We start from the raw sequence: 56,369 nt of genomic DNA on the forward strand, positions 1-56,369 counted from the left end.
ACATTTCTGAGAGAGGGGTGGGGCACGAAGACAAGTTGGTCTTCGTGCCCCACCCCTTTTTTGCGTGCATGTGGGGTTCCGGTCCGTGTGGTCCGGGGCCCCGCTCTTTTTGTCTGCGCCCCGGCCGGGTCGGCAGTGGCCCGTGACGGGCTTGGCCTTCCTTCGCGATAGAAGGGGAGGCGCACGTGTGGAAGGACGGGACAACGACCGCCGTCGTTCTCGTGCTGGTCGTGCGGAAGGTGTCGTCGCGTTGGACGGAGTTCGGGGCGCCTGCTTCATGCGTCGGGATGGCAGCAGGGGAACTTTCCTCCCACCAGTGACAGCAGGGGAACTTTCCTCTCAACAGGCGGGCCAGTGCGTTCGCGCTCGGGCGGCATGGCAGCAGGGGAACCTTCCTCCCACCGATGACAGCAGGGGAACCTTCCTGTCACCCGTGGCAAGAGGGGAACCTTCCTGTCAGGGTTGAGCGGAAGGTTCCCCTGCTGCCATCCGCAGGGACGGGTCAGCGGCGCTGGCGGCGGAGGAGTTCGTAGCAGACGACTGCGGCGGCGTTGGCGACGTTGAGGGATTCGACGCCGCCGTGCATCGGGATGGCGATGGACTGCTCGATGCGGTCCTGGACGTCCTCGGAGAGTCCGGCGGTCTCGCTGCCGAGGACGAAGACCGCGCGCGGGCCGAAGTCGGCTTCGAACAGGTTCTGGCCGCTCCCGGCCTCGAGCGCGTAGAGGGGGTAGCCGGCTTCGGTGAGCTGTTCGGCGGCCTCACCCGCGGTGCGGCTGCGGAGCACCGGGGCGTGGAAGGCGATCCCGGCCGACGCTTTGATCACCAGCGGATCCAGGCCCGCGACCCCGCGGTGCGGCACGACGATTCCGTCGATGCCCGCGGCGGTGGCGGTGCGCAGGATCATGCCGACGTTCGCGGGGGTGGTGAGCCCGTCGAGCAGCAGCACGTTGCGCGGGGCGTGGGCGGGGTCGGCGAGGGCATCGGCCAGCGGCCGCATCTTGCGGGCGACCACGTCGGCGACGACGCCTTGGTCGTGGCGCCCGTTGCCCGCGAGGACCTTGACGCGGTGCGCGCTGGCCCGCTGCACCCGGATGGCCCGGTCGGCGGCGGCTTCCTTGATCTCGTTGATGACAGAGCCGCCCAGCCCTTCGGCGATGATCACCTTGTCGACCCGCAGTTCGAGGTCGGCCAGCGCCTCCAGCACCGGCTTGCGGCCGTAGACGGTCACGAATCGGTCTTTGGGGGAGACTTCGCTGGTCACGCCCACCAGTGTCACACGGGCCGCCGCGATGACCGCCGCTGGTGTGCCAGGATCTGCGCATGTCCGATCGGCTCTCCGCCCTCGACGCCTCGTTCCTCTACCTGGAGGACTACACGACGCCGATGCACGTCGGCGGTGTCGCGGTGTTCCGGCGTCCGCGCGTCGGGTTCGACTACGACGCCGTGTTGGCGCTGATCGAACGCAGGCTGTCGCTGGTTCCGCGCTACCGGCAGCGGGTGATGCAGGTGCCCGGTCGGCTCGCGCGACCCGTGTGGGTGGACGACCAGGACTTCGACATCACCTACCACGTCCGCCGCTCCGCGCTGCCGCGTCCGGGCAACGACGAGCAGCTGCACGAACTGGTCGCGCGGCTGATGTCGCGCAAGCTCGACCACACCCGGCCGCTGTGGGAGACGTACCTGGTCGAGGGGCTGTCGCGGAACCGGGTCGCGGTGATCACCAAGACCCACCAGGCGATGGTGGACGGCATCGGCGCGCTGGACATCGGTCAGGTGCTGCTCGACTTCGAGTCCGGGGGTGACGGGGCGCCGACCGACGACCTGTGGATGCCCCGGCCCGAACCGAGCTCCGCCGCACTGGTCACCGAGGCGGTCACCGACGCGGTGCAGCGGCCCGGCGAGGTGGTGGAGAACGTGCGCGCGGCCGTGGCCGACGCGACCGCGACGGTGCGGAAGGTCGGCCGCGCGGTGGGCGGGGTGGCTTCGGCGGTGCGGACCGCGGTGGTGCCCGCGCCGAGCGGTCCGCTGAACGGCCCGACCTCGACCCAGCGCCGGTTCGCGGTGGCCCGGGCGAAGCTCGACGACCTCCGCGCGGTGCGCCAGGCCCACGGCGGCACGATCAACGACGTGGTCCTCGCGGTCGTCGCGGGGGCGTTGGGGAACTGGCTGCTGTCCCGGGGTGAGATGGCCGGCCCGTCGAGCACGCTGCGGGCGATGGTGCCGATGTCGATCCGCGGCTCCTCCGGCGCTCCCGAGGTCTCGGCGTACCTGCTGGACCTGCCGGTGGGCGAGACCAATCCGGCGGTGCGGCTGCACCAGGTCGGGCACGCGATGCGGGCGCATTCCGAGTCGGGGCAGTCGGTGGCGGCCGACGCCCTGGTGAAGGTGTCCGGTTTCGCCCCGCCGACGCTGCACGCGCTCGGCGCGCGGGTCGCCAGCGGGTTCTCCGACCGGCTGTTCAACGTGCTGGTCACCAACGTTCCGGGCCCGCAGGTGCCGCTGTACGCGGCGGGGGCGAGGATGGTGGAGATGTTCCCGGTGGTGCCGTTGGCGAAGAACCAGTCCCTGGCGATCGGGGTGACCTCCTACGACGGAGGCGTGTTCTTCGGCCTCAACGCGGACCGGGACGCGATGCCCGACGTCGACGTGCTGGCGGCGATGATCGGGGAGGCTTTGGACGAGATGATCGGGACGGTCGACGCATGAGGGTTTACGTTCCTGCCACGGTGCCGATGCTGCGGCGGCTGGTGGAGGACCGGCAGTTGCAGCCGCTGTCCGGGACCGCGTTCGCGCTGACGCCGGCGCTGCGCGAGTCCTACGCGACCGGCGACACCGAGGAACTGGAGTACGCGGCGATGCGGGAGGCGGCGCGGGCGTCGCTCCGGTTGATCGCCGCGGAGCTGGACGAGTCCGGCGCGGAGGCGGAGCTGCGCCGCGTGGTGATCTCCGCCGACGTGGAGGACGCCACGCTGCGCCCGGACCTCGACTTCGCGGTGGTGCGGCTCGCCGGTCCGGTCGCGTGGAAGCTGATCGCCGCGGTGCACGTGGACGTCTCGGAAGCCGAGGAGGCGGTCCGCGCCGCCGCCGAGGTGATCGACGCCGCGGATCTGGGGGACCCGGACGCCGAGTTCACCCTCGGCGAGGCGGAGGACCACGAGCTCGCCTGGTACGGCGCCCAGGAGGTGCCGTTCCTGCTCGAGCTGATGTAGTCGCCGGTCAGCGCGGTTGCGCCTGCGGCATCGGCAGGTCGCGGAACACGCCGACCCGGTCGGCGGGCGGCGGCTGGATGTCGATGTGGGTCCCCCAGTCGCGGTAGGACGAGGTCAGCGACATCTGGCCGGCCTGCGCGACGTCCTGGGTGGCGGCGAAGCGCACCGGCAGCCCGGACTCGTCGAGCCAGAGCTGGTAGCCGATCTCGCGCTGACCGGATTCGGCCGCGCTCCGGTAGCGCTCCCGCTGCTGCGGGTCGGTGCTCAGCTCGGCCGCCCGCGCGGTGAGGATGCGCAGGTCGTACCGGGTGGTCTGGCGGCCGTCGATGACCTCCGGCGCGCTGGTTTCGATCTTCGTGGCGGACTCGATGCCGGCGAACGTCGCCCGCGGGTCGATCGCGGCGAGGACCTGGGCGAGGGCCGGGGAGAACAGCTTCGCGGCGAAGTCGGTGCCGTCCGAGGCGATGCGCAGCCACGGCTTGCCCGGCTCGGGGCGCATCAGCGGGGTCTTCAGGTACCCGACCCCGTCCACGAAGGACAGTTCGACCGGCTGCGGCCGCTGCCCCTCGGGCTCGGTGTGCCCGCTGAGGGAGAATTCCGCTGCCCCGCCCTGGTACTGCACGACGCCTTCGCCGTTCAGTTCGCCGACGATGCCGAGGCTGCCGCGCACGGTGTTGTGCACACCGCCGCTCCGGTTGATCTTCTCCACGGTGGTGGCCAGCAGTTGGGTGGCGTCCGGGCGCGTGTCGGTGCGCATCGTCGCGGCCCCCGACGATGGTCTGGGCGGCGCGGGCGGCTCCGCGCAACCACCCACCAGGGCGGCCAGGACGAGGCCCGCGGACAAGGCCGCGGTGGCACGGGCTCGGGACATGGTGATCGAGCTCCCTCGAAGCCGGAGGCGATGACGGACGGCAGTACCGGAAGGGAAAGCCGTTGGCAGTGCGGAAAGACCGCGTCGGTGGCGCGCCCTGGCCACATCGCGCAGCGCGCCGCCCGCACCCACGCTAGCAACGATCGCCCGCCGCGCCAGGAATGAAGCTCGTTCGGGGGAGAACGCTCAAGCCTCGTCGTAACCGGCCCGGGAGAGCAACAGGTGGCGGAGCGCGTTGAGCCGTTCGGTGGACCCCGTCTCGGTGGCGAAGACGTCCAGGTGGCAGTCCGGATCATCCTCCCCGCCCAGGTGACCGCAGTTCGGCGGGCATTCCTCGGCGGCCTCGGCGAAGCCTTCGAACACCGCGATGACGTCGTCGGCGGTGACGTGGGCCAGCCCGAACGACCTGATGCCGGGGGTGTCCACCACCCAGCCGCCCTCGATCAGCGGCAGGGCCAGCGCCGAGGTCGAGGTGTGCCTGCCCTTGCCGACCCCGCTGACCTCCGCGGTGGCCCGCTCCGCGGCCGGGACCAGCCGGTTCACCAAGGTGGACTTGCCCACGCCCGAATGGCCGACCAGGGCCGAGACGCGGCCGGTCAGCACGGCCCGGAGATCGTCCGGATCTTCACCCTCCCGGGTGCGCACGATCGGCATCTCCAGGGACGAGTACTGCTCGATCCACTCGCCGGGATCGGCCAGGTCCGCCTTCGTCAGGCACAGCACCGGGGTCAGGCCACCGGCGTAGGCGGCGACCAGGCAGCGGTTGATGAAGCCGGGGCGCGGTGGCGGATCGGCCAGCGCGCTGACGATCACGAGCTGCTCGGCGTTGGCGACCACCACCCGCTCGTACGGGTCGGTGTCGTCGGCGGTGCGGCGCAGCACGCTGGTGCGTTCGGCCACCCGCACGATGCGGGCCAGCGCGTCCGGCCCGCCGGAGACGTCGCCGACCAGGTCGACCCGGTCGCCGACGACCACCGGCGTGCGGCCGAGCTCGCGGGCCCGCATCGCGATCACCAGCCGCTCCGGGTCGCCGTCCAGCGCGCACGTCCACCGGCCGCGGTCGACGGTCAGCACCATCGCCTCGACGGCGTCCTCGTGCTTGGGCCTGCGCTTGCTGCGCGGCCGGGTGCCCGATCGCCCGGGACGCACCCGGACGTCCGACTCGTCCAGGTCCCGCCAGCCGCGCTTGCCCATCAGCCCCGCGCCCCCGAGCCGACCGCCGCGTCCTCGGCCGCGAGCATCGCCGCCCACATGCCGGGGAAGTCGGGGATGGTCTTGGCGGTGGTGGCGATGTCCTCCACCCGCACGCCCGGCACCCGCAGGCCGAGGATGGCGCCCGCGGTGGCCATCCGGTGATCGGCGTAGGAGTGCCAGGTGCCGCCGGTGAGCTCGCGCGGCTCGACGACCAGCCCGTCCTCGGTCTGCCGCACCGCGCCGCCGAGCCCGGTGAGCTCGCGTTCCAGCGCGGCCAGCCGGTCGGTCTCGTGGCCGCGCAGGTGCGCGACGCCGCGCAGCCGGGAACCGCCCTCGGCCAGCGCGGCCAGCGCCGCCACCGTCGGGGTCAGCTCGCCGACCTCGTGCAGGTCGATGTCGATGCCGGTCAGCGCGGCCGGGCCGGTGACCGTCAAACCCGCGTCGGTGCGGCGGACCTCGGCGCCCATCCGGGCCAGGATGTCGCGGATCGCGTCGCCGGCCTGGGTGGTGCGCGCGGGCCAGCCGGGAACCGTGACGGTGCCGCCGGTCACGGCCGCCGCGGCCAGGAACGGGGTGGCGTTGGACAGGTCCGGCTCCACGGCCAGGTCCAGCGCGCGGATCGGCCCCGGGGACACCTGCCAGCGCTCCGGCTGCTCGGCGTCCACCTCGACCCCGGCGTCGCGCAGCATCGCCACCGTCATGTCGATGTGCGGCAGCGAGGGGACCGGTCCGCCGCGGTGCCGGACCACCACGCCCCGGTCGAAGCGCGCCGCGGACAGCAGCAGGCCGGAGACGAACTGCGAGGACGCCGAGGCGTCGATGGTGACCTCGCCGCCGGGGACGCCGCCCGCGCCGCGCAGCTCGAACGGCAGCGCGTCCCCGCCGACCTCGACGCCGAGGGCGCGCAGCGCGTCGAGCACCGTGCCCAGCGGGCGTTCCCGGGCCCTCGGGTCGCCGTCGAAGGTGATGCTGCCCTCGGCCAGCGCGGCCACCGGCGGCACGAACCGCATCACGGTGCCCGCCAGCCCGCAGTCGACCTCGGCCGGGCCGCGCAGCGCCCCCGGCTCGACCAGCCAGGAGCCGTCCGGGCCGTCCGACACCGTCGTCCCGAGGGAGCGCAGCGCGGCGGCCATCAGCTCGGTGTCCCGGCTGCGCAGCGGCGCGCTCAGCGTGGAGGGGCCGTCGGCGAGCGCGGCGAGGACCAGGGCGCGGTTGGTGATCGACTTGGAACCGGGCACCGGGACGGTCGCGCGCACCGCACCGGGGGCGGTCGGGGCAGGCCAGAGCTGGGTCATGGGGTCAATGATCCCGCATCCTCGGCCCGGCGACCGGTGATGGGGGTGCGAGCAGGGGAACTTTCCTGTCACCGGTGACAGGAAAGTTCCCCTGCTCGCACCCCTCGTCGGGGGTTGCGAGGATGCTGGACGCACGTCGAACGGCGGGAGGGTGAGGACGATGTGCGGCAGATACGCTTCGACCAAGGACCTGGGACGGCTCGCCGCGGAGTTCGCCGCGCTGGACGCCACCGGTGGCGCGGCGCCGGGCGCCGACTTCAACGTCGCCCCGACCAAGCAGGTGCTGACCGTGGTGCAGCGCCACCCGCGCACCGAGGACGGGCAGCGCGACGAGTCGCGCACCGAGCGGTCGATCCGGGTGATGCGGTGGGGGCTGGTCCCCCCGTGGGCCAAGGACCCCAAGATCGGCAACCGGATGATCAACGCGAAGGCCGAGACGGTCACCGGCAAACCGGCCTTCCGCTCCGCGGCGAAGCGCCACCGCTGCCTGCTGCCCGCCGACGGCTGGTACGAGTGGAAGCGCGACGGCGACCGCAAGCAGCCGTACTTCACCACCTCGCCGGACGGGACCAGCCTCGCCATGGCCGGGCTGTTCGAGACCTGGCGCGATCCCGCGGCGGAAGAGCCGGAACCGCTGGTCACCTGCGCGGTGCTGACCACCGAGGCGCTCGGGCCGGCGGCCGAGGTGCACCACCGGATGCCGCTGGTGCTGCCGTCCGACCGCTGGGCCGACTGGCTGGACCCGGACCGCGCCGACGCCACCGACCTGCTGGCACCGGACCCGGCGCTGGTCGCGGCGCTGGAGATCCGCCCGGTGTCCAGCGCGGTGAACAACGTCCGCAACAATGGATCGGCACTGGTCGAACGGGTGCCGGACGTCGCCGGGGGCGCCGAGCACCGGCCGGTGCCGTTGGACCCGCGACGGGAGGAGCGGTGAATGTGCGGCCGGTACGCCGTCCGGCCCGATCCGGCGGCGCTGGCGGTGGAGTTCGAGGCGATCGACCGCACCGGTGGTGAGCTCGCGCCCGACTACAACGTGACGCCGACCCGGACGGTGCCGATCGTGGTGGACCGGGGTGAGCGCAGCGTCCGCCCGGTGCGCTGGGGATACGTCCCGACGTGGGCCAAGGACGCGGGCAGCGGGCCGCCGCTGATCAACGCCCGCGCCGAGTCGGTCACCACCAAACCGTCGTTCGCCGACGCCGCGGCCAAGCGCCGCTGCCTGATGCCGGCGACCGGGTGGTACGAGTGGCGGCCCGGCGACCGGCGCAGGCAGCCGTACCTGTGCGCGCACGCGGGCGGGGACAGCCTGGCGATGGCGGCGGTGTTCTCCGCGTGGTGGCCGCCGGACTCGCGCACCCCGCTGGTGACCTGCGCGGTGGTCACGACCGAGGCGGTGGGGCCGTTGGCGGAGGTGCACCACCGGATGCCGCTGGTGCTGCCCCGCGACCGCTGGGCCGACTGGCTGGACCCGGCGCGCACCGAGATCGGCGGGCTGCTGGAGCCCGCAGCGGGGATGCTCGACGCACTGGAGATCCGGCCCGTCTCCACCGAGGTGAACGCGATGCGCAACAACCACCCGGCCCTGCTGGACCGCGCCGACGAGGTGCCCGAACCGGCCGAGCAGGCCGCCCTGTTCGAGTCATGACGCGCGCCGAGATCGACACCCCGCACGGGCCCGCCCGCGCGGAGCTGCACTCCGCCGAGGAAGGCCGGGCGGCGCTGCTGCTCGGGCACGGTGCCGGTGGCGGGATCGAGGCCCCGGACCTGGTCGCCGCCACCCGCGCCGCCACCGCCGCCGGCGTGCACGTCGCGCTGGTGGAGCAGCCGTACCGGGTCGCCGGGCGCCGGGCGCCCGCTCCGGCGCGGCAGCTCGACGCGGCGTGGCTGGCGGTGGCCGCCGACCTGGGTGAGCGCTGGTTCCCGGACCTGCCGCTGCTGTTCGGCGGCCGTTCCTCCGGAGCCCGGGTGGCCTGCCGGACCGCCGACGCCGGGGCGGCTTCGGCGGTGCTGTGCCTGGCGTTCCCGGTGCACCCGCCGGGCAAGCCGGAGAAGTCCCGGATGGACGAGCTGCGGGCGGTGGAGCCGCCGGTGCTGGTGGTGCAGGGCGAGCGGGACGCGTTCGGCCGCCCCGAGCCCGCCCCGGAGCGCGAAGTGGTGCTGGTGGCGGGCGATCATTCGCTGAAGGCGGACCCGGAGTCGGTGGGGCGCGCCGTGCAGGAGTGGCTCGGCCGGGTGCTGCGGCTGATCGACTGATCGGGCGGCGCCCGATCGGGTCGGCTGGCTCGTTCGGCCGTCCGGATCGCCCGTTCGGACTCCGCTTCCTCACCCGGACGGTGGGCGAGGGCGCGGGGTTCGGAAACCCGGGGTGCTGGCGTAAGGTAGCTGGTCATCTCGATGGTGATCACCGGTCGCACGGGCCCGGCCGAGGTGGTGCGGGCGCGGGTGGCAGGGGCACCGGGATCCGCATCGCGCGAGTCGATCGACGGCCGAGGAGAAGTGATGACACGGGGCAGCGGTGAGCCGACCCTGATCGCATCCGTGCAACGCGCCTTCCACCTCTTGGAGGAGGTGAGCCGCAGGCCGGGAGGGGCCACCGCCAAGACCTTGTCCCGGTGCAGCGGCATCGCCCTGCCCACCACCTACCACCTGCTGCGGACGCTGGTGCACGACGGCTACCTGGCCAAGCTCGACGACGGCGCCTTCGTGCTCGGCGAGCGGGTGCGGGAGATCTCCGAGGTGAGCCGCGAGCACACCACCCGGCACCGGCTCCGCACCGCGCTGGCGAACCTGCGGGACGAGCTGCGCGCCGCGGTCTACCTGGCCCGCTACCACGACGGCGAGGTGGAGGTCACCGAGGTCGTCGACAGCCCGCGCGCACCGCGGGTGGACACCTGGGTGGACTTCCGGGAGGCCGCGCACGCCACGGCGATCGGCAAGTGCCTGCTGGCCACCCTCAGCTCGGAGGAGCGCGCCGACCACTTCAGCAGGCACCCGCCGCTGGACCTCACGCCGCGGACCCGGACCCGGGTGCGCGAGCTGGTGCGCTCCGAGCCGGCCGCGCTGGCCTCCGACTCCGAGGAGTACGCGCTGGGCACGGCGTGCCTGGCCGTCGCGGTGCCCGGCTGGAGCGGCCCGGTGACGCTGGCGACGTCGTTCCCGGCGCGGCGGCTCGGGCGCAGCGGCGGCTACACGGGGCCGCTGACCGAGACGGCCCGGGACATCGGCCGCCTCCTGGCGGTGTCGGGCAGCTACCCGATGCGGTAGGGGGCGGCCCGCAATCATCATCTGAAAAGCCGGGTGTTGCTGTACCACCCCGGTGGTAACAAGATCTACTCCCAGAGGGCCGGAGGTGGACGGCTCGCGGCCGGGCGGCGCCGTTCGTTCCGCCTCCGCTGGTCGCGGCGTGCCCGACCGGCCCGAGAGCTGCCTGGAACCGGCGAGTGCCCGCGCCGGTGTCGGGCATGGTGCGGTCCCCTGAGGGGGCTGGCCGCACCTGGTGCTCGGGGGAGCGGTTCCGTCTGACGATGGGTGATCGGAATCGCTCCTCCGAGGTCATCCCGCGATCGCGGCCACCCGGGCGTCGACCAGCCGGACCAGCTCCGCGGCGGCGAGTTCGATCTCCAGCCCCCGGCGGCCCGCGCTGCACAGGATCGTCGGGTGCTCCAGCGCCGAGGCGTCGAGCACCACCGGGAGCCGCTTGCGCTGGCCGAGCGGGGAGATGCCGCCGGTCACGTATCCCGTGGCGCGTTCCGCCTCGGCCGCGGCGGCCAGCTTCGCCTTCTTCCGGCCCAGCGCGGCGGCCAGGGCCTTGAGGTCGAGCTGGCCGGTGACCGGGACCACCCCGACGGCGAGCGCGCCGTCGACGTCGGCCACCAGCGTCTTGAACACCTGCTCCGGCGCACGCCCCAGCGCCTCGGCGGCCTCCAGCCCGTAGGACTCGGCCCGCGGGTCGTGCTCGTAGGTGTGCACCTGGTGTTCGACGCCGCGCGCGGCCAGCAGAGCCGTCGCCGGGGTTCCCCTTCCAGCCATGCCGCTCAGGTTATGGCCGGAGCGCGCCGGCGCCTCGGGCGGTGGGGGTGACAGCAGGGGAACTTTCCTCCCACCCGTGACAGGAAGGTTCCCCTGCTGTCACCCCCGGCAGCGGGGCGGGTGGGAATAGGGACCCGCGGGGCCGGTGTTGGAGGGGACGTGCAGACGGACCACAACACCACGTGCGTGCTCGACCGCCCGGAGCTGTCGCCACCAGGTGGGCGTTCCCGCAGGCCGGTACCCTCGGAGGCGGGCCATGCGTCGGACCGCATGGATTCGTCGCCGAACCTCACCTCGTCCAGGCGGCGGGAAAGGAGCCCGGTGCCCAGCACCCCGAAGCGCTCGGACGTGACCGAACGCCCGGACACCCCCACCGGTCAGGTCGCCGACCAGGCGGCGGACCGGGCGGAGGAGCGCGCGCCGGAAACCGAAGAGACCGAACAGCAGCGCGCCGCCCGCTTCGAGCGCGACGCCATGCCCCTGCTCGACCAGCTCTACGGCGCCGCGCTGCGGATGACCCGCAACGCGCCGGACGCCGAGGACCTGGTGCAGGAGACCTACCTCAAGGCGTATTCGGCGTTCCACACGTTCAAGCAGGGCACGAACCTGAAGGCGTGGCTGTACCGGATCCTCACCAACACCTACATCAACGGCTACCGCAAGCGGCAGCGCCAGCCCCAGCAGCAGCCCACCGACGAGATCGCCGACTGGCAGCTCGCCCAGGCCGAGAACCACACCTCGACCGGGCTGCGCTCCGCCGAGGTGGAGGCGCTCGACCGGCTGCCGGACAGCGACGTGAAGAACGCGTTGCAGCAGCTCGCCGAGGAGTTCCGCATGGTGGTGTACCTCGCGGACGTGGAGGGCTTCGCCTACAAGGAGATCGCCGAGATCATGGGCACGCCGATCGGCACCGTGATGTCGCGCCTGCACCGCGGGCGCAGGCAGTTGCGCGGGATGCTCACCGACGTCGCCCGCGACCGGGGTTTCCTGCGCGCCAAGGAGCAGGAGGTGAGCACTTCATGACCTGCGGCCAGCCGGAGGAGGCGTCGTGCGAGGACGTGCTCGCCGAAGTGTGGCTGTTCCTGGACAACGAGTGCGACCAGGAGCGCAGGCAGGCGCTCCAGCGGCACTTGGACGAGTGCGGGAGCTGCCTGGAGCACTACGGCATCGAGGAGCACATCAAGGCCCTGCTGCACCGCAAGTGCAGCGGTGAGCACGCCCCGGACGAGCTGCGCGAGCGGTTGCGGTCGTCGCTGCGGCGGGCGGTGCTGACCCAGGCCGAGCTCACCGTGGAGAGCGGACCGGAGGGCACCTCCGTCGAGGTCCGCAAGCGCACCACGCTGGAATGAACGACGCGCACGACGAGGGCCCCGGACCGTCGGTCCGGGGCCCTCGTGGCGTCGGTGGCGCCTCAGGAGTTGGGGCGCTTGCCGTGGTTCGCCTTGTTCTTCTTCCGGTCCTTCTTCTTGCGGGCCCGCTTGCCCATCGGCCCCTCCTCACTGGTCGGTTCGGCTCACTGGTCGGTCCGAGTGGGCGCGCCGACTCCGCCACCCGGCCTTCGCCCGGGGCGAGCGCGGCGGCGCTCAACTGGCTTCCAGCTCGCCAGTCTGCCATGCCCGGCACCTGCCGCCCGGAGCCGGTCGGGCACGTGGTTTCCTTGTCCCGGTGTGTTCGCCGCACCCCGGTGCGAGGGAGGAATGATGGCCGAGGAGATCCGGGCCGAGATGGTCGCCAACGTGATGACGGTGTCGGTGGCCGAGGGCGACCCGGTGGCCGACGGTGACTCCGTGGTGATGCTGGAGTCCATGAAGATGGAGATCCCGGTGCTGACCGAGCGGTCCGGCACGGTGCGCACGATGGCCGTCCGGCCCGGTGACGTGGTCCAGGAAGGCGATCTGATCGCGATCGTGGAATGACCGCGATCGCCCGCGCGGGAGGTGGGCCTTGTCCACGCTGAGCGACCTGCTCGCCGAGCACACCGGGCTGTCGGGCGCGGCCGCCGACCACCTGCAACTGGTGGTCGCCGAGTGGCAGCTGCTCTCCGACCTGTCCTTCGCCGATTTCCTGCTGTGGGTGCCGGTCGGCCCGGAGGAGGCCACCGAGACCCGCTTCCTGTGCGTGGCGCAGGCGCGGCCGACCACGGCGCCGACGGCGCACCCGGAGGACGTCGTCGGCTCGGTGGTGACCCGGGACGAGCACCCGCAGCTCCGGCGGGCCGCGCTGGACGGGCGGATCTGCCGCGAGGAGGACCCGCGCTGGCACCTGGGCGTCCCGGTGCGGCGGGAGACGATCCCGGTGCGGTTGGGCGAGGAGATCGTCGCGGTGCTCAGCCGGGACACCAACCTGGCGGTGCCCCGGGTGCCGAGCCCGCTGGAGATCTCCTACCTGGGCAGCGCCGCGGACCTGTGCCAGATGGTCGCCGACGGGACCTTCCCGACGCCAGAACCTGCGCCCGACGTGCACACCAGCCCCCGGGTCGGGGACGGCCTGATCCGGTTGGACGGCACCGGCACGGTGGTGTTCGCCAGCCCGAACGCGCTGTCGGCCTATCACCGGATGGGCCACGCCGCGGATCTGGTCGGGGCGCAGCTCGCCCCGCTGACCCGGGCGCTGCTCAACGACCCGTTCGACGCCGACGAGGTGGCGCAGCGGGTCCGCAAGGCGCTCGGCGGGACGCCGAGCATGCGGATGGAGGCCGAGGCGCGCGGGGCGACGGTGCTGTTCCGGTCGCTGCCGCTGCTGCCGCGCGGCCAGGCCGCCGGCGCCCTGGTGCTGGTGCGCGACGTCACCGAGGTCAAGCGCCGCGACCGGGCGTTGATGTCGAAGGACGCGACGATCCGGGAGATCCACCACCGGGTCAAGAACAACCTGCAGACCGTCGCCGCGCTGCTGCGGTTGCAGGGCCGCCGGACGAACAACGGCGAGGCGCGGCTGGCGCTGGACGAGTCGGTGCGCCGGGTGACGTCCATCGCGCTGGTCCACGAGACGCTGTCGATGTCGGTGGACGAGCGGGTCGACCTCGACGACGTGGTGGACCGGGTGATCCCGATGATGAGCGACGTGGCCACCGCGGAGACCGGGGTGAAGGTGCGGCGCGAGGGCCGCTTCGGCGTGGTGTCGGCGGAGCTGGCCACGCCGCTGGTGATGGTCCTCACCGAGCTGGTGCAGAACGCCTTCGAGCACGCGTTCCCGCCGGGTCAGGGCGGGGAGGTCGTGGTGCAGGCGGAGCGTTCGGCGCGCTGGCTCGACGTGGTCATCACCGATGACGGTCGCGGCCTGCCGAAGGGTTTCTCCCTCGAGCGCGCCGAACGCCTCGGCCTGCAGATCGTGCGGACCCTCGTGGAGTCGGAACTCCGAGGATCGTTGAGCCTGCGCGGTCGGGGGCGGGAGAAGGGAACGGAAGCCGTCCTGCGCGTTCCCCTGAAGTACCGCCGCTGAGAGCGCTACCGCGCAGCGGGTGTCGATATGTCCGGTGGCCCACCCGGGGGTGGAGGGCCGTGGCCGATCGGATCGGTCGCCGGGAACCGCTCTCGGGGGAGTCCGGTTCCGCCGGGACCGACATCGACGGTGATCGGCCGGGGTCTCGTCGGGTCATCACATGCGATCGCCGCGGGTCACCCGGGGCGGAGGCGGAGTCGGTCGGCATTGGGGTGACCGACTCCGCTGCTCCTGCGAGTGCGCCTGTTCAGGCGTTGGTGCGAGCGGACCGGGTGCGGGCGTTGCGCCGCTTGAGCGCACGCCGCTCGTCCTCGCTCATACCGCCCCACACGCCGGCGTCCTGTCCGCTCTCCAAGGCCCAGGCCAGGCACTGGGAGGCGACGGGGCAACGGCGGCAAACGGCTTTCGCCTCGGCGATCTGCAGCAGCGCAGGCCCGCTGTTCCCGACGGGGAAGAACAGCTCGGGGTCCTCGTCACGGCAAACCGCGTCGTGGCGCCAGTCCATCGTTCCTTGCTCCTCGCTAGGCGTGCCCACGCGGCACGCCGGTTGGTTCGGTTCGGGGTGTTTGTGAATGCTTTCACGGAGTCCGTGTGCTTGTGAATGCTTTCACGAACTGCCGCAAAGTCAAGACTTCGATCTACGCCGGTGAGGCAACTCACCCGAAAGATCGACAGTCCATGACCTGGGGGTTCGGTGGGCCACCCGGCTCAGACGGGGGTCACGAGCCTGGGGCGGCGCCAATCCGTTGCGAAAAGGTTATACGGCAACGCGGAGGGCGTCGGAGATCGAGCGGAACTCGACCTCGGAGCGTTCGCCCACGCTGTCGCCGTCGACCTGCAAGCGCAACGGCTCCTCACACGTTACGCGGAGGGACCCCACGTTCGCACGTCGAAATGAGTTTCTTCCGTGTGGTTTCGCTCTATCGCGGAGCATGTCCGCTACCTGTCGCAACACTGCGTACACGTTCATGCCCGTGACGGCCATCGCGCCGAGACCGTTGTCGAAGGTGGTCTCCGGGCACATCCGCACCGGGCGCGAGCCCAGGTAGGTCCACGGGTCGGTGTTGCACACGAACAGGCTGTGCACCTGGTCGACGGGATCCTCGCCGTCGAACCGCACGGTGATCCGCGGGTCGCGCCGGGCCGTCCGGAAGTAGCAGGCCAGCGCCGTCCGCGCGTACAGCGCCGGGGTCACCTCGCGGCCGTGCTCGCGCAGCCGCTCCACCTCGGCGACCACGTCGGCGTCCCAGCCCACCCCGGCGTTGAAGGTGAACCAGCGCTCGTCCGCCCGGCCCAGCCCGACCCACCGGCTGCTGCCCTCGGCGACCGCGCGCAGCAGGCGGTAGGTGGCCTCGATGGGATCGCGCGGCAGCCCCAGCGCGCGGGCGAACACGTTGGCCGAGCCGCCCGGCACCACGCCGAGCATCGGGACCGACGGGTCGCCGACCTCGGCGACCGAGAAGATCCCGTTGACGATCTCGTTGACCGTGCCGTCGCCGCCGTGGGCGATCACCAGGTCGACCCCGTCGGCGACCGCGGCGCGCGCGGTGTCGGCGGCGTGACCCCAGTAGGCGGTCTCGACGATCTCCAGCTTCAGCTCGCTGGCCAGCGCGTGGCCCAGCACGTCGCGACCGGCCGCGGTGGTGGACGTCGCCTGCGGGTTGACGACGAGTACGGCTCGCACACCCGCACCCTAGGCGAGCCCCGCCGACCTCGTGGCACGGCGGGCGCCGCGGCGCACCGGTTGTGGTTCAGCTCTCCCGGGCCGCCTCCTCCCGATGCGCGGCGAAGGGACGGCCGGACCCGGGCCGGGCGGTGCGCGCGGGCGCGAGGAGCAGGCGCGCCGGGCCTTCCGCTCGCCGGTCCGCACGGCGGGCGCGACCCCGGAGCGCCGTCGCGGTGCGGCCGGTGGCCGGGCGGACGGCGGCGCGGCCGGGCACCCCGACGCCCACCGCGGCCACCGCTCCAGCCATGGAACGATCATGGACCGGGCACCGAGCCGCGGTCATGCGGCGTTCGGGCGGTATTACCATCGGATGTTGCACACGCAGAGTCACCACCACCAGTTCGGAAGGGCGGACCGCCGTGTCGACAGAGGCTGTCCCGCGCGCCGTGCGCATCGCAGGGGTCCTGACCACGCTCCAGGCGGTGGCGGCGTTCGCCTTCGTCGCCGCGCTGCTCGTCCGCGGCACCGCCTCGGACCTCGGTCAGCGCGGCACCCTGTCGCCGGTCGACCTCTACGGCGAGGCGGGCTACTACGCGGTCCTGGCCGCGGGCGTGCTCGCCGCGGGCGTCGGCCTGCTCAAGGGCAAGCACTGGGCGCGCACCCCGTCGCTGCTGCTGCAACTGCTGCTGCTGGGCACCGCCTGGTACGCGCTGGGGCCGTCGGGGCGACCGCTGATCGCGCTGGTCATCGCCGCGCCCGCGATCGCGGTGCTGTGGTTCCTGTTCAACCGGGAGGGCCGGGAGTGGTCCTTCCACGCCCAGGCCGCCCCCGACGCCGACTAGGCGGGACCGGTCCTCAGGCCGCGAAGTCGCGCAGCGCCGAGCCGGTGAGCCGGAACGTGGTCCACTCGTCCATCGGGACGGCGCCGACCGCCTTGTAGAAGCGGATGGCCGGTTCGTTCCAGTTCAGCACCGACCACTCCAGGCGCGCGTAGCCGCGTTCCGCGCACTCCCCGGCCAAGGTCCGCAGCAGCGCCTTGCCGAGCCCGCTGCCGCGCTGCTCGGGGCGGACGTAGAGGTCCTCCAGGTAGACGCCGTGGCGGCCTTCCCAGGTGGAGTAGTTGAGGAACCACAGCGCGAACCCGACCACCTCGTCGCCGCTCTCGGCGACGTGCCCGAACAGGGCCGGGGCGGGGCCGAACAGCGCGGTGCGCAACTGCTCCTCGGTGAGGTGGCACTGCTCGGGGGCCTTCTCGTAGTCGGCCAGCTCGTGCACCAGGGACACCACGGCGGGCACGTCGGCTTCGGCGATCCGGCGGATCATCAGGGGCGCTCCTTCAGCGTTTCGGTGGTGCTGGCCGGGACGTTGCCGCGGACGAGCTGCGGCGTGCCGCGCTCGTGGCCGAGCACGGTGATCCCGGCGGCGTCGAGCGCGAAGTGCACGCCCGCCGTCGCGGGCAGCCCCAGCCAGCGGGCGACGAGGACCCGGCTGAAGTGGCCGTGCCCGACCAGCACCGCGTCGCTCCCATTCTGGCGGAGCTCGGCGAGCAGGTCGTCGGCGCGGTAGGCGACGTCGGCCGCGGTCTCGCCCCCCGGGCACGGGTGCGTCCACACGGTCCAGCCCGGCACCTGCTCGCGGATCGCCGGGGTGGTCAGGCCCTCGTAGTCGCCGTAGTCCCACTCGATGAGCCGGTGCTCGGTGCGCGGGCCGGTGAGCCCGGCGAGCTCGGCGGTGCGCCGCGCCCGCACCCGCGGGCTGACCAGCACCTCGGCCGGGCCGTCGGCGAGCGCGGTGAGCAGCGGGCCGACGCGGCGCGCCTGCTGCTCACCGCCGGGGGTCAGCGGGAGGTCGGTGCGGCTGGTGTGCCGCCCGTCCTGCGACCACTCGGTCGAGCCGTGCCGGAGGAGGTAGATCCGCTGCTCGCGCGCCACGACCCGAGCCTAGGACCGCGCGGGCCGGTCAGCAGGTGGACTCGTTGTCGATGTCGGTCGGCGACACCCGGTACTCGTCGAGGTCGCCGATGCTGCCCTCGAAGCTGCGCCCGAGGTCGTCCACCCAGTCGCGCTGCACGTAGTCCAGAGCCACCGCTCGACCTGCCGGCAGTCGATCCCGCTGGACCCCGAGATGCCGATGCCGTACTCCTCCGCCGCCCCGAACCCCTCGTTGACGATCGTGAAGAGGCCGGGTTCGCGCAGGAGCACACCGCGCAGGATGATCTCGTCGGTGGCGACCACGTCGACCGCGCCCGATTTGAGCCGGTCGAGGCATTCGGTGACCGAGGCCTCGGTCCGGGGGCCGGCGCCGTCGTGGATGGTCGTGAGGTAGCTCTCCGTGGTGCTGTCCCGCAGCGTGCAGATCTTGTAGACGGGGATCCGGCCGGGGTCGGTCTCGCCGGTGTAGCCGGTCTTGGCCAGCAGGGCGGCGTGGGTCCGGAGGTAGGGGCCGACCATGTCGAACTCGCCGGGTTCCAGCCGTTCCGGGGCCATCGACATGGTCGCGACCATCAGGTCGACCCGGCCCGCGGTCAGCCACTCCTCCCGCACGTGGGAGGCGACGCCGATGTGCCGCGGGGCCCGGCCGAGCTCCTCGGTGAGCGCGTCCGCCATGGTGATCTCGAAGCCGAAGGGCGCGGTCGGGTCGTGCTCGTAGAAGGCCAGCCCGTACTGGTCGTTCTTGATCCCGACGTCGATCGGCTCGTCGGTCGCGGAGCAGCCCGCGGCGAAGGCGAGCAGGATCGTGCACGCGAGTGCGGTCCGTCGCATTGTTCCTCCTAGCGGTGCAGTTCGGCGTGCAGCACCGCGAGCCGCATCGAGCAGCCTTCGCGGGCCCGCACGGTGACCGTGCCGTCGACGGCCTCGGCGCCGCGCAGTTCCACCACGTGCTCGTCGCCGGATTCCAGGTCCACCGCCGGGCCCGGGGCGGTCAGCTCCAGCGCGATGCCGGTCTCCGGGTCGTCCGCGCAGTCCTGGATGCCCTCGAACCGGGGGTCGTCGCCGACCTCGAAGGCGATCGAGAGCTCCCCCCAACCCTCGGGCACGGGCACCCGCACGCGCGCCGTCTCGCCGCTGCGCAGGGTGGTGGCGGCCGCTCCGTCGAGCCGCGCGTCCGCGGTGACGTCCTTCGGCGCGAAGCGGCCGTAGGCCAGCACGGCCAGCACGGCGACCAGGACGAGCACCAGCGCGGAGGCCAGCGCCGCCAGGATCGAGCCGCGCATCTCGGTGGGGCTCACGATCAGCGCCAGGGCGCTGACCACGACGCCGACCACGGCCGCGACGACCTCGGCGTTGTCCAGCGTGAACAGCCACGCACCCAGGCCGAACACGCAGAGGAAGAACAGCAGCGCCCAGAAGAACTCCTTGGACACCAGTGCCGCGATCCGGTCACGCACCACGTCCACCCCCTTCCGCCACGCACCGCGGGACGACCGATCCGCGCTGTGATCCAGTAGACGAATGCAACCCGATGGCGGTTCCTGAAATGAGGGGTTTTCCGCTTTCGTTGGAGGTTTCACGCTTTCGGCGCAGCGGGGGGCGATGCGGGCGGCGAGGCGCCGACCAGCGCGGTACCTCGTCACCTGGTCCGGTTCTCGCTGCGCTGGCCGCACCTCGCGGGCGCACCCCGAGCGGGGGAACGCGCGGCCGCGTTCGGCGTCCTCGCGAACGCGGCGCGCACGGCGCCGGAAACGGCACGGTACGACGGGTTCGCCCGGGACATCGCGGCCGATCCGCGCCCCGGGCCGCCGGACGGGCCAGCCGGTGCGGCGCGCGAACTGGCGGGGGCGGGAGGAGTGATCGCCGGATCGGTCGAGGGGTCGGTTCGTGCGGCGCGGCCGGTCCCGTGGGCAGGTCCGTCCTGTTCGGACTGATCGCGCGGGAGCTGGTCTTCGGGCCGCTGTTCCTGCCGCGGTGGCTGCCCGGGCACCGCGAGAGCGCCGCGCTCCGGCGCCGAGCCGGGACCGTCCGGCGGATCGGCGCGGTGCGACAAGACGCCGCCGGGCGGAAGTGGTGTTCCGCCCGGCGGCGTCCGGTTGAGGACCGGGGCTCAGCCCTGCTTGGTCTCCCAGAAGATCTTGTCGATCTCGGCGATGTAGTCCAGGAGCTGCTGGCCGGTGGCCGGGTCCATCGAACCCTTGGTCCCGGTGGCGCCGGCCGCCTTGGTGGCCTTGTTGACCAGCTCGTGCAGCTGCGGGTACTTCTCGAAGTGCGGCGGCTTGAAGTAGTCCGTCCACAGCACCCACAGGTGGTGCTTGACCAGTTCCGAGCGCTGCTCGGCGATGACGATGGCCCGGGTGCGGTACTCCGGGTCATCGCTGTCCTGGTACTTCTGCTGGATCATCTTGACCGACTCGGCCTCGATCCGGGCCTGGGCCGGGTCGTAGACGCCGCACGGGAGGTCGCAGTGCGCGGTCGCCTCCAGGCGCGGGCTGAGGATGCGAGACAGCAGTCCCATGTTTCCTCCCTGACAGGTGAGTGCTCCGACAGCGCCGACCCTACTCCGGAAGATCCCCGGCGTCCTCTTGGAGGTGACGGTGGACTCGCGCGGCCGCTCCTCGCCTGGCGCGGCGGCCCGGAGTCGGTGTATGGGGGAGGGATGAGCGAGGGCGCCCGGAACGAGGCGACGACCGGGGTTCGGCGACGCGGGCTGCGGGCGGTCCTGGGCCGGTGGCCGGTGCGGCGGGTGCTGGTGCGCGGGGCTTCGATGGTCCCGACGTTGCGCGACCGCGACGTGGTGCTGCTGCGGGTGGGCGGTCGGCCCGCCGCGGGCAGCGTGGTGCTGGTGCGCTGGCCGGGCCGGCCGGGGCAGCTGTCGGTGAAGCGCGCGGTGCGCCCGGAGGGCCCCGGCTGGCACGTGGAGGGCGACAACGGCTTCGGCTCTACCGATTCCCGCGAGCTGGGCCCGGCCGAGGTGGTGGGTTCGGTGCGGTGGCGGTTGTGGCCGAACCCGGGGCGGGTGCGCTGAGCGGCTCAGCCCGCCCGGCGCAGCGATTCGTAGTGCTCCAGGCAGGTCCGGTGGTCGGGCAGCAGCCCGTCGGCCTGCGCCTCGGCGAGCCGGGGGGCCTTGCGGTCCTTGTCGGACAGCACCGGTTCGACGTCCAGTTCGGACCACGGCAGGTCCAGGTCCGGGTCGAGCGGGTCGATGCCGTGTTCGGCGGCCGGGTTGTACGGCGTCGAGCACAGGTAGCTGACCACGGTGTCGTCGGTGAGGGCGGCGAACGCGTGGCCGAGCCCTTCGGCGAGGTAGAGCGCGCGGTACTCGTCGGAGTCGAGGCGGACCGCCTCCCACCGGCCGAAGGTGGGCGATCCGGTGCGCACGTCGACGACCACGTCGAGGATCGCGCCGCGCGGGCAGTACAGGTACTTGGCCTGGCCGGGCGGGACGTCGGCGAAGTGCACGCCCCGGATGACGCCGCGCGCCGAGACGCTGTGGTTGACCTGCGCGAGCCGCATCCGGTGCCCGGTGGCCGCGGCGAACGGTTCTTCCTGGAAGGGCGCGACGAACAGGCCGCGGTGGTCCGGGAAGGACGGGGGCGTGAATTCGAACGCGTCGCTGATGTCGAGTTCGCGTACCTGCACGGCCCGAGCGTACGGAGCGGCCGGTGCGGTGCCGCGCCGCGGGTGCGGCACCGGGTCCAACCGGATGCGCGTACTGCTGAGCGTCGTCAACAAAGTGTTGAAAACGCTGGTCGGGTGTGATCCCCATCGCTGACAGTGATCCGCTCGCCTGGCAGACTGTCCCGACCGCAGCGTCCGCCGGACCGCTTCCCGGACCACGGAGAGCCGGCCCGGTCAACGAGGCGCCCGCCCGGTACGCCCGGGTGGGCGGCCGAGTCCAGTCGAACCGGGCGGCGCACGACCGCCGCCCACCGCCGGGCCCCCAGGGGCTCCCGGGCATGGCTATCAGGAGGGACGCCGTGACCACCGTGAACGACGACAAGCAGGTCTCCGGCAACGGGACCGGGCTGACGCAGGAGGAGATCTTCGCCGCGCACGAGGGCGGCAAGCTCGGCGTCGACGTGACCGCGCCGCTGGCCAGCGCGCGCGACCTGTCGATCGCCTACACCCCCGGCGTGGCGCAGGTGAGCCGCGCCATCGCCGCCGACCGCGCGCTCGTCGACCGCTACACCTGGACCCAGCGCCTCGTCGCGGTGGTCAGCGACGGCACCGCGGTGCTCGGCCTCGGCGACATCGGCCCGCGCGCCTCGCTGCCGGTGATGGAGGGCAAGTCGGCGCTGTTCAAGTCCTTCGCCGGGCTCAACTCCATCCCGCTGGTGCTCGACACCACCGACGTCGACGAGATCGTCGACACCCTGGTCCGGCTGCGCCCGTCCTTCGGCGCGGTCAACCTGGAGGACATCGCCGCGCCCCGCTGCTTCGAGCTGGAGCGGCGGCTGGTCGAGGCGCTGGACTGCCCGGTCATGCACGACGACCAGCACGGCACCGCCGTGGTCACCCTCGCCGCGCTGCGCAACGCCGCCCGGGTGACCGGGCGCGAGCTCGCCGACCTGCGGGTGGTGATCTCCGGGGCCGGCGCGGCCGGGGTGGCGTGCGCGAAGATCCTGCACACCGCCGGGGTCGGCGAGATCGTCGTGCTCGACTCGCGCGGCGTGCTGCACGCCGGGCGGGACGGCCTCACCCCGATCAAGCGGGAGCTGGTGGAGTTCACCAACCAGCGCGGCCTGACCGGCGACATCGGTGACGCGCTGCGCGGCGCCGACGTGCTCATCGGGGTCTCGGCCGGGACCATCGACGAGGAGCTGGTCGCCGGGATGGCCGACGGCGCCGTCGTGTTCGCGCTGTCCAACCCGGACCCGGAGATCCACCCGGACGTCGCGGGCAGGCACGCCGCGGTGGTGGCCACCGGGCGCAGCGACTTCCCGAACCAGATCAACAACGTGCTCGCCTTCCCCGGCATCTTCCGGGGCGCGCTGGACGCCGGTGCGCGGATGATCACCGACCGGATGAAGGTCGCCGCCGCCGAGGCCATCGCCAACGTCGCGGCCGACGACCTCGGCGCCGAGCACATCGTGCCGAGCCCGCTGGACCCGCGGGTGGCGCCCGAGGTCACCGCCGCGGTGGCCGCCGCCGCCCGCGAGGACGGCGTGGCCACCGCGTGAGCCGACCGGTCCGGGGCGGTCCCGCCGTCCCGGACCGGTTCCGCGCCGGGGGTCGGAAAACGTTCCCCCGGCGGCGTCACGAACACACTCCTCCGTCGTCACTCGGGCGGGGCACGCCCGCGAACCTCCGGTGCTGGGCCGGTAAGGTCGCGCCGGAACTCGCTGTGGTGCCGGTCACTCGTTCGAGGCGTGCTGGAGCGACCGGAGTCCGCGTCGTACCCGACGTGACCGCTACGCAGGAGGAGTGCAGTTGACCGACGAGCCCTCGGCCGGGGCGCTGGGATACCAGCACCGCGACGGCCCCGAGGACGACGAGCGGGTGCGGACCGCGCTGCCGCTGCCGGACGCGCCCGCCCTGCTCAGCACCGCCGACGGCCTGGTGGTGCGGGCGACCGAGCACGCGGTGCGGCTGGCCGGGCTGCGCTGCGCGCGGGAGCTCACCGGGCGCCGGCTCGCCGACCTGGTGGTCCGGCACGGTGACCGGTCGGTGCTGCGCACCTCCGCCGAGGACGTCCCGGTGCGCGCGCTGACCTGGCGGCACAGCGACTCGGCGGACCTGTGGGTGACCGTCCTGGTCGACCTCTCCGACGTCGCCGCCCCCCGCGCCGCGGCCCCCGAGGACGACGACCACGCCCGGCTGCTGGAGGCCCAGCAGCTCGCCAGGGTCGGCAGCTTCGCCTACTACCCGGACACCGGCGAGTTCTACCGCAGCCCGATCCTCACCGACTTCCTCGCCGGGTCCCGCGCGGGCGAGGTCGACGACGCGCACGCCCTGGTGGACTTCACGTTCGCGGCCGACCGGCACAAGGCGCTGGCGTTCTACCGGGGGCTGTTCGAGGGCCCGCCGGGCAGCGTGCGGGAGGCCGAGCTGCGCGACCTGCCCGGCAAGCGGGTCTACCTGTGCACCGGGCGCGCCGAGCACGACCGGTCCGGCCGGGTCGTGCGGGTGTTCGGCACCGTGCAGGACGTCACCGAGCACCGCGCCGCGGTCACCCGGATGGAGCGCACCAGCAAGCGGTTCACCGACCTGGTCCACATCACCCCGGTCGGCATCGGGCTGTTCGACCCGGCCGAGCGGCTGGTCACGGCCAACGACGCGCTGTGCGAGCTGCTCGGCTACCGGCTGGAGGAGCTGCGCGGGCGCGGCATCCAGGACCTCGCCCACCCCGCGGACCAGCCGGTGGCGCTGGCCGAGCTGCCCGGGGAGCGGCGCAGGCGGGTGCCGCACCGGGTGCTGGTCCGCGCCGACGGCGAGCCGGTGCACTGCGAGCTGCACGTGTCCTCGTCGGTGCAGGACGACGGCACCCGGTTCTGGCTGGTGGTGTTCCAGGACGTCACCGAGCGGCGGCGCGCCGCCGAGGCGCTGCGCTACCAGGCCACCCACGACGACCTCACCGGGCTGCCGAACCGCGCGGCGGTCAAGGAGCTGCTGCGGTCGCTGCTCGGCGGCGCGGACCCGGTGGACGTGGCGGTGCTGTTCTGCGACATCGACAACTTCAAGCGGATCAACGATTCGCTGGGCCACGACGCGGGTGACGAGCTGCTGGTCGCGCTGGCCCGGCGGCTCGAAGGCGGGCTGCCCGATTGCTGCACCGCCGCCCGGTTGTCCGGCGACGAGTTCGTCATCATCTGCTCGGACGTGGGCGCGGTCGGCGGGCTCGACTCGGTGGCGACCCGGGTGTCCGGGTTGCTGCGCACCGCGGTCCCGGTGCACGGCCAGCTCATCCGGGTGTCGGCGTCGATCGGCGCGGCGGTGCCCAGCGGCCCCGGCGCCGGGGGCGAGGACCTGCTGCGCTTCGCCGACGCGGCGATGTTCGAGGCCAAGCGGCGCGGCTCCGGTCGGGTGTCGCTGGCGAGCCCGGCGCTGATGGCCTCGGCCGACCGGCAGCTCCAGCTCGAAGGCCAGCTCCGGGAGGCGCTGCACCGCGACGGGCTCACCCTGCACTACCAGCCGGTCGTGGCCCCCGACGGTTCGGTGGTCACCGCGGAGGCGCTGGTCCGGTGGCCGCACCCGGACCGCGGGCTGCTCGCCCCGGACGCGTTCCTGCCGGTCGCCGAGCAGGGCGACCTGCTGCGCGACCTGGACCGCTGGGTGCTGCGCACCGCGCTGCGCGAGGCCGCCCGGTGGCCGCGCAGCGGCGGTCGTCAGGTCGGGGTGGCGGTGAACCTGGCCGGTCTGGTGCCCGGCGGCCCGGACTTCGTCGACACGGTGACCGACGTGGTCGCCGAGACCGGGCTGGACTGGCACCGGGTGGTGCTGGAACTGGTGGAGACGGCGCTGGTGGACCTGCCCTCGCGCACCCGGCAGGAGATGGCCGAGCTGGTCGCGCGGGGGGTGCGCTTCGCGGTGGACGACTTCGGCACCGGGTACTCGTCGCTGGCCCGGCTCAAGGAACTGCCCGCGCAGATCATCAAGGTCGACCGCCGGTTCGTCGCCGGGGTCGGCGGCGACGCCTCGGACTTCGCGGTGGCCCGCGCGGTGGTGGACATGGCCCGCGCGATGGGCCGCTACTGCGTGGCCGAGGGCGTGGAGACCGCCACCCAGTTCCACGCCCTCTGCGGTGTCGGGGTGGACGCCTACCAGGGCTGGTTGTTCGCCAAGGCGATGCCCGCCCGGGACTTCCGCGCGCTGCTGGCGGACGGCCCGCTGGCCACGCCGACCCCGTGATCGGCGCCGAGCACTCGCTTCAGGACCTGTTTCAGAATGGTCTGCGTGGCGGTGCGGGTTGACGGCCGCACCGCATGCGGCTCCGCCGCATTGTGAAAGGACCCCTCAGGCCGTGCGGGCCGCGGTGAGGAGCTCGGCGATGCGGTGGCGGGGGAGGTCGATCAGCCGCAGCGCCAGGTCCTCGGGCTCCGGGACCAGCGCCGCGACCCGGTCGGCGGCCGCGCGCTTGGTGCCGCCGCCGGTGGCGATCAGCGCTTCCCGCCACACGTTGCCGAGCTTGCCGTGGGCGCGGCGGAGCAGCCGTCCCGCCGCCGAGTCGTCGGTGACCGCCTCGGCCACGACCACCGCGTGCGCGGGATCGGGGGTGCTGCGGTGCAGCCGCAGCGCGTACTTGCCCGCGACCAGGTCGGCGAGCGCGCGCTGCCCGCGTTCGTCGGCGAGGTCCGGGTGCTGGTTGGGCAGCAGGAACGCGACCCGGTCGGCGCCGCAGGCCAGCAGCATCCGGGCCAGCCACGGCCCCGGGTCCGCGCGCAGGTCGAACACCGCCGCGGCGCTGACCGGCGCGGTCCAGTCCGGGCCGCGCAGCGCGGTGACCGGGGTGCCGAGCAGCGCGCCCAGCGCCTCCAGCGGAGCGGGCCCGCCCGCGGACTCCACCGACTGCGGGCCGTGGGTGTAGATGGCCTGGCCGCGGGCGCCCTTCTTGCGGGCCTTGCCGGTCGGCTGGCAGACGTAGAGGTCGGCGGCGCTGCCGATGGCCTGCGCGCCCTCGTAGCGGTGGAAACCGGGCAGCACCGCCTCGAAGACCATGCCCAGCCGCAGCAGCTCCTGCTGCACCTTCAGGCCGAGCGCGGGCGTGCGCGGGCTGAAACCGTAGGCCAGCAGCAGCCTGCTGCCCGGCCCGGCCATCGCCTCCGCCGCACGCCCGGCGAACAGCCCGATCCCCTCCGGCGTGTAGGGCGGGTCGGTGAACACCAGGTCGGCCCCGGCCTGCACCGCCGGGGGCAGCCCGAAGCGCAGGTCGGCGTGCAGCGTCCGCACGCCGAGCCGGTGCTCGGCGGACAGCGCGTCGAGGTGCCGCAGGATCCGCTCGTCGACGTCGACGACGGTGATCGAGGCCTCCGGCGCCAGCAGCGCGACGGCCGTCGAGGTCAGGTCGTGGTCGCCGAGGAACAGCAGCCGGGCTCCGGTGAGGTCGTAGTGGTCGCGCAGCCATTCGGCGCGGCGCAGCACCGTCTCCGGGGTGGCGGTGACGTGGTCCAGCGCGGCCAGCGGGGCGGGTCCGGTGGCGATGAACCGGCGCAGCAGCGCGGCCACCTCGGCGTCCGGTTCGGCGGCGGGCGGCGCGAACCTGGACCGGTACTCCGCGCGGACCGCCGGGGCCAGCCGGCACCCGTCCGCATCGCGGTCGAGGTCCGGGCCCAGCGCGGCGAGCAGGTCTTCCACGGTGCGGCGGGGCAGCGCGCTGCGCCGGACCAGCTCGTCGAAGGGCAGCGGTCCGGCGGCGAGCAGCGCCAGGACCTCGCGCAACGGCCTGCTGTGCACGCCGGCGTCGGCGAGCAGGGCGTCCACGGCGTCGAGGGAGGTGGTGTTCATCGGACCTGCCAGCCTACGGACCGCGCGGAGGGCGGCACCGCCGATCCCGTCCCACCTGGTGAGAGGGCGATCACACGAGGGTCTCGGTGCCCGGCAGGTTTCGCCTGATCGGGTTAGGGTCGGCCGGGTTCGGAGCGGTGCGGCCGCTCGGAGGGCGATCGACGAGGGGCGTCGGTGATCGAGTTCCAGGCGGTGCGCAAGGAGTACCCCAACGGCACGGTCGCGGTGCACGAGCTGAGCCTTTCGGTGCCGGAGGGGACCATCACCGTGCTCGTCGGCCCGTCCGGCTGCGGCAAGACCACGCTGATGCGGATGGTCAACCGGATGATCGACCCCACCTCGGGCCGCGTCCTCGTCGACGGCGCCGACGTCCGCGACCGCGACCCCGCCGACCTCCGCCGCGGCATCGGCTACGTGATCCAGCAGGCGGGGCTGTTCCCGCACCGCACCGTGCTGGACAACGTCGCCACCGTGCCGATGCTCTCCGGCGCCACCCGCCGCGCCGCCCGCGCCCGCGCCGCCGAGCTGCTCGACCGGGTCGGGCTGCCCGCCGAACTCGGCCGCCGCTACCCGGTGCAGCTCTCCGGCGGGCAGCAGCAGCGCGTCGGGGTGGCCCGCGCGCTCGCCGCCGACCCGCCGGTGCTGCTGATGGACGAGCCGTTCAGCGCCGTCGACCCGGTGGTGCGCGAGGACCTGCAGAACGAACTGCTGCGGTTGCAGGACGAACTGGACAAGACCGTCCTGTTCGTCACCCACGACATCGACGAGGCGATCACCCTCGGCGAGCGGGTCGCGGTGCTGCGCCAGGGCGGGCACCTCGCCCAGTACGCCGACCCCGACCACCTGCTCGCCGAACCCGCCGACGACTTCGTCACCACGTTCGTCGGCCGCGACCGCGGCTACCGGCGGCTGTCCTTCGTGGACTCCGCCGCGCTGCCGCTGCGGCACGCCGACCCGGTGCCGCTGGGCGAACCCGTCGCGGACGCACCGGACTGGCGGCTCGCGGTGGACGCCGACCGGCGCCCGCGCGGCTGGCTGCCGCCCGGCACCGCGGTGACCGACCCGCTCACCGAGGACCGGCTGGTCGCGGGAGGTTCGCTGCACCCCGAGCACGGCCCGCTGCGCGGCGCGCTGGACGCGGCGCTGTCCGCGCCCTCCGGCCTCGGCGTGGTCGTCGACGCCGACGGCGGGTTCCGCGGCGTGGTCACCGCCGACGACGTCCTCGCCGTCCTCCGCGACGCCCGGGACCGGCCGTGATCGACGCGCTGCTCGACTTCGCCGCCAGCCCCAGCAACCGGGAGCTGGTGCTGCGGCAGCTCGCCCAGCACGTCTACCTGGCGCTGCTGCCGCTGCTGCTCGGCGTCGCGCTGGCGCTACCGCTGGGGCGGCTCGTGCAGCAGGTGCGGTGGGTGCGCGGGCCGGTGCAGGGCGCGGCGAACGTGCTCTACACGATCCCCTCGCTGGCGCTGTTCGTGATCATCCCCGGCATCCTCGGCACCCCGCTGCTGTCCTCGGTCAACGTGGTCATCGCCCTGACCCTCTACACCGCGGCGCTGCTGGTGCGGCCGGTCGCCGACGCGCTGCGCTCGGTGCCGGAGCAGGTGGTGGCCGCCGCGACCGCGATGGGCTACCCGCCGGGCAAGCGGTTCGTCGCGGTGGAGCTGCCGCTGGCGGTGCCGGTGCTGACCGCCGCCGTGCGGGTGGCGTCGGTGAGCAACATCAGCCTGGTCAGCGTCGGCGCGCTGGTCGGCATCGGCGGCCTGGGGCGGCTGTTCACCGACGGGTTCCAGCGCGACTACCCGGCGCAGATCGTCGTCGGCATCGTGCTGACCCTGCTGCTGGCACTGCTGGTCGACCTGCTGCTGGTGGCGGTGTCGCGGCTGCTGACCCCGTGGGCGCGGGCGAGGGGAGCGGCCGGTGTTCGCTGAGCTGATCGCGTGGCTGACCGATCCCGCGCACTGGCGCGGCTCGGACGGCATCCCCGCCCAGACCCTGCTGCACCTGTACTACTGCGTGGTGTCGGTGGCCGCCGCCTCGGTGCTGGCCATCCCGCTCGGCGTCTGGATCGGGCACACCGGGCGCGGCGGGGTGCTCGTCGTCGGCGTGAGCAACGCGCTGCGGGCGCTGCCGACGCTCGGCCTGGTCACCCTGCTGGTGCTCGGCTTCGGGCTCGGCGAGGTCCCGGCGCTGGCCGGACTGGTCGTGCTGGCCGTCCCGGCGATCCTGTCCGGCGCGCACGCGGGCATCCGCAACGCGCCGCCGGACGCCGTCGACGCCGCGCGCGGCATGGGCATGACCCCGCGCCAGCGGCTGTGGCAGGTCGAACTGCCGACCGCGCTGCCGCTGATCCTCGGCGGGGTGCGCAGCGCGATGCTGCAGGTCGTGGCGACCGCCGCGGTCGCCGCCTACGTCGGGCTCGGCGGGCTCGGGCGCATCCTGCTCGACGGCCTCAAGGTCAGCGACTACGCCCAGATGGCCTCGGCGGCCATCGCCATCGCGGTGCTCGCGGTGCTGCTCGACCTGGTGTTGGCCGGGGTGACCCGGTTGCTCGTGCCGCGCGGCCTCACCACGGCCGCCCGACAAGGAGGTAGTCGAGGATGAAGCGGTTGCTGCTGGGCGCGCTCGCCGCGCTGCTGGTGCTCACCGGCTGCGGCGCGCAGGACCCGCTGGAGGCCAACCGGGAGCAGCAGCGCGACAGCGGTGCGCTGGTGGTCGGTTCCGCCGACTTCGCCGAGAGCGAGCTGCTCATGCACGTCTACGCCGAGGCGCTGCGCGGCACCGGCGCGGAGGTGGAGACCCGGCCGCGGATCGGTGCCCGCGAGTTCTACGTCAACGCGGCGCGCTCCGGCGAGCTCGCCGTGGTGCCCGAGTACACCGGCAACCTGCTCCAGTACCTCGACCCGCGCGCCACCGCGACCGAGAGCACCCAGGTCACCGAGGCGCTGCGCGCCGCGCTGCCGCCGGAGCTGGAGGTGCTCACCCCGTCCCCGGCCGAGAACTCCGACGTGCTGACGGTGACCCCCGAGACCGCCGCCGGCGGCGTGCGCTCGATGGCCGACCTCGGCCCCCGCTGCGGCGACCTGGTGCTCGGCGCGCCCGCCGAGTGGAAGGAGCGCTGGGAGTCGGTGATCGCCCGCGAGTACGGCTGCACGTTCCGCGAGATCCGCAGCGTCGAGGCCGGGACCATCACCGTCGACGCGCTGCTCGCCGACCAGATCCAGGTGGCGAACCTGTTCACCACCTCGTCCCAGATCGCCACCCACGGCCTGGTGCCGCTCGACGACCCGAAGAACATGTTCCCGGCGCAGAACGTGGTGCCGCTGGTCGGTTCCGGCCGGCTGTCCCCGGAGCAGACCGCGGTGCTCGACCGAGTCTCGGCGGCGCTGACCACCGAGAAGCTCACCGACCTCAACCGCCGCCTCGAAGTCGACAAGGCCAACCCGGCCGACGTGGCCCGCGACTTCCTCGCCGAAGCGGGCATCTGAACCGAGGACCACTTTCAGCGCGAGCTGCGTGGCGGTGCGAGTGGCGGAACCTCAGCGGTCTTCCCGCTCCGGGAGCCGTTCCTGATGTACCGGGCACGTACAAGGGTGCCCCTCACTCCGGCAGCTTTCGGGTAACGCGCAGCGCGGGAGCGGAGCGAGCCGGACCCGGCTCCCCGTTCGGGTGATCTTTTTCCGGGTGAGGGGCACCCTTGCCCCAGTTACTCGGACAAGGGTGCCCCTCACTCACCACCCTTCCGGGGGCTTCCGGGGGACGGGGCGGCCGTCGAGGCGGGCCGCGAGTTCGGCGGCCGCCCGGCGGACCTGGGCGGCGAGGTCCGGCCAGGTCCGCTCGCACCCGTCCGGGCAGTGGTGCCGGAAGGTGACGCTGATCGCCGCCACCGGCCACCCCGACCGGTCCAGCACCGGGCAGCCCACCGAGGCGAACCCCGCGGTGACGTGGCCGTCCTCCACCGACCAGCCCCGGCGCCGCTCCACCGCCAGCACCCGGCGCAGCCCGGGCAGGTCGCGCGGGCCGCGTCCGGTGCGCAGCACGAACCGCTCCCGGACCGGCAGCAGCGCCCGCACCTGCGCGGCGGGCAGCCGGGCCAGCATCGACCGGCCGGACGCGGTGAGCTGCGCGGGCAGCCGCACCCCGACGGCGGTCACCAGCGTCTGCGGCCGGGCCGGGCGCTGCTTGACCACGTACCGGGCCTCGCCGCCGTGCAGCACGCCCAGGTGCGCGGTGGCCCCGACCTCGTCGACCAGCCTGCGCAGCAGCGGATCGCCGAGGCGCCGCAGCGGGAGGTGCCGCAGCGACGCCGCGCCCAGCTCGAACGCCGCCGCGCCCAGGCCGTAGCGGTGCTCCTCGGGCAGGTGCGTCACGTACCCGGCGGCGACCAGCTCGGCCAGCAGGTGGTAGGTCGTGGAGCGGGGCAGCCGCAGTTCGCGGACCAGCACGTCCGCCGGGACCGGCCCGGCGTGCTCGGCCAGCACCCCCAGGATGTCCAGGCCGCGCCGCAGCGCGGGAACCTTGCCGCTGGTGCCCATGCGCCCTCCCGCGTTCATCCGGGAGTCTGGAATCCCGGACACCGACAGCGCAACCGCCCGCCGCGGGGACCGCGAGCCGCGTTCAATGGGGCCATGCCCGAGATCGCGATCGGTCCCGAACCGCTGACCCGAGACCAGGTCGTCGACGTCGCCCGGCGCGGCGCTGCGGTGGCCCTGAGCCCGGCCGCCGAACGGGGCATCGCCGCCACCCGCGAGCACATCGCGGCGCTGGCCGCCGATCCCACCGCCACCTACGGGGTGTCCACCGGGTTCGGCGCGCTCGCGGTGCGCCGCATCCCGGCCGAGCTGCGCGCCGCCATGCAGCGGTCCTTCGTCCGCTCGCACGCGGCGGGCGCCGGCGCCGAGGTGGAATCCGAAGTGGTGCGGGCGATGGCGCTGCTGCGCCTGCGCACGATTGCCAGCGGTCGCACCGGCGTCCGCCCGGCCACCGCGCACGCGCTGGTCGCGCTGCTCAACGCCGGGATCACCCCGGTGGTCCACGAGCACGGATCGCTGGGCTGCTCCGGCGACCTCGCGCCGCTGGCCGCGGTGGCCCTGGCGCTGACCGGCGAGGGCGAGGCGCACGACGCCACCGGCGCCCGGGGTCGCGCCGCGGACCTGCTCGCCGCGGCGGGGATCACCCCGGTGGTGCTCGCCGAGAAGGAAGGGCTGGCGCTGACCAACGGCACCGACGGGATGCTCGGGATGCTGGTGCTGGCGCTGCACGACCTGACCCGGCTGGTGGAGGTCGCCGACGTCACCGCCGCGATGAGCGTCGAAGCGCTGCTGGGCACCGACCGGGTGTTCGCCGCCGACCTCCAGCGGCTGCGCCCGCACCCCGGCCAGGCCGTGTCGGCGGCCCGGATGCGCGCCGCCCTCGCCGATTCGCCGATCGTGGCCAGCCACCGGGGCCCCGAGTGCTCGCTGGTGCAGGACGCCTACTCGCTGCGCTGCGCCCCGCAGGTGCACGGCGCGGCCCGCGACACCCTCGCCCACGCCACCGGGGTCGCCGACCGGGAACTGGCCGCCGCCATCGACAACCCGGTGGTGCTCGACGACGGCCGGGTCGAGTCCAACGGCAACTTCCACGGCGCCCCGCTGGGCTACGCGCTGGACTTCCTGGCGATCGCGGTCGCCGACGTCGCCTCGATGGCCGAACGCCGCACCGACCGGATGCTCGACGTGGCCCGCTCGCACGGGCTGCCGCCGTTCCTCGCCGACGACCCGGGAGTCGACTCCGGGCACATGATCGCCCACTACACCCAGGCCGGGATCGTCAGCGAGCTCAAGCGGATCGCGGTACCGGCCTCGGTGGACTCGCTGCCCACCAGCGCCATGCAGGAGGACCACGTGTCGCTGGGCTGGTCGGCGGCCCGCAAGCTGCGCCGCGCCCTCGACGGGCTCACCGAGGTCCTCGCCGTGGAGCTGCTCACCGCCGCCCGCGCCCTCGACCTGCGCGCCCCGCTGCACCCGGGCCCGGTCACCGGCGCGGTCCGCGACCTGCTGCGCGAGCACGTGCCCGGACCCGGACCGGACCGCCACCTCGCCCCCGAGATCGCCGCCGCTGCGGCGCTGATCCGCACCGGCGCGGTGCACACCGCCACCGCGCACCTACCCGACGGGAGCCGACGATGACCGGAGCCAGGACCGTGCGCGCCCCGCGCGGACCCACCCGCACCGCCCGGAGCTGGAGCACCGAAGCCGCGCTGCGGATGCTGCGCAACAACCTCGACCCCGAGGTCGCCGAACGCCCCGAGGACCTCGTGGTCTACGGCGGCAGCGGTCGGGCGGCCCGCGACTGGGCCAGCTTCGACGCGCTGGTCGCCGAACTCACCGGGCTCGCCGAGGACGAGACGCTGCTCGTCCAGTCCGGCAAACCGGTCGGCGTGCTGCGCACCCACGAGTGGGCGCCCCGAGTGCTCATCGCCAACTCGAACCTGGTGGGGGACTGGGCGAACTGGCCGGAATTCCGCCGCCTCGACGCCCTCGGCCTCATGATGTACGGGCAGATGACCGCCGGATCGTGGATCTACATCGGCACCCAGGGCATCCTGCAGGGCACCTACGAGACCTTCGCGGCGGTCGCCGAACAGCGCTTCGGCGGCAGCCTCGCCGGGACCCTCACCGCCACCGCCGGGCTCGGCGGGATGGGCGGCGCGCAACCGCTGGCGATCACCATGAACGGCGGCGCCGCCCTGGTCGTCGAATGCGACCCCGAGCGCGCCCACCGCCGGGTCCGGCACGGCTACCTCGACGAGGTCGCCGACGACCTCGACGACGCGGTGCGCCGCGCGGTCGCCGCGAAGGACGCCCGCCGGGCGCGGTCGGTCGCGGTCCTCGGCAACGCCGCCGAGGTGCTGCCGGAACTGCTGCGGCGCGGGGTGCCCGCCGACGTCGTCACCGACCAGACCTCCGCGCACGACCCGCTGGCCTACCTGCCGCGCGGCATCGCGCTCGCCGACTGGGCCGACCGCGCCCGGCGCGACCCCGAGGACTTCACCGCGCGGGCGCGGGAATCGATGGCCGAGCACGTCGAGGCGATGGTCGGGTACCTCGACGCCGGGGCCGAGGTCTTCGACTACGGCAACGCGCTGCGCGGGGAGGCGCTGACCGGCGGCTGCGCCCGCGCCTTCGACTACCCGGGCTTCGTGCCCGCCTACATCCGGCCGCTGTTCTGCGCCGGCAAGGGACCGTTCCGGTGGGCCGCGCTGTCCGGCGACCCCGCCGACATCGCCGCCACCGACCGCGCCGTGCTGGAGATGTTCGGCGACGACGACCACCTCGCCCGGTGGATCCGGCTGGCCGGGGAGAAGGTCTCCTTCCAGGGCCTGCCCGCGCGGATCTGCTGGCTCGGGTACGGCGAGCGCGCCCGCGCCGGGCAGCGGTTCAACGAGATGGTCGCCGCCGGGGAAGTCGCCGCGCCGCTCGTGCTCGGCCGCGACCACCTGGACTGCGGATCGGTGGCCTCGCCGTACCGGGAGACCGAGGCGATGGCCGACGGCTCCGACGCCGTCGCCGACTGGCCGATGCTCAACGCCCTGGTCAACACCGCCTCCGGCGCCACCTGGGTGTCGCTGCACCACGGCGGCGGCGTCGGCATGGGCCGGTCGCTGCACGCCGGGCAGGTCACCGTCGCCGACGGCACCGACCTCGCCGCCCGCAAGCTCGACCGGGTGCTCACCAACGACCCGGCGACCGGGGTGCTGCGGCACGCCGACGCCGGGTACCAGCGGGCCCGGCAGGTCGCCCGCGACGGCGGACTGCGGGTGCCGCTGTGAGCGGGCTCCTCGACGACCTCGCCGACATCGGCCGCGACCCGCACCGCGGCGGCTACTCCCGGCACGTCTTCGACGACGCCGACCGCCGGTCGCGGGAGTGGTTCGCCGACCGCGCCGCCGCCTGCGGGCTGACCACCACCACCGACCGCAACGCGAACCTGTGGGCGTGGTGGGGCCCGCCGGGACCGGACGCGGTGGTCACCGGCAGCCACCTCGACTCGGTGCCCGGCGGCGGCGCCTTCGACGGCCCGCTCGGCGTCGCCTCCGCCTTCGCCGCCGTGGACTCGTTGCGGCACGCGGGTTTCCGGCCCGCCCGCCCGGTGGCGGTGGTGGCCTTCGCCGAGGAGGAAGGCGGCCGGTTCGGGGTGCCGTGCCTCGGTTCCCGGCTGCTCACCGGGGCGATCGACCCGGACCGGGCGCGGGCCCTGCGGGACGCCGACGGCACCACCTTCGCCGAGGCGATGCGCGCCGCCGGGGGCGCCCCGGAGCACCTCGGCCGCGACGAGGAGGCGCTGCGGCACCTCGGGCGATTCGTCGAGCTGCACGTCGAGCAGGGCCGGGCGCTGGACCGGGCGGTCGGCGTGGCCCGCGGCATCGACGCGCACGGCCGCTGGCGGTTCCGGTTCACCGGGCGCGGCGACCACGCCGGGACCGCCCGGCTCGACGACCGGCGCGACCCGATGCTGCCCGCCGCCGCGCTGGTCACCGCGGCCCGCCGGGTCGCCGCCGCCACCCCCGACGGCCGGGCGACGGTCGGGCGGCTGCGGCCCGTCCCCGGCGGCACCAACGTCATCGCCTCCGCCGTGGACGTCTGGCTCGACGCCCGCGCCCCCGGCGACGCGCGGGTGCGGGACGTGGTCGCCGAACTCACCGGGCTCGCGCGGCAAGCCGCCGCCGACGAGGGCTGCGCGGTCGCCGTCACCGAGGAATCCCGCAGCGGCGCCGTGCGCTTCGACACCGCGCTGCGGGACCGGTGCGCCGCCCTGCTCGACGACGCGCCCGCGCTGCCCACCGGCGCCGGGCACGACGCGGGCGTGCTCGCCGCCGAGGTGCCCACCGCGATGCTGTTCGTCCGCAACCCCACCGGCATCAGCCACGCACCGCAGGAGCACGCCGAACCCGACGACTGCGCCGCGGGCGTGCGGGCCCTGACCCGCGTGCTGCGCGAGCTGGCCGCCCCGTGACCGCCTACTGGTGCGAGCGCGCGTGGCTGCCCACCGGCCCCGCGCCCGCCGTGCTGCTCGACGTCGACGGCGACCGGATCACCGCGGTGCGCCCCGGCGCCGAACCCGGCTTCGCCACGCGGCTGACCGGGCTCGTCGTCCCCGGCGCGGCCAACGCGCACTCGCACGCCTTCCACCGGGCGCTGCGCGGCGCCGGGGGCCCCGGCACCTTCTGGACCTGGCGGGACCGGATGTACCGGCTCGCGCGGCGCCTCGACCCCGACCGCTACCACCGGCTCGCCCGGGCCGCCTACGCCGAGATGCTGCTCGCCGGGTACACCGCCGTCGGCGAGTTCCACTACGTCCACCACGCGCCCGGCGGCACCCGCTACGCCGATCCCAACGCGATGGGGGAGGCGCTGCTCCACGCCGCGCGGGACGCCGGGATCCGCTGCACGCTGCTCGACACCTGCTACCTCGCGGGCGGTTTCGGCACCCCGCTCGACGAACCGCAGCTGCGCTTCTCCGACGGCGACGCGCACGCCTGGGCCGAGCGCGTCGACGCGCTGCGCCCCGGACCGGGCCAGCGCATCGGCGCCGCCGTGCACTCGGTGCGCGCGGTGCCCGCCGAGCAGATCCCGCACGTCGTCGACTGGGCGCGCCACCGGGGCGCACCGCTGCACGCGCACCTGTCCGAGCAGCCCGCCGAGAACACCGCCTGCCGCGCCGCGCACGGCACCACGCCCACCGGGCTGCTCGCCGCGCGCGGCGCGCTCGACGCCGAGTTCACCGCCGTGCACGCCACCCACCTCACCGACGAGGACGTCACCGCGCTCGGCGGCGCCGGGGTCTGCCTGTGCCCGACCACCGAAGCCGACCTCGCCGACGGCATCGGCCCCGCCGGCGCCCTCGCCGCGGCGGGGGCGACGCTGTCCATCGGCAGCGACGGGCACTCCGCCGTCGACCCGTGGGCCGAGGCGCAGGCCGTCGAAGCCGGGCAGCGGTTGGCCACCGGCAGGCGCGGCCACTTCACCCCGGCCGCGCTGCTCGGCATGGCCACCGCCGCCGGGCACCGCGCCCTGGGCATGCCCGGCGGGGCCCTCGCCCCCGGTGCCCCGGCCGACCTCGTCGCCCTCGACCTCGGCTCGGCCCGGTTGGCCGGGGTCGAACTCACCGACGTGCCCGCCGTCGCCCGGGCCGCCGACGTCCGCGACGTCGTCGTCGGCGGCGAGCACGTCGTCCGCGACCGCGCGCACCGCACCATCGACGTCCCGGCCGCGCTGCGCTCCGCGATCGACGACCTGCGGGAGGACCCGTGACCAGCACCGCCATCACCGGCATCGGCGAACTCACCACCCACGACCCCGAGCTCGGCACCCCGCGCGGCGCCGCCCTGGTCCTCGACGGCGAGCGGGTCGCCTGGGTCGGCCCCGACCACCGGGTACCGCCCGCCGACACCCGCGTCGACGTCGACGGCGCCGCCGTGCTGCCCGGCTGGGTCGACAGCCACACCCACCTGGTGTTCGCCGGGGACCGCACCGACGAGTTCGCCGCGAGGATCGCCGGGGAGCCCTACCGGGCGGGCGGCATCGAGGTGACCGTGCGCGCCACCCGCGCCGCCACCGACGAACAGCTCGCCGCGACCCTCCGGCGGCACCTCGACGAAGCGCTCGCCCAGGGCACCACCTGCGTCGAGACCAAGACCGGCTACGGGCTCACCGTCCACGACGAACTCCGCGCCGCCCGGATCGCCGCGACCGCCGCCGACGAGGTCACCTTCCTCGGCGCCCACGTGGTGCCCCAGGACACCGACGACTACCTCGGCCTAGTCTGCGGCGCCATGCTCGACGCCGTGCTGCCGCACGTCGGCTGGTGCGACGTGTTCTGCGAGCGCGGGGCCTTCGACGCCGAGCAGTCCCGCCGGGTGCTGCGCGCCGCCCGCGCCCGCGGCCTCGGCCTGCGCGTCCACGGCAACCAGCTCGGCCCCGGCCCCGGCGTGCGGCTCGCCGTCGAGGAAGGCGCCGCCAGCGTCGACCACTGCACCCACCTCGAACCGTCCGACGTGGAGGCGCTGGCCGGGTCCGGGACCGTCGCGACCCTGCTGCCCGCCTGCGACCTGTCCACCCGGCAACCCCTGCCGCCCGCCCGCGCGCTGCTCGACGCCGGAGCCGTCGTCGCCCTCGCCACCAACTGCAACCCCGGCTCCTCCTACACCACCTCGATGGCGCACTGCGTGAGCACCGCCGTGCTGCAGATGGGCATGAGCGTCGCCGAGGCCGTGCGGGCCGCGACCTGGGGCGGGGCGCGAGCGCTGCGGCGCGACGCGGGCGACGGCGCCGTCGGCGTGCTCCGCCCCGGCGCCCGCGCCGACGTGCACGTGCTTGACGCGCCGAGCACGACGTGGCTCGCCTACCGGCCCGGCGTCCCCCTCACCCGCACCGTCTGGCGCCTCGGCGTCCGGCGGTGAGGGGTGGCAGCAAAGGAACTTTGCTGTCACGGGTGGCAGCAGGGGAACCTTCCTGTCATGGGTGGCAGCAGGGGAACCTTCCTGTCACAGGTGAGAGGAAAGTTCCCCTGCTGCCACTCACCCCGCACGTCGGTTGAAGCGCCCGGACCGGGACGGCTTCGGCGCGGGTCACCAGCACTGCGCCGGCGTGATCGTCATGATCGGAATCGGTCGGGGGAGCGCCCGTGCGGTGGCTCGTCGCGCGGTTCCCTGGATGGCCGAATCGTGTCCGCCTACTTGTGCTGTGCGCACAAACGCAACGGGCGAAGCTCATCGCGCGGGCATGATGCGACCGCTCCGCATGCGGTGGAAGGTGGGATCCAACATCAACGAAAGGACTCGCCGTGAAGGTCGCCGTACCGCGCGAGATCAAGAACAACGAGTACCGGGTCGCGATCACCCCGGCGGGAGTCCACGAGCTGGCTTCGCGCGGGCACGAGGTCTTCCTCGAGGCGGGCGCCGGTGCCGGGTCGGCCATCCCGGACGAGGACTACCTCGGGGCGGGGGCCACGGTCCTACCGGATGCCGACGAGGTGTGGTCGCAAGGCGACGTGGTCCTCAAGGTGAAGGAACCGATCGCCGAGGAATACCCGCGGATGCGCCGGGACCAGGTGCTGTTCACCTACCTGCACCTGGCGGCTTCGGCGGAGCTGACGGAGGCGCTGCTGGCGTCCGGGACGACCGGCATCGCCTACGAGACGGTGCAGAACGCCGCGGGCGCGCTTCCGCTGCTGGCCCCGATGAGCGAGGTCGCGGGCCGACTCGCTCCCCAGGTCGGAGCGTATTCGCTGATGACGCCCGAGGGTGGTCGCGGGGTGCTGCCCGGCGGCGTCCCCGGTGTCCACCCCGCGCGGGTCGTCGTGATCGGTGGCGGGGTCGCCGGGCTCAACGCCGCCCGCGTCGCGCTCGGGCTCGGTGCCGATGTCGAACTGCTGGACACCAACGTCGACAAGCTCCGCGACATCGACCGCGACTTCGCCGGACGCATCCGGACGGTGACGTCCAACCGGTACTCCGTCGAGAAGTCGGTCCGGGCGGCCGATCTCGTCGTCGGTGCCGTGCTCATCCCGGGCGCCAAGGCCCCGACGCTGGTGTCCAACGAGCTCGTCTCCACGATGAAGCCCGGCAGCGTGCTGGTGGACATCGCGATCGACCAGGGCGGGTGCTTCGCCGATTCGCGTCCGACCACGCACGACGCACCGACCTACCGGGTCCACCAGTCGGTCTTCTACTGCGTGGCGAACATGCCGGGGGCGGTGCCCAACACCTCCACGCACGCGCTGACCAACGTCACCCTCCCGTACGTGCTGCGGATCGCCGAGCAGGGCTGGCGGCAGGCCGCCCGCGAGGACGCCGCGCTGGCCCTCGGGCTCAACGCCCACGGCGGCGACCTCGTCAACCAGGCGGTAGCCGAGGCGCACAGCCTCTCCAGCACCTCGCTGGCCGCCGTGCTCGGCTGAGCAGGGATGACAGCAGGGGAACTTTCCTCCCACAGGTGAGAGGAAGGTTCCCCTGCTGTCACCTGTGACAGGAAGGTTCCCCTGCTCGCAGCTGCTGAGGAAACACCGAGGGTCATGGCCTTCTCCGCAGCGGTGCTCGGCTCGTCGCATCCTGCGCGGATGCGGGGGCGCACTGCGGTGCGGTGGAAGGGCGACGGTGCGTGAGGAAACGTTCACCTCTAGGGGGCGGCCCGCTCAACCGGCCTGGGGGTTACCGGGAGCAGGCCGCCACTTTCAGTGTACGGCAGCTTCCTTCCTCTGCCGACGTTTCGGACCTGCTCTTCCGCCGGTCGGTCCGGACCCGAATCGATAAGCACTCGATAGGGTGAGCATCAGGCGTCACCCGTGCAGGCCTGGATTCACCGTGCCGATGTCACCCGTTGGAGTCGATCGCTGACCCGATCGGGCTCCCCGTCGTTCCGGCGAACGGCGGCTGCGACGAGCGGGGAGGCGATGTGGAGCACGGGACGCTGCGCAAGGCGGTCCTGGACCGATTGGATGACCTCGACCGGGTGGCCACCGATGGTGCGGTCGAGATGCTGCTCCCGGTGGCGCGGGCCGAGCTGCCGCGGCTCGCGGAGAGCATGCGGGCACTGCTGCGGGACCACCGCCCGGATTCCGACGGCCGGTGCCGGAACTGCCTCGTGCGGGCCCGGCCGTGGCCGTGCCGGGTGTGGTCGACCGCGCACCGGCAGCTCGTCGTCGAGCACTCCGCGGTCCCGCACCGCCGCGCCCTGCGGTTGCGCCGCGCGGTCGAGCCGACCGCGGTGGTCGACCCGGTGCTGCCCGAGGTGCAGGCCACCATCGTCACCGAGGGCGGTCGCGGCCCGAGCGACTGGGACACCGAGGAGTTCACCAGGCCGGAGCTGACGACGCCGCCGCCGAACCCCACTCCGGTCGGCGGGCACCTGGAAACCGCGCACGAGAAGATCCACCGGGCCTCGGTGGTCGACCGGGACATCCGGTGGCCGCCCTGAACGTCGCCGCGAAAACGTCCACTCCGCACGAGTCGCTGAGCGGCGTCGGGCAGGATGGGGCCGAGGCCACGACCGACCGCGACGATGGAGGAGCGTGTGCACGATGGCAGCGGCCGGATCCTGGTGCAGGGTCTGAGCAAGGATTTCGGCCCCGTCCACGCGGTGCGGAACCTGGACTTCGCCGTGCACCCGGGGACGGTGACCGGGTTCCTCGGCCCCAACGGCTCGGGCAAGACCACGACGCTGCGGATGATCCTGGGGCTGGTGACACCGACGGCGGGGACCGCGACGATCAACGGGGTGCCGTTCGAACGGCTCGCCAATCCCGGAACCATCGTCGGTGCGGTGCTGGAGGCCCAGAGCTTCCACCCGGGGCGCACCGCCCGCAACCACCTGCGCAGCTACGCGGCCGCGATGAACGTGCCGGACGCGCAGGCCGACCGGGTGCTGGAACTCGTCGGCCTGGCCAGCGCCGCCCAGCGCAAGGCCGGGACGTTCTCGCTGGGGATGCGGCAGCGGCTGTCGCTGGCGACCGCACTGCTCGGCGACCCGCAGGTGCTGGTGCTCGACGAGCCGGTCAACGGGCTCGACCCCGAAGGCATCGCGTGGCTGCGCAACTTCCTCAAGGCCTTCGCCGCGAACGGGCGGACGGTGCTGGTCTCCAGCCACCTGCTGCGCGAGATGGAGCACACCGTCGACCACGTGGTGATCGTCAGCCGCGGGGAGTGCGTCTACAACGGTCACCTCGACGAGTTGCGCGCCGCCCAGCGCGCCCGCGTCCTCGTCCAGGCCGGTGACCCGAACGCCCTGGTCGCCGCGCTGCACCAGGAGTCCTTGACGGTCGAGCACCTGCCGGACGGTCGGCTCGCGGTGACCGGAGCCGACGCCCCCCGGGTGGCCGACCTCGCGCTGCAGGCCGGTGTCGCCCTGTACGGGATGCAGGAGGAGCGCGTCGACCTGGAGCAACTGTTCTTCCAGCTCACCCAGGGCCAGTACGGCGGAGCGCAGATCCAGCAGCCGGGTCAGTGGGGCCCGCCCGGCGGTGCCGGCTTCGGCGGCCCCGGAGGGGGCTACTGATGCGCGGGCTGGTCAAGGCCGAGATCCGGAAGATCTTCACGATCAACCTGTGGTGGGGGCTGCTGATCCCCGTCGTGGTGCTCAGCTTCGGCGCGGGATGGCTCGGCACCGCGGTCGGCACCATCAACGAGCTGGAGTCGATGCTGGGCGCCACGTTGCCCATCGGGCTGCTCACGGTGTCGATGTCGACGAACTTCAGCACCATCTTCGCCGCGCTGTTCGGGGCGCTGGCCGTTTCCGGCGAGTACTGGAACAAGAGCATCACCACCAGCTACCTCACCGGGAACCCGCGCGGCGCCGTGCTCGGGGCGAAGCTCATCGTCTACACCGCCATGGGCCTGCTCTACGGGATCGCCAACGTGGTGTTCGCCAGCCTCGGCGGACTCGTCGGCGCCGGGCTCGACGGGTTCGGCAACCCCGCCGACTGGTTCACCGTCGGCGCGGCCGGGCTGCTGTCGATGGTGCTGTGGACGCTGCTCGGGGTCGGGTTCGGTGCGCTGGTCGCGAACTCCGTCGCCGCGATCCTCTCGCTCGTCCTCTACCGGTTCGCCTTCGAGTTCATCGTGTCGGCGTTCCTGATCGGGTCGGGCACCGGCGTCGACGCGTACCTGCCGGTCGCGGCGGGCAGCGGCATCGTCGGCAACCTCGCCGTCCCGATCTTCATCAGCGCCGTCGCCGGGGCCGACGAGCCCTACGTCCCGGCGGAGGTGTTCGAGCTGCTGCACTTCTTCGCCGGGGGCAGCTACGGCAACCCGTGGTGGGCGAGCCTGCTCACGTTCATGGGCTACACCGCCGCCATCGCCGCCGGCGGCTGGCTGCTCAGCCGTCGGCGCGACGTCACCTGAGGTCTGGCAGCAGGGGAACCTTCCTCCCACGGGTGACAGGAAGGTTCCCCTGCTGTCATGCGTGACAGGAAGGTTCCTCTGTTGTCATGGGTGACGGGAAGGTTCCCCTGTTGTCACGGGTGACAGGAAGGTTCCCCTGCTGCCACCTGTGACAGGAAGGTTCCCCTGCTCGCACCTGCGGGTGGTGGGCGGGCGACGCCCGCCCGGGCCGGGCTGCGACGTCGGGGGCTCGGCATAGGCTGGCGGGGTGAGCGACTCCGGTGATCCCCGCCAGCACCGCGGCGGCTGGATCCGTCGCCTCTTCGCCGCGTGCCGTCGGCATCCGGTGGCGCTCGCGCTGGCGCTGGGCGCCTCGGTGACGGCGGTGGGGCTGGAGGCGGCGGTCCCGCTGCTGACGAAGGTCGCGGTGGACGACGCCGTCGCGGGCGGCTCGGATCGCCTCGGGTGGGTGGTCGCCGCGCTGCTGGCCCTGGGGGTGTTCCGGTTCGGGGCCGCGTTCGTGCGCCGGTACACGGCGGGGCGGCTGGCCCTGGACGTGCAGCACGACCTGCGGCGCGCGGTGTTCGGGTCGGTGCAGCGGCTGGACGGCGGCAAGCAGGACGCGCTGCGCACCGGCCAGGTGGTGTCCCGCTCGATCAGCGATCTGCAACTGGTGCACGCGCTGCTGTCGATGGTGCCGCTGGCGGCGGGCACGCTGGTGCTGGCGGTGATCGCGCTGGCGGCGATGCTGTGGCTGTCCCCGGCGCTGACGGTGGTGGCGCTGGTGGTGGCGCCGCTGATCGCGGTGGTGACGGCGCGCAGCAAGAAGCGCCTGTTCCCGGCGACGTGGGCCGCGCAGCAGCGGGCCGCCGACATCGCGCAGCAGGTGGAGGAGACGGTCTCCGGCGTCCGGGTGGTGAAGGGCTTCGGGCAGGAGGAGCGCGAGGTGTCCCGCCTGGAGCGGCGCGCGCGCACCCTGTTCGGCGCGCGGCTGCGGGCCGCGCGGCTGACCGCGCTGCCGACCGCCAGCCTGGCCGCCCTGCCGTCGGCGGGCCAGGTGGGCGTGCTGGGCCTCGGCGGCTGGATGGTGCTGCAGGACCAGGTGAGCCTGGGCACGTTCGTGGCCTTCGCGGGCTACGTGTCGATGCTGGGCGGACCGGCGCGGATGCTGTCCAGCGTGGTGATCCAGGCGCAGCTCGCGCGGGCGGGCGTCGAGCGGATCCACGAGCTGATCGATTCCCGGCCGGACGTCCGCGACGCGCCGGACGCCGTGTCGCTGCCGGACGCCCCGCTGGAGGTGCGGCTGGACGGCGTCGACTTCGGCTACACCCACGACCAGCCGGTGCTGCGGGACGTGTCGCTGCGGGTCCGGCCCGGTGAGACGGTGGCGGTGGTCGGACCGGCCGGCTCGGGCAAGTCGACGGTGTCGCTGCTGCTGCCGCGCTTCTACGACGTGCACGCCGGGTCGATCACCCTCGGGGCGGCGGGGGAGCCGGCGCACGACGTCCGGCAGGTGCGGCTGGACTCGCTGCGCGGCGCCGTCGGCGTGGTGTTCGAGGAGGCGTTCCTGTTCTCCGACACGATCCGCGGCAACATCGCCTACGGGCGGCCGGACGCCTCCGAGGCGGAGGTGATCGCCGCCGCCGAGGCCGCCGAGGCGCACGGGTTCATCAGCGAGCTCGCCGCCGGCTACGACACGGTGGTGGGCGAGCGGGGCATGACGCTGTCCGGCGGGCAGCGGCAGCGGGTGGCGCTGGCCCGGGCGCTGCTGTCCCACCCGCGGGTGCTGGTGCTCGACGACGCCACGTCGGCGGTGGACCCGACGACCGAGGCGGCGATCCACGACACCCTGCGCTCGGTGACGGCGCAGCGCACCACGCTGCTCATCGCGCACCGGCGCTCCACCTTGGCGCTGGCCGACCGGATCGCGGTGCTCGACGAGGGCCGGATCGTCGACGTCGGCACCGAGGCGGAGCTGCGCGAGCGCTGCGCGCTGTTCCGCGGCCTGCTGGCCGGGCCGGGGGAGTCGCTGGACACCGCGACCGCCGAGCGCACCGCGATCCCGGGCCCGGACGGCATCACCCCGGAGCTGTGGCCGGAACCGGCCGAGGAAACGGGCGGGGAACCGGGCGGGGGCGCGGCGGCGGTCTCGCGGGGCGCCGACGGGCTCGCGGTGCCGCCGACCGCGGAGCTGCTGGAGGGCGTGCGCCGGTTGCCGCCCGCCCGCGACGAGCCGCCCGCGTCGACCACCGACCAGACCGCCCCGGACCCGCACTTCCGGCTGTCCCGGATGCTGCGCGCGCTGCGCTGGGGCCTGGTGCTGACGGTGCTGCTGGTCGCGGGCGACGCGGCGACCACGGTGGCGCTGCCGTCGCTGGTCCGCCACGGCATCGACGGCGGGGTCGGCACCGGTGACGTCTCGGTGCTGTGGCAGATGACCGCGGTCGGCGCGCTGGTGGTCGTCGCCGGGTGGCTGTTCGTGCGGTTCCAGACGGTGGTCGCGGCGCGCACCGGGGAGACGCTGCTCTACCGGCTGCGGCTGCGCAGCTACGCGCACCTGCAGCGGCTCGGCCTGGACTACTACGAGCGGGAGCAGGCCGGGCGGATCATGACCCGGATGACCACCGACGTCGACGCCCTGTCGACGTTCCTGCAGACCGGCTTGGCGACGTTCGTGGTCAGCGCCCTGACGCTGGTCGGGATCGCGGTCGCGCTGCTGGTCACCGACCTGTCGCTGGCACTGGTGGCGATGTCGGTGCTGCCGGTGCTGCTGGTGGCGACGGTGGTCTTCCGCCGGGTGTCCTCGCGGGCCTACGCGGAGGCGCGCGAGCGGGTCAGCACGGTCAACGCCGACATGCAGGAGAACGTCTCCGGGCTGCGGGTCGCCCAGGCGCACCGGCGGGAGGACTACGCCGCCGACCAGTTCGCCCGGCGCAGCGACGCCTACCGGCGCTCCCGGCTGCGCGCCCAGCGCTACATCGCGACGTACTTCCCGTTCGTGGCGCTGCTGTCCGAGATCGCGCAGGCCGTGGTGCTGGGCGTCGGCGCGGCGCGGGTCGCCACCGGCGGGCTGACCCCGGGCGTGCTGGTGGCGTTCCTGCTGTACCTGGGCATGTTCTTCTCGCCGGTGCAACAGCTGTCCGGCGTGTTCGACAGCTACCTGCAGGCGCGGGTCGGGCTGCGCCGGATCGCCGACCTGCTGCGCACCCCCACCTCGGTGCCCGCCCCGGCCGACCCGGTCGCGGTGCCGGAGCGCTTCGCCGGTGCGGTGGAGCTGGACGAGGTCACCTTCCGCTACCCGGGCACCGAGCGCAGCGCCGTGCGCGGGGTGTCGCTGCGGATCGAACCGGGGGAGACGGTGGCGCTGGTCGGGGCGACCGGTGCGGGCAAGTCCACGCTGATCAAGCTCATCGCCCGGTTCTACGACGTCACCGAGGGCGCGCTGCTGGTCGACGGCACCGACGTGCGCGGCTGGGACCCCACCGCGTTCCACCGGCGGCTGGCCGTCGTCCCGCAGGAAGGCCACCTGTTCAGCGGTGACGTCGCGGACAACATCGGGTACGGGCGGCCCGGCAGCGGTCCCGCCGAGATCGAGGCCGCCGCGCGGGCGGTGGGGGCGCTGCCGGGGATCGCGATGCTGCCCCGGGGCTTCCGGCAGGAGGTCGGCGAAGGCGGGCGCGGCCTGTCCGCGGGGCAGCGGCAGCTCGTCGCGCTGGCCCGCGCCGAGCTCGTCGACCCCGACGTGCTGCTGCTCGACGAGGCGACCGCCGCGCTGGACCCGGCGACCGAATCGCTGGTGCTCGACGCCAGCGACCGGCTCGCCGCGCACCGCACGACGTTCGTGGTGGCGCACCGGCTGGGCACCGCGGCGCGGGCCGACCGCATCCTCGTGGTGGACGGCGGCGAGGTCGTCGAGCAGGGCGACCACGCCGCGCTGCTCGCCGCCGACGGCCGCTACGCGCGCCTGTGGCGGGCCTCGGACGCGTCCCGCGCCGAGCACGGGCAGCGGGTGTGAGCAACGGAACTCTGCGGGTTTCGGAGCCGGTGGAGCCACTTGATCGTGCTCGTGAACGATTCAGCGCGGCCCCCGTCCCGGGGTGCGGACGTCCGCGGTGGAACTCGGCGCGTCGCCGACCGGTCACCCTCCGCGTTCGGCGTGCACGACCCGGACGCCGGCGTCCGCCGTGCGGGAATGTCCGGTGCGGCGGAAACGTCTTACCGGTGGCGGGCGACAATCCACGGGGAGTACCTGGCGGCGGTGGGCGGGCGATCGTAGGGGCGAGCACCCGGCGTCCGCGTGAGCCGAACGGGGGAGAACCGGTCCCACCTCGGCTTTCCTGATCGATCCTGTGGTCGGGCCGAGTAGCCGGGGGTGGACCACTCGTGCTGGCCGCGCCCGTCGGACCGCTAGCCTGGTACTCGAGTGTGTCTGTAAATCACGAGCAGATGGATCGAGGCGAACGCGAGCCGTGTCCAGCAGCCCTGCGTCACAGTTCGGCCCCAACGAGTGGTTGATCGAGGAGATGTACGAGCGGTACCTCCAAGATCCTTCCGCCGTAGACTCGGCGTGGCACGAATTCTTCGCCGACTACAAGCCGGGCCAGGCAACCGAGAACACCGCGGCCGGCGCCGCAGCGACCCGGGGGGCGACCGCGTCGGGCACCGCATCGTCGAGCGCCGGGTCCACCGGGACCGCGACCGCGGCCGCACCACGCACCGGTGCCACCAACGGCCAGGTGCCGACATCCCCGAACGCCCCGGCGGCCAAGCCCTCACCGCAGCAGGCGGCCAAGGCCGCCCCGGTGAAGCCGTCCGAGGGCGCCGAGGTCAAGACGCTGCGCGGACCCGCCGCGGCCATCGCCAAGAACATGGACCAGTCGCTGACCGTGCCGACCGCCACCAGCGTGCGCGCGGTCCCGGCCAAGCTGCTGTTCGACAACCGCATCGTCGTCAACAACCACCTCAAGCGGAACAAGGGCGGGAAGGTCTCCTTCACCCACCTGATCGGCTACGCGCTGGTCCGGGCGGTGCGCGACTTCCCGAACATGAACCGCCACTACGGCACGGACGCCAAGGGCAAGCCGGCCGTGGTCACCCCCGAGCACGTCAACCTGGGCCTGGCCATCGACATGCCGGGCAAGGACGGGTCGCGCAACCTCGTGGTCGCCTCCATCAAGGGCTGCGAGGACATGAGCTTCTACCAGTTCTGGCAGGCCTACGAGGACATCATCCGCAAGGCCCGCAGCGGCGCGCTCACCGCCGACGACTTCGCCGGCACCACCCTCTCGCTGACCAACCCCGGCCCGTCGGGCACCAACCACTCGGTGCCGCGGCTGACCGCCGGGCAGAGCGCGATCATCGGCGTCGGCGCCATGGACTACCCGGCCGAGTTCCAGGGCGCCAGCGAGAAGGCGCTGGTCGACATGGGGATCAGCAAGATCGTCACGCTGACCTCCACCTACGACCACCGGGTGATCCAAGGCGCCGAGTCCGGTGACTTCCTGCGCCGGATGCACGAGCTGCTGCTCGGCGAGGACGGGTTCTTCGACGACATCTTCGCGTCGCTGCGCATCCCGTACGAGCCGATCCGCTGGGCCAAGGACATCCCCGAGGGCGCCGTCGACAAGACCGCCCGGGTGCTGGAGCTCATCGACGCCTACCGCACCCGCGGTCACCTGATGGCCGACATCGACCCGCTGAACTACCGGCAGCGCAAGCACGAGGACCTCGACGTCCTGTCGCACAGCCTCACCCTGTGGGACCTGGACCGGGAGTTCGCCGTCGGCGGGTTCGCGGGCAAGGAGCACCTCAAGCTGCGCGACGTGCTCGGCGTGCTGCGCGACTCCTACTGCCGCACCGTCGGCGTGGAGTACATGCACATCCTCGAACCCGACGAGCGCGAATGGCTCCAGCAGCGGGTCGAGAAGCCGCACACCAAGCCGGAGCCCTCCGAGCAGAAGTACATCCTGTCCAAGCTCAACGCGGCCGAGGCGTTCGAGACGTTCCTGCAGACCAAGTACGTCGGGCAGAAGCGCTTCTCGCTGGAGGGCGCCGAGACCGTGGTCCCGCTGCTGGACGCGGTGCTCGACACCTCCGCGGCCCACGAGCTCGACGAGGTCGTCATCGGGATGCCGCACCGCGGCCGGCTCAACGTGCTGGCCAATATCGTCGGCAAGCCGATCTCGCAGATCTTCCGCGAGTTCGAGGGCAACCTCGACCCGGGCCAGGCGCACGGCTCCGGCGACGTGAAGTACCACCTCGGCGCCGAGGGCAAGTACTTCCGGATGTTCGGCGACGGTGAGACCAAGGTGTCGCTGACCTCCAACCCGTCGCACCTGGAGGCCGTGGACCCGGTGCTGGAGGGCATCGTCCGCGCCAAGCAGGACATCCTGGACAAGGGCCAGGAAGGCTTCACCGTGCTGCCGGTGCTGCTGCACGGCGACGCCGCGTTCGCCGGGCAGGGCGTGGTCGCCGAGACCCTGAACCTGTCGCTGCTGCGCGGCTACCGCACCGGCGGCACCGTGCACGTCATCGTCAACAACCAGGTCGGCTACACCACCGCGCCGGAGCACTCCCGCTCCAGCAAGTACTGCACCGACGTGGCGAAGATGATCGGCGCCCCCGTGTTCCACGTCAACGGCGACGACCCCGAGGCCTGCGTCTGGGTCGCCAAGCTGGCCGTGGAGTACCGGCAGGCGTTCGGCAAGGACGTCGTGATCGACATGGTGTGCTACCGCCGCCGGGGTCACAACGAGGGCGACGACCCGTCGATGACCCAGCCGCAGATGTACGACGCCATCGACAAGATGCGCAGCGTCCGCAAGGTCTACACCGAGTCCCTCATCGGCCGCGGCGACATCACCGTCGACGAGGCCGAGAAGGCGCTCAAGGACTACGCGGCCCAGCTCGAGCACGTCTTCAACGAGGTGCGCGAGCTGGAGAAGCACCCCGCCGGGCCGAGCCCGTCGGTCGAATCCGAGCAGCAGATCCCCAAGGGCCTGGCCACCGCGATCAGCCGGGAGATGCTCACCCGCATCGCCGAGTCGCAGACCGGCCTGCCGGAGGGCTTCACCCCGCACCCCCGGGTCAAGCCGGTGCTGGAGCGGCGCACCAAGATGGGGCGCGAGGGCGGCATCGACTGGGCCTTCGCCGAGCTGCTCGCCTTCGGCTCGATCGTCATGGACGGCCACCCGGTGCGGCTCACCGGCCAGGACAGCAGGCGCGGCACCTTCGGGCAGCGGCACTCGGTGCTCATCGACCGCAAGAGCGGCACCGACTACACCCCGCTGCAGAACCTCTCCGAGGACCAGGCGAAGTTCCTCGTCTACGACTCGGCGCTGTCGGAGTTCGCCGCCATGGGCTTCGAGTACGGCTACTCGGTGGCCAACCCCGACGCCCTGGTGGCGTGGGAAGCCCAGTTCGGCGACTTCTTCAACGGCGCGCAGTCCATCATCGACGAGTTCATCTCCTCCGGTGAGGCCAAGTGGGGCCAGCGCTCCGACGTCGTGCTGCTGCTGCCGCACGGCCACGAGGGCCAAGGGCCGGACCACTCGTCGGCGCGCATCGAGCGGTGGTTGCAGCTCTGCGCCGAGGGGTCGATGACGGTCTCCATGCCGTCCACCCCGGCGAACTACTTCCACCTGCTGCGCAGGCACAACCTCGACGGCATCCACCGCCCGCTGGTGGTCTTCACGCCCAAGTCGATGCTGCGCCTGAAGGCCGCGACCAGCTCGGTCGAGGACTTCACCGACAGCAAGTTCGCCTCGGTGATCGACGACCCGGCGCAGCCCGACCCGGCGTCGGTCCGCCGCGTCGTGTTCTGCTCCGGCAAGCTCTACTACGACCTGGCCGCGGCCAAGGAGAAGGGCGGCCACACCGACACCGCCATCGTGCGGCTGGAGCAGCTCTACCCGCTGCCCCACCGCAAGATCGGCGCGGTGCTGGAGCGCTACTCCCAGGCCACCGAGTTCCGGTGGGCCCAGGAGGAGCCGGCCAACCAGGGTGCCTGGCCGTTCCTCGGCATGGCGCTGCCCGAGCAGTTCCCGCAGCTCCTCGGCCGCCTGCAGCGGGTCTCGCGGCGGCCGATGGCCGCCCCGGCCACCGGCCTGGCCAAGGTCCACGAGGTCGAGCAGGCGGAGGTCGTGCAGGCCGCCTTCGCCTGACCCGCACCAGCCACGGGCCGCCGGTTCCCCGGAACCGGCGGCCCGTTGTCGTGCGGCGGCTGGCAGCAGGGGAACCTTCCTGTCACAGGTGGCAGCAGGGGAACCTTCCTGTCACGGATGGCCGTGCTGGCGGGCGGGTGACAGCAGGGGAACTTTCCTCCCACGGATGACAGGAAGGTTCCCCTGCTGCCACCGCTCACACCGTGGAGTAGAGGCGCTCCGGCTCCGCCTGGGTGGTGTAGAGCTCCCAGTAGACCTCCGCGATGGTCTCGGCGGAGGTCTCCGGTCCGCCCTGTCCGATGAACGTGGCGAGCGGGACGTGCGCGGCGTAGATGCCCTTGTCGGCGAGCGAGGCGTTGAGCGCGAGCGCCCAGTTCCGCAGGGCCGCCCCGGCGATGCCGACGTTGCCCATCGGCGGGAACACGAGCGTGGACGAGGCGCCGGTGGTGAACAGCAAAGTGCCGCTACCTCGCTCGATCATCCCGGGCAGCACCTGCCGGGCCGCGGTGACGGCTCCGTAGACGTAGTGCTCCACCTGCGGCTGGATGTCGGCCACGGTCACGTCCAACGCGTGCACCGGTGCGAGCCGCGGATCGGTGGCACCGCTCGGCGCGGGGGAGTACTCCAGCACGTCGACGGTGCCGTACCGGCGTTCGACCGCGCGCAGCGCGTCGATCAGCGACGGCCGGTCGCCCACGTCGGCGGGGAAGCCTTCGGCTTCGACGCCGTCCCCGGCGAGGTCGCGGGCCAAGGCGTCGAGGCGTTCGGCGTCGCGGGCGAGCAGGGCGACCTGGAACCCGCGGCGGCCGAACCGGCGGGCGAGCGAGGCCCCGAGCCCAGGTCCCGCTCCGACGATGGCGATGGTGGGCATCCGTTCCCCTCCCCGATCGGTGGCTCGTCCACCACGGTGGCCGAACACCCCGCCAGCCGCTCGTCGAGGACGTGGCGCTCCACACCGGACCGAGGGGGCCGCGGTGATCGGTCCCGAACCGGTGTGGACACTGTCCCTACCGGCGGGGCCGATCGTTCCCCGACCGGATCCCCGACTAACCCCGCTCGCCAGATGCGTGCGCCCCCATGAGGAGGAATCCGTGTACTTCACCGACCGCGGCATCGAAGAACTGGAGGACCGTCGCGGCGACGAGGAGGTCACGCTGTCCTGGGTCGCCGACCGGATGCGCGCCTTCGTCGACCTCAACCCGGAGTTCGAGGACGCCACCGAGCGGCTGGCCACCTTCCTCGCCCGCGACGACAGCGACGAGGACTGACCCGCCGGACCATCGCTGCAGCGTGCGACGGGACCGGCCGGGTGCTGCTCGGTGACTCCCCACGCTCGTTCGACGCCGTGGGCGGGTGGCGGGCGATGAACCCGCTCCCGGGCCGTGCGGGGTGTCGCCGACGAACTCGCCTCCCGGGAACGCCAGTGCGCTCGTCACCCGCCGCTCGTCGTCGGCGACGGTCGGCGGGGTCGGCGCGGTTCACCTTCCGGTACGTCGCAGCGCGTGCAGGGTTCCCGCAGCCGGGAGCTGGCAGCAGGCGTCGCGAGCGCGGTGGACCAGGTGCTCAGGGAGACGGCTCGACGAGCAGCTCGGCGGGGTCGCGGCGCGGCGTGGCCGGCACGGGAGAGCCGAAGCCCAGCCGCAGCACCGCCTTCGGTCGCAGCGTCCCGCCGAGCAGTCCGCACAACGCGTCGCGGGTCTCCGGCACCTCCACGACCTGCGACAGGAACGAGGCGCTCAGCCCCAGCCCGGTCGCGGTCAGCAGCATGCGCTGCACCGCTTGCCCGGCCCGCACGTCCGCCTGCCAGTCGACGCCGCCGACCGCGACCACCACGATCAGCGGGTCGTCCTCGAAGTCCTTCCCCGGGACCCTCGGTCGCGACGCGCCCGCCGCGAAATCCCGCAGCACCCACTCGTCCTGCGGTTCCGGCTCCGGTCCGGCCGACTCGACCGGGACACCCCGGCGCTCCTCCCCGGACCGCCCGGTCCACCGGGCCAGCTCGGCGCGGAACCCCGGATCGGCGGACTGCGCGGCGTGGGCGCGGTGCACCAGTTCGATCAGCCGAGCGCGTTCGGCGCGGTCCACCACGTGCAGCACCGCCCCTTCGGCTTCCACCGCTCCGGCGAGAGCGTGCTGGGCGCTCGTCGGCACCGCATCGGCCCGGAACGGCCGCCGGTTGGTGCGGCGTGCCTCGATCGACCGGAACAGGCCGTCAACACCGTCCGGACGTGACGTCGCGGCCACCCGCGCCAACAGCGTCGAGTCCGCCGCGGGGCGAGGCGGCAGCACCACCGCCGCGTCGACCCCGTGGTGGGCGAGCGCGACCCGCAGGGTGAACAGCGCCGCACCGCACCCCAGCCGCAGTTCCGCATCACCCGGATCGGTGTGCGGCAGGCGGGTCGTCGGGTCCGCGTGCAGCTCCAGCACCTCGGGGCACAGCGCGAAGCGCCACGGTTGGACGTTGTGCAGCGAGGGCGCTCGGCCGGCCAACTCGACCACCTCGCGCACCTGCTCGGCGGTCAGCCCCAGGGCGGGGCGGAATGCTGTCATCACGGCCTTCCCCGTCGCCGCCTTCGCGCTCGTCGCCACCGTGGCACAGTCCACCGGCCCCTGCCATCGCGGCGGCGGGGTGACGGTGGCAGCAGGGGAACCTTCCTCCCACCGATGGCAGCAGGGGAACTTTCCTCGCACAGATGACAGCAGGGGAACTTTCCGCTCACCGGTGACAGGAAGGTTCCCCTGCTGCCATGCCGCCGGTCGGCTACCGGTCGCGGGCCCAGCGGTCGGTGGCGAGCTGGATGAGCAGGGCGGTGCGGACGTCCGGGTCGTCGAGGTCGACCGGTGCGATCTCGACCAGGCGCTTCATGCGGTAGCGGAACGTGTTGGGGTGCACGCGGAGCTCGTCGGCCGCCGCGCGCGGCCGTCCGGGGTGGCGTAGCCAGGCGTGCAGGGTGCTGAGGTAGTCGGTGCCCTGTGCGCGATCGTGCTCGCGCAGCCGTCGCAGTGGACCGAGAGCGCCGATCTCGGGTCCGGCGACGGAGGCGCGATGCACCACCACCCGGTGCCACACCTGCTCGTGCACCGCGACCGGGCCCGGGACCCGCCCGCCGCGCAGCAACCCGATCAGCTCCTCGGCTTCGGCTCGCGAGTCCGCCAGGTCGCTCACCGGGGACGGGCCGCCGACTGCGATCAGCGGTCGGTTGGGCGACCGGTCGTCCAGCAGCGCGGCGCGCAGCGCGGGCCATCCGGCGTCGTCGTCGGGGACCACCGCGTAGAGGAGCGTGCCGATCTCGGTCAGCAGGGGACGTTGTCCGACGCCGCGGTCGAGGCGTTCCCACGTCGACAACCGGTGCGCCTCGGCGGGTGCGTCGCCGGAGGCGACGTCGATGGCGACGACCCGGTGCGGCCGGTCGCGCACGGCCAGTTCGTCCGCCGCGGTCCGCCACCCCGCGCGGCCTTCCAGCAGCAACCGGACCTGTTCGGCGGTGCGCTGCCGTTCGGTGTCGGCGAGGGACCGCCAGCGCAGCAGTTGCAGCGCGACCAGCGGCGCGGTCTCGGCGAAGGCGGCCGCCCGTTCCTCGCCGACCTCGTCCGGGACCACCGCCCACATCGACCCGAGCAACTCGCCGCCCACCCGCAGCGCGACGACCAGGCGGGGCAGCGTGCCGTCCTGCTGGGCTGGTACGAAGATCGTCGCGCTGCCCTTGCTGAGCTGCCGGAACGTGCCGCGCGCCCGGAATTTCGCGAGCACGTCGGCGGGCTGGCCGCGTCCCATGATCGTCGACACCCGGGCCGGATCGATCATGTCCTGCCGCGCGGAGTACGCGAGCACCTGCGAGCGGGCGTCCTCGATGGTCACCGGCGCGTCCACCACCTCGGCGACGGCGTCGGCCAACCGGAACAGGTCGTCGCGCCCGCCGCTGAGCGGGTCGCCGTCCGATCCCTCGGCCAGCGCCGCGCGGACCAGCCACACCAGTTGGGCCCACGCGGTCCCGGAACGCACCTCGACCAGCGCGATCTCGGCCCGCTCCGCGGCCGCGACCACGACCGGCCGCTCGGCCAGCGGTGGTTTGAGCAGCACCGCCGCTGCGTCGAGGTCAGCGCACGCGCGTACCAGTTCCGCGGCGTCGGCACCATCGGTGACCGCCACGCCCAGCACGAGATCCCCCGTTCCGGCGGACGGTCGTTCACCCGGTTCGGCGATGACCACGTCGGTGACGCGGCGCGTCGGATCCGGAACGACCACCGGGCGCAGCAGGGCCGGGCTCATGCGATCGAGCAGCTCCCGGACGCCGCGCACCCCTGTCCCTTCCTCCGGCCCACCGGGCGGGAGGCATTGACACCCGGGCAGGCGCGATTATCGTTGCTGAGCACGTCGACAATCGCATATCGGCCGATGACCCCGGGCGGGAGAGCCCTTGGCCGCTCACCGAGCGCGACCACGGCGCCGAAGGAGCAAGACTCCCCGCACACTCTCAGGCACCCATGACCGTCCGGGCCAGGCAACTCTGGAAAGCGCGCGTCGACGAGGACGCCCACCCACGGTGCAAGCTGCTCGCGCGGCGAAGCTCTCAGGTTCCGAAACAGAGGGGGAGGCCCAGCACACCCGGGCACCCGCGTGCCCCTGAAGCGATGGAGCCTCCCGAGATGACCCTGCCTGCCAACCTGAGCTACACCGAAGAGCACGAGTGGATCGAGGACCGCGACGAGCTGGTCCGGATCGGCATCACCCAGCACGCGGCCGAGGCCCTCGGCGACATCGTGTACGTGCAACTCCCCGAGGTCGGCGACACGATCGAATCGGGCCAGTCCTGCGGTGAACTGGAGTCCACCAAGTCGGTCAGCGACCTGTTCGCGCCGGTGACCGGTGAGGTGGTCGCCGTCAACGACGCCGTCGTGGACGATCCCGCGCTGGTCAACGCCGAGCCCTTCGGCAGTGGCTGGCTGCTCGAGGTGCGCGTCACCGCGAGCGGCCCGGTCCTCACCGCCGAGCAGTACGCCGAACTCATCGGCTGACCGGTTCCGGGCCTGTTCGCGCGCGAGCAGGGGAACCTTCCTGTCACGGATGCGAGCAGGGGAGCTTTCCTCCCACCGCTCGTGCGGCCGCGCGCGTCCGGCCTCGGTTGGCAGCAGGGGAACCTTCCTGTCACGGGTGAGAGGAAAGTTCCCCTGCTCGCACCTGCTCAGCCGATCCCGACCAGTTCGACCTCGAAGTGCAGGGTCGCGGCGGGCGGGATGACCGGCGGCACGCCGCGGTCGCCGTAGGCC

Annotated in this window: 52 protein-coding genes and 2 riboswitches (1 of these 54 running past the window's edge); of the genes, 31 read left to right on the top strand and 21 right to left on the bottom strand. The window is 73.5% G+C overall.

From position 1 onward, the window contains the following. Positions 1–502 precede the first annotated feature (502 nt). Positions 503–1,270 carry a TrmH family RNA methyltransferase gene (locus ABD976_RS25225; protein WP_369775613.1) on the bottom strand — a complete coding sequence of 256 codons (768 nt, stop codon included), beginning with the start codon at positions 1,268–1,270 and terminating at the stop codon, positions 503–505. A gap of 53 nt (positions 1,271–1,323) precedes the next feature. On the opposite strand from ABD976_RS25225, the gene ABD976_RS25230 reads away from it, so the two are divergent. Beyond that, positions 1,324–2,709, top strand: coding sequence for a WS/DGAT/MGAT family O-acyltransferase (locus tag ABD976_RS25230; RefSeq protein WP_345367447.1), 1,386 nt, complete (start codon positions 1,324–1,326; stop codon positions 2,707–2,709). Then, a complete protein-coding gene (locus tag ABD976_RS25235) occupies positions 2,706–3,212 on the top strand; it encodes a DUF6912 family protein (RefSeq protein WP_345367448.1) in 507 nt (168 codons plus the stop codon). Before ABD976_RS25230 ends, ABD976_RS25235 begins: the two co-directional genes overlap by 4 nt. A 7-nt stretch (positions 3,213–3,219) precedes the next feature. Here ABD976_RS25235 and ABD976_RS25240 read toward each other — a convergent pair whose 3' ends face one another. The 3 genes from ABD976_RS25240 to aroA all read right to left on the bottom strand — a co-directional run bounded on the left by ABD976_RS25240 (position 3,220) and on the right by aroA (position 6,572). Next, entirely contained in the window at positions 3,220–4,083 is an 864-nt protein-coding gene (locus ABD976_RS25240; RefSeq protein ID WP_345367449.1) for an SCO4651 family lipoprotein, read from the bottom strand. A 186-nt stretch (positions 4,084–4,269) separates the two neighbouring features. Next, on the bottom strand, positions 4,270–5,277 hold the full coding sequence (rsgA, locus tag ABD976_RS25245) for a ribosome small subunit-dependent GTPase A (RefSeq protein WP_345367450.1): 1,008 nt from the start codon (positions 5,275–5,277) through the stop codon (positions 4,270–4,272). Further along, positions 5,277–6,572, bottom strand: a complete 1,296-nt coding sequence (gene aroA / locus ABD976_RS25250) for a 3-phosphoshikimate 1-carboxyvinyltransferase (protein ID WP_345367451.1) — start codon at positions 6,570–6,572, stop codon at positions 5,277–5,279. Before aroA ends, rsgA begins: the two co-directional genes overlap by 1 nt. A 160-nt stretch (positions 6,573–6,732) precedes the next feature. On the opposite strand from aroA, the gene ABD976_RS25255 reads away from it, so the two are divergent. The 4 genes from ABD976_RS25255 to ABD976_RS25270 all read left to right on the top strand — a co-directional run bounded on the left by ABD976_RS25255 (position 6,733) and on the right by ABD976_RS25270 (position 9,839). After that, positions 6,733–7,509 (top strand): SOS response-associated peptidase, encoded by a 777-nt coding sequence (locus tag ABD976_RS25255; protein WP_345367452.1) that lies wholly within the window; start codon positions 6,733–6,735, stop codon positions 7,507–7,509. Continuing rightward, positions 7,510–8,220: an SOS response-associated peptidase gene (locus ABD976_RS25260; RefSeq protein WP_345367453.1), complete on the top strand. Its 711-nt coding sequence runs from the start codon at positions 7,510–7,512 to the stop codon at positions 8,218–8,220. Then, positions 8,217–8,828, top strand: coding sequence for an alpha/beta hydrolase family protein (locus tag ABD976_RS25265; RefSeq protein WP_345367454.1), 612 nt, complete (start codon positions 8,217–8,219; stop codon positions 8,826–8,828). Before ABD976_RS25260 ends, ABD976_RS25265 begins: the two co-directional genes overlap by 4 nt. A gap of 246 nt (positions 8,829–9,074) precedes the next feature. After that, entirely contained in the window at positions 9,075–9,839 is a 765-nt protein-coding gene (locus tag ABD976_RS25270; protein ID WP_345367455.1) for an IclR family transcriptional regulator, read from the top strand. Positions 9,840–10,127: 288 nt separating this feature from the next. On the opposite strand, the gene ybaK is transcribed toward ABD976_RS25270, so the two are convergent. After that, positions 10,128–10,604: a Cys-tRNA(Pro) deacylase gene (gene ybaK, locus ABD976_RS25275; protein ID WP_345367456.1), complete on the bottom strand. Its 477-nt coding sequence runs from the start codon at positions 10,602–10,604 to the stop codon at positions 10,128–10,130. A 270-nt stretch (positions 10,605–10,874) separates the two neighbouring features. Here ybaK and ABD976_RS25280 point away from each other — a divergent pair, with 270 nt between their 5' ends. After that, positions 10,875–11,627 carry a sigma-70 family RNA polymerase sigma factor gene (locus tag ABD976_RS25280; RefSeq protein WP_369775615.1) on the top strand — a complete coding sequence of 251 codons (753 nt, stop codon included), beginning with the start codon at positions 10,875–10,877 and terminating at the stop codon, positions 11,625–11,627. Then, positions 11,624–11,953 (top strand): mycothiol system anti-sigma-R factor, encoded by a 330-nt coding sequence (gene rsrA, locus ABD976_RS25285; RefSeq protein ID WP_345367460.1) that lies wholly within the window; start codon positions 11,624–11,626, stop codon positions 11,951–11,953. The genes ABD976_RS25280 and rsrA overlap by 4 nt, the downstream gene beginning before the upstream one ends. A gap of 62 nt (positions 11,954–12,015) precedes the next feature. Here rsrA and ABD976_RS29660 read toward each other — a convergent pair whose 3' ends face one another. Continuing rightward, positions 12,016–12,090 (bottom strand): 50S ribosomal protein bL37, encoded by a 75-nt coding sequence (locus ABD976_RS29660; RefSeq protein ID WP_103908190.1) that lies wholly within the window; start codon positions 12,088–12,090, stop codon positions 12,016–12,018. Positions 12,091–12,304: 214 nt separating this feature from the next. Here ABD976_RS29660 and ABD976_RS25290 point away from each other — a divergent pair, with 214 nt between their 5' ends. Continuing rightward, on the top strand, positions 12,305–12,520 hold the full coding sequence (locus tag ABD976_RS25290) for a biotin/lipoyl-binding carrier protein (protein WP_345367462.1): 216 nt from the start codon (positions 12,305–12,307) through the stop codon (positions 12,518–12,520). Positions 12,521–12,548: 28 nt separating this feature from the next. After that, positions 12,549–14,042, top strand: a complete 1,494-nt coding sequence (locus tag ABD976_RS25295) for a histidine kinase N-terminal domain-containing protein (protein WP_345367464.1) — start codon at positions 12,549–12,551, stop codon at positions 14,040–14,042. A gap of 247 nt (positions 14,043–14,289) precedes the next feature. Here ABD976_RS25295 and ABD976_RS25300 read toward each other — a convergent pair whose 3' ends face one another. The 3 genes from ABD976_RS25300 to ABD976_RS25310 all read right to left on the bottom strand — a co-directional run bounded on the left by ABD976_RS25300 (position 14,290) and on the right by ABD976_RS25310 (position 16,015). Beyond that, complete coding sequence (locus ABD976_RS25300; protein WP_345367466.1) at positions 14,290–14,547, bottom strand: WhiB family transcriptional regulator; 258 nt, start codon at positions 14,545–14,547, stop codon at positions 14,290–14,292. 252 nt (positions 14,548–14,799) lie between these two features. Then, entirely contained in the window at positions 14,800–15,726 is a 927-nt protein-coding gene (locus ABD976_RS25305) for a diacylglycerol/lipid kinase family protein (RefSeq protein ID WP_345367468.1), read from the bottom strand. Between the two features lie 67 nt (positions 15,727–15,793). Beyond that, positions 15,794–16,015, bottom strand: coding sequence for a hypothetical protein (locus tag ABD976_RS25310; RefSeq protein WP_345367470.1), 222 nt, complete (start codon positions 16,013–16,015; stop codon positions 15,794–15,796). A gap of 139 nt (positions 16,016–16,154) precedes the next feature. Between ABD976_RS25310 and ABD976_RS25315 the strand changes: the two genes are divergently transcribed. Next, on the top strand, positions 16,155–16,550 hold the full coding sequence (locus ABD976_RS25315; RefSeq protein WP_345367472.1) for a hypothetical protein: 396 nt from the start codon (positions 16,155–16,157) through the stop codon (positions 16,548–16,550). Between the two features lie 13 nt (positions 16,551–16,563). Here ABD976_RS25315 and ABD976_RS25320 read toward each other — a convergent pair whose 3' ends face one another. From ABD976_RS25320 to sodN, 5 genes are all read right to left on the bottom strand, one after another. Beyond that, positions 16,564–17,031, bottom strand: coding sequence for a GNAT family N-acetyltransferase (locus tag ABD976_RS25320; RefSeq protein WP_345367474.1), 468 nt, complete (start codon positions 17,029–17,031; stop codon positions 16,564–16,566). Beyond that, positions 17,031–17,639, bottom strand: a complete 609-nt coding sequence (locus ABD976_RS25325; RefSeq protein ID WP_345367476.1) for a histidine phosphatase family protein — start codon at positions 17,637–17,639, stop codon at positions 17,031–17,033. Before ABD976_RS25325 ends, ABD976_RS25320 begins: the two co-directional genes overlap by 1 nt. Positions 17,640–17,648: 9 nt before the next feature. Continuing rightward, positions 17,649–18,470 (bottom strand): transporter substrate-binding domain-containing protein, encoded by an 822-nt coding sequence (locus ABD976_RS25330; RefSeq protein ID WP_345367478.1) that lies wholly within the window; start codon positions 18,468–18,470, stop codon positions 17,649–17,651. An 8-nt stretch (positions 18,471–18,478) separates the two neighbouring features. Then, entirely contained in the window at positions 18,479–19,105 is a 627-nt protein-coding gene (locus ABD976_RS25335) for a hypothetical protein (protein WP_345367480.1), read from the bottom strand. Positions 19,106–19,749: 644 nt separating this feature from the next. After that, entirely contained in the window at positions 19,750–20,157 is a 408-nt protein-coding gene (gene sodN, locus ABD976_RS25340; RefSeq protein WP_425570125.1) for a superoxide dismutase, Ni, read from the bottom strand. 141 nt (positions 20,158–20,298) lie between these two features. Here sodN and ABD976_RS25345 point away from each other — a divergent pair, with 141 nt between their 5' ends. Further along, positions 20,299–20,667: a S26 family signal peptidase gene (locus ABD976_RS25345; RefSeq protein WP_345367482.1), complete on the top strand. Its 369-nt coding sequence runs from the start codon at positions 20,299–20,301 to the stop codon at positions 20,665–20,667. Between the two features lie 5 nt (positions 20,668–20,672). On the opposite strand, the gene ABD976_RS25350 is transcribed toward ABD976_RS25345, so the two are convergent. Continuing rightward, positions 20,673–21,281 (bottom strand): dTDP-4-dehydrorhamnose 3,5-epimerase family protein, encoded by a 609-nt coding sequence (locus ABD976_RS25350; RefSeq protein ID WP_345367484.1) that lies wholly within the window; start codon positions 21,279–21,281, stop codon positions 20,673–20,675. A gap of 338 nt (positions 21,282–21,619) precedes the next feature. Between ABD976_RS25350 and ABD976_RS25355 the strand changes: the two genes are divergently transcribed. Together ABD976_RS25355 and ABD976_RS25360 are read left to right on the top strand one after the other, a co-directional pair. Continuing rightward, positions 21,620–22,822, top strand: coding sequence for an NAD(P)-dependent malic enzyme (locus ABD976_RS25355; RefSeq protein ID WP_345367486.1), 1,203 nt, complete (start codon positions 21,620–21,622; stop codon positions 22,820–22,822). 250 nt (positions 22,823–23,072) lie between these two features. Continuing rightward, positions 23,073–25,490, top strand: a complete 2,418-nt coding sequence (locus ABD976_RS25360; protein WP_369774689.1) for a putative bifunctional diguanylate cyclase/phosphodiesterase — start codon at positions 23,073–23,075, stop codon at positions 25,488–25,490. A gap of 105 nt (positions 25,491–25,595) precedes the next feature. Here the strand turns inward: ABD976_RS25360 and ABD976_RS25365 are convergent, their stop codons facing one another. Next, a complete protein-coding gene (locus ABD976_RS25365; protein ID WP_345367488.1) occupies positions 25,596–27,083 on the bottom strand; it encodes a bis-aminopropyl spermidine synthase family protein in 1,488 nt (495 codons plus the stop codon). Between the two features lie 174 nt (positions 27,084–27,257). Here ABD976_RS25365 and ABD976_RS25370 point away from each other — a divergent pair, with 174 nt between their 5' ends. Genes ABD976_RS25370 through ABD976_RS25385 form a run of 4 tightly spaced genes read left to right on the top strand, consistent with a single transcriptional unit; the run spans position 27,258 to position 30,568 of the window. Continuing rightward, positions 27,258–28,340 carry an ABC transporter ATP-binding protein gene (locus ABD976_RS25370; protein WP_345367490.1) on the top strand — a complete coding sequence of 361 codons (1,083 nt, stop codon included), beginning with the start codon at positions 27,258–27,260 and terminating at the stop codon, positions 28,338–28,340. Continuing rightward, positions 28,337–29,011 carry an ABC transporter permease gene (locus ABD976_RS25375; protein WP_369774690.1) on the top strand — a complete coding sequence of 225 codons (675 nt, stop codon included), beginning with the start codon at positions 28,337–28,339 and terminating at the stop codon, positions 29,009–29,011. Before ABD976_RS25370 ends, ABD976_RS25375 begins: the two co-directional genes overlap by 4 nt. Continuing rightward, a complete protein-coding gene (locus tag ABD976_RS25380) occupies positions 29,001–29,684 on the top strand; it encodes an ABC transporter permease (RefSeq protein WP_345367492.1) in 684 nt (227 codons plus the stop codon). The genes ABD976_RS25375 and ABD976_RS25380 overlap by 11 nt, the downstream gene beginning before the upstream one ends. Next, a complete protein-coding gene (locus ABD976_RS25385) occupies positions 29,681–30,568 on the top strand; it encodes an ABC transporter substrate-binding protein (RefSeq protein WP_345367494.1) in 888 nt (295 codons plus the stop codon). The genes ABD976_RS25380 and ABD976_RS25385 overlap by 4 nt, the downstream gene beginning before the upstream one ends. 243 nt (positions 30,569–30,811) lie before the next feature. On the opposite strand, the gene ABD976_RS25390 is transcribed toward ABD976_RS25385, so the two are convergent. Further along, complete coding sequence (locus ABD976_RS25390; RefSeq protein WP_345367496.1) at positions 30,812–31,615, bottom strand: IclR family transcriptional regulator; 804 nt, start codon at positions 31,613–31,615, stop codon at positions 30,812–30,814. A gap of 93 nt (positions 31,616–31,708) precedes the next feature. Here ABD976_RS25390 and hutH point away from each other — a divergent pair, with 93 nt between their 5' ends. The 11 genes from hutH (at position 31,709) to ABD976_RS25445 (ending at position 51,101) form a co-directional block, all read left to right on the top strand. After that, entirely contained in the window at positions 31,709–33,250 is a 1,542-nt protein-coding gene (hutH, locus tag ABD976_RS25395) for a histidine ammonia-lyase (protein WP_345367498.1), read from the top strand. Then, a complete protein-coding gene (gene hutU, locus ABD976_RS25400; RefSeq protein WP_345367500.1) occupies positions 33,247–34,893 on the top strand; it encodes a urocanate hydratase in 1,647 nt (548 codons plus the stop codon). The genes hutH and hutU overlap by 4 nt, the downstream gene beginning before the upstream one ends. Further along, entirely contained in the window at positions 34,890–36,077 is a 1,188-nt protein-coding gene (locus tag ABD976_RS25405; protein WP_345367502.1) for an allantoate amidohydrolase, read from the top strand. The genes hutU and ABD976_RS25405 overlap by 4 nt, the downstream gene beginning before the upstream one ends. After that, positions 36,074–37,375, top strand: a complete 1,302-nt coding sequence (locus ABD976_RS25410; RefSeq protein ID WP_345367504.1) for a formimidoylglutamate deiminase — start codon at positions 36,074–36,076, stop codon at positions 37,373–37,375. Before ABD976_RS25405 ends, ABD976_RS25410 begins: the two co-directional genes overlap by 4 nt. After that, positions 37,372–38,523 (top strand): imidazolonepropionase, encoded by a 1,152-nt coding sequence (gene hutI, locus ABD976_RS25415; protein ID WP_345367506.1) that lies wholly within the window; start codon positions 37,372–37,374, stop codon positions 38,521–38,523. The genes ABD976_RS25410 and hutI overlap by 4 nt, the downstream gene beginning before the upstream one ends. Positions 38,524–38,906: 383 nt before the next feature. Then, on the top strand, positions 38,907–40,022 hold the full coding sequence (gene ald / locus ABD976_RS25420) for an alanine dehydrogenase (protein ID WP_345367508.1): 1,116 nt from the start codon (positions 38,907–38,909) through the stop codon (positions 40,020–40,022). A 419-nt stretch (positions 40,023–40,441) separates the two neighbouring features. Further along, positions 40,442–41,038, top strand: a complete 597-nt coding sequence (locus ABD976_RS25425; RefSeq protein ID WP_345367510.1) for a hypothetical protein — start codon at positions 40,442–40,444, stop codon at positions 41,036–41,038. 96 nt (positions 41,039–41,134) lie between these two features. After that, positions 41,135–42,115, top strand: coding sequence for an ABC transporter ATP-binding protein (locus ABD976_RS25430; protein WP_345367512.1), 981 nt, complete (start codon positions 41,135–41,137; stop codon positions 42,113–42,115). Beyond that, complete coding sequence (locus tag ABD976_RS25435; RefSeq protein WP_345367514.1) at positions 42,115–42,960, top strand: ABC-2 transporter permease; 846 nt, start codon at positions 42,115–42,117, stop codon at positions 42,958–42,960. The genes ABD976_RS25430 and ABD976_RS25435 overlap by 1 nt, the downstream gene beginning before the upstream one ends. 247 nt (positions 42,961–43,207) lie before the next feature. Beyond that, positions 43,208–46,954: an ABC transporter ATP-binding protein gene (locus tag ABD976_RS25440; protein WP_345367516.1), complete on the top strand. Its 3,747-nt coding sequence runs from the start codon at positions 43,208–43,210 to the stop codon at positions 46,952–46,954. A 508-nt stretch (positions 46,955–47,462) separates the two neighbouring features. Continuing rightward, positions 47,463–51,101: a multifunctional oxoglutarate decarboxylase/oxoglutarate dehydrogenase thiamine pyrophosphate-binding subunit/dihydrolipoyllysine-residue succinyltransferase subunit gene (locus tag ABD976_RS25445; RefSeq protein ID WP_369774693.1), complete on the top strand. Its 3,639-nt coding sequence runs from the start codon at positions 47,463–47,465 to the stop codon at positions 51,099–51,101. 196 nt (positions 51,102–51,297) lie between these two features. Here ABD976_RS25445 and ABD976_RS25450 read toward each other — a convergent pair whose 3' ends face one another. After that, positions 51,298–51,972 (bottom strand): SDR family NAD(P)-dependent oxidoreductase, encoded by a 675-nt coding sequence (locus ABD976_RS25450; protein ID WP_345367520.1) that lies wholly within the window; start codon positions 51,970–51,972, stop codon positions 51,298–51,300. A gap of 220 nt (positions 51,973–52,192) precedes the next feature. On the opposite strand from ABD976_RS25450, the gene ABD976_RS25455 reads away from it, so the two are divergent. Beyond that, entirely contained in the window at positions 52,193–52,369 is a 177-nt protein-coding gene (locus ABD976_RS25455; protein WP_345367522.1) for a DUF6104 family protein, read from the top strand. A gap of 295 nt (positions 52,370–52,664) precedes the next feature. Here the strand turns inward: ABD976_RS25455 and ABD976_RS25460 are convergent, their stop codons facing one another. Together ABD976_RS25460 and ABD976_RS25465 are read right to left on the bottom strand one after the other, a co-directional pair. Next, entirely contained in the window at positions 52,665–53,651 is a 987-nt protein-coding gene (locus ABD976_RS25460) for an Acg family FMN-binding oxidoreductase (RefSeq protein WP_345367524.1), read from the bottom strand. A 211-nt stretch (positions 53,652–53,862) separates the two neighbouring features. Next, positions 53,863–55,401, bottom strand: a complete 1,539-nt coding sequence (locus ABD976_RS25465; protein ID WP_345367526.1) for a PucR family transcriptional regulator — start codon at positions 55,399–55,401, stop codon at positions 53,863–53,865. Between the two features lie 97 nt (positions 55,402–55,498). Then, a riboswitch (glycine riboswitch) is annotated at positions 55,499–55,603 on the top strand. Beyond that, a riboswitch (glycine riboswitch) is annotated at positions 55,604–55,698 on the top strand. A gap of 50 nt (positions 55,699–55,748) precedes the next feature. Here ABD976_RS25465 and gcvH point away from each other — a divergent pair. Next, positions 55,749–56,117: a glycine cleavage system protein GcvH gene (gene gcvH / locus ABD976_RS25470; RefSeq protein ID WP_345367528.1), complete on the top strand. Its 369-nt coding sequence runs from the start codon at positions 55,749–55,751 to the stop codon at positions 56,115–56,117. Between the two features lie 167 nt (positions 56,118–56,284). Here gcvH and ABD976_RS25475 read toward each other — a convergent pair whose 3' ends face one another. Beyond that, on the bottom strand, positions 56,285–56,369 hold the 3' end of the coding sequence (locus tag ABD976_RS25475; protein ID WP_345367530.1) for an FKBP-type peptidyl-prolyl cis-trans isomerase. It continues 242 nt past the right edge of the window; the window shows 85 of its 327 coding nt (coding positions 243–327); its start codon lies off the right edge, out of view — the gene reads right to left on this strand; its stop codon occupies positions 56,285–56,287.

It is taken from the genome of Saccharopolyspora cebuensis, from assembly GCF_039542665.1.
GTDB classification, from domain to species: domain Bacteria; phylum Actinomycetota; class Actinomycetes; order Mycobacteriales; family Pseudonocardiaceae; genus Saccharopolyspora; species Saccharopolyspora cebuensis.

What these genes read in the sequence shown, in the direction of transcription:
- ABD976_RS25230 (WP_345367447.1), top strand. Translation starts at nt 1,324, where the DNA reads ATGTCCGATCGGCTCTCCGCCCTCGACGCCTCGTTCCTCTACCTGGAG.
- ABD976_RS25235 (WP_345367448.1), top strand. Translation starts at nt 2,706, where the DNA reads ATGAGGGTTTACGTTCCTGCCACGGTGCCGATGCTGCGGCGGCTGGTG.
- ABD976_RS25240 (WP_345367449.1), bottom strand. Translation starts at nt 4,083, where the DNA reads ATGTCCCGAGCCCGTGCCACCGCGGCCTTGTCCGCGGGCCTCGTCCTG.
- rsgA (WP_345367450.1), bottom strand. Translation starts at nt 5,277, where the DNA reads ATGGGCAAGCGCGGCTGGCGGGACCTGGACGAGTCGGACGTCCGGGTG.
- aroA (WP_345367451.1), bottom strand. Translation starts at nt 6,572, where the DNA reads ATGACCCAGCTCTGGCCTGCCCCGACCGCCCCCGGTGCGGTGCGCGCG.
- ABD976_RS25255 (WP_345367452.1), top strand. Translation starts at nt 6,733, where the DNA reads ATGTGCGGCAGATACGCTTCGACCAAGGACCTGGGACGGCTCGCCGCG.
- ABD976_RS25260 (WP_345367453.1), top strand. Translation starts at nt 7,510, where the DNA reads ATGTGCGGCCGGTACGCCGTCCGGCCCGATCCGGCGGCGCTGGCGGTG.
- ABD976_RS25265 (WP_345367454.1), top strand. Translation starts at nt 8,217, where the DNA reads ATGACGCGCGCCGAGATCGACACCCCGCACGGGCCCGCCCGCGCGGAG.
- ABD976_RS25270 (WP_345367455.1), top strand. Translation starts at nt 9,075, where the DNA reads ATGACACGGGGCAGCGGTGAGCCGACCCTGATCGCATCCGTGCAACGC.
- ybaK (WP_345367456.1), bottom strand. Translation starts at nt 10,604, where the DNA reads ATGGCTGGAAGGGGAACCCCGGCGACGGCTCTGCTGGCCGCGCGCGGC.
- ABD976_RS25280 (WP_369775615.1), top strand. Translation starts at nt 10,875, where the DNA reads ATGGATTCGTCGCCGAACCTCACCTCGTCCAGGCGGCGGGAAAGGAGC.
- rsrA (WP_345367460.1), top strand. Translation starts at nt 11,624, where the DNA reads ATGACCTGCGGCCAGCCGGAGGAGGCGTCGTGCGAGGACGTGCTCGCC.
- ABD976_RS25290 (WP_345367462.1), top strand. Translation starts at nt 12,305, where the DNA reads ATGGCCGAGGAGATCCGGGCCGAGATGGTCGCCAACGTGATGACGGTG.
- ABD976_RS25300 (WP_345367466.1), bottom strand. Translation starts at nt 14,547, where the DNA reads ATGGACTGGCGCCACGACGCGGTTTGCCGTGACGAGGACCCCGAGCTG.
- ABD976_RS25310 (WP_345367470.1), bottom strand. Translation starts at nt 16,015, where the DNA reads ATGGCTGGAGCGGTGGCCGCGGTGGGCGTCGGGGTGCCCGGCCGCGCC.
- ABD976_RS25320 (WP_345367474.1), bottom strand. Translation starts at nt 17,031, where the DNA reads ATGATCCGCCGGATCGCCGAAGCCGACGTGCCCGCCGTGGTGTCCCTG.
- ABD976_RS25330 (WP_345367478.1), bottom strand. Translation starts at nt 18,470, where the DNA reads ATGCGACGGACCGCACTCGCGTGCACGATCCTGCTCGCCTTCGCCGCG.
- sodN (WP_425570125.1), bottom strand. Translation starts at nt 20,157, where the DNA reads ATGGGACTGCTGTCTCGCATCCTCAGCCCGCGCCTGGAGGCGACCGCG.
- ABD976_RS25345 (WP_345367482.1), top strand. Translation starts at nt 20,299, where the DNA reads ATGAGCGAGGGCGCCCGGAACGAGGCGACGACCGGGGTTCGGCGACGC.
- ABD976_RS25365 (WP_345367488.1), bottom strand. Translation starts at nt 27,083, where the DNA reads ATGAACACCACCTCCCTCGACGCCGTGGACGCCCTGCTCGCCGACGCC.
- ABD976_RS25385 (WP_345367494.1), top strand. Translation starts at nt 29,681, where the DNA reads ATGAAGCGGTTGCTGCTGGGCGCGCTCGCCGCGCTGCTGGTGCTCACC.
- ABD976_RS25390 (WP_345367496.1), bottom strand. Translation starts at nt 31,615, where the DNA reads ATGGGCACCAGCGGCAAGGTTCCCGCGCTGCGGCGCGGCCTGGACATC.
- hutH (WP_345367498.1), top strand. Translation starts at nt 31,709, where the DNA reads ATGCCCGAGATCGCGATCGGTCCCGAACCGCTGACCCGAGACCAGGTC.
- hutU (WP_345367500.1), top strand. Translation starts at nt 33,247, where the DNA reads ATGACCGGAGCCAGGACCGTGCGCGCCCCGCGCGGACCCACCCGCACC.
- ABD976_RS25435 (WP_345367514.1), top strand. Translation starts at nt 42,115, where the DNA reads ATGCGCGGGCTGGTCAAGGCCGAGATCCGGAAGATCTTCACGATCAAC.
- ABD976_RS25445 (WP_369774693.1), top strand. Translation starts at nt 47,463, where the DNA reads ATGTACGAGCGGTACCTCCAAGATCCTTCCGCCGTAGACTCGGCGTGG.
- ABD976_RS25450 (WP_345367520.1), bottom strand. Translation starts at nt 51,972, where the DNA reads ATGCCCACCATCGCCATCGTCGGAGCGGGACCTGGGCTCGGGGCCTCG.
- ABD976_RS25460 (WP_345367524.1), bottom strand. Translation starts at nt 53,651, where the DNA reads ATGACAGCATTCCGCCCCGCCCTGGGGCTGACCGCCGAGCAGGTGCGC.
- gcvH (WP_345367528.1), top strand. Translation starts at nt 55,749, where the DNA reads ATGACCCTGCCTGCCAACCTGAGCTACACCGAAGAGCACGAGTGGATC.